Annotated in this window: 55 protein-coding genes (1 of these 55 cut by a window edge); 28 read left to right on the top strand and 27 right to left on the bottom strand. The window is 60.0% G+C overall.

What is annotated here, in order from left to right; genetic code table 11:
• Positions 1-170: 170 nt before the first annotated feature.
• A complete protein-coding gene (locus ACM6JQ_RS10340) occupies positions 171-932 on the bottom strand; it encodes a gamma-glutamyl-gamma-aminobutyrate hydrolase family protein (RefSeq protein ID WP_414893717.1) in 762 nt (253 codons plus the stop codon).
• Between the two features lie 282 nt (positions 933-1214).
• Between ACM6JQ_RS10340 and ACM6JQ_RS10335 the strand changes: the two genes are divergently transcribed.
• The 4 genes from ACM6JQ_RS10335 to ACM6JQ_RS10320 all read left to right on the top strand — a co-directional run bounded on the left by ACM6JQ_RS10335 (position 1215) and on the right by ACM6JQ_RS10320 (position 6791).
• Positions 1215-2591: a glutamine synthetase family protein gene (locus tag ACM6JQ_RS10335; RefSeq protein WP_007918694.1), complete on the top strand. Its 1377-nt coding sequence runs from the start codon at positions 1215-1217 to the stop codon at positions 2589-2591.
• A gap of 270 nt (positions 2592-2861) precedes the next feature.
• Positions 2862-4352, top strand: a complete 1491-nt coding sequence (locus ACM6JQ_RS10330) for an aldehyde dehydrogenase (protein ID WP_007918696.1) — start codon at positions 2862-2864, stop codon at positions 4350-4352.
• 51 nt (positions 4353-4403) lie between these two features.
• Positions 4404-5687, top strand: a complete 1284-nt coding sequence (locus tag ACM6JQ_RS10325) for an NAD(P)/FAD-dependent oxidoreductase (protein WP_095113594.1) — start codon at positions 4404-4406, stop codon at positions 5685-5687.
• A 555-nt stretch (positions 5688-6242) separates the two neighbouring features.
• A complete protein-coding gene (locus tag ACM6JQ_RS10320; RefSeq protein WP_007950154.1) occupies positions 6243-6791 on the top strand; it encodes a cupin domain-containing protein in 549 nt (182 codons plus the stop codon).
• A 96-nt stretch (positions 6792-6887) separates the two neighbouring features.
• On the opposite strand, the gene ACM6JQ_RS10315 is transcribed toward ACM6JQ_RS10320, so the two are convergent.
• Positions 6888-7061: a hypothetical protein gene (locus ACM6JQ_RS10315; RefSeq protein ID WP_414893716.1), complete on the bottom strand. Its 174-nt coding sequence runs from the start codon at positions 7059-7061 to the stop codon at positions 6888-6890.
• 554 nt (positions 7062-7615) lie between these two features.
• Between ACM6JQ_RS10315 and ACM6JQ_RS10310 the strand changes: the two genes are divergently transcribed.
• The 3 genes from ACM6JQ_RS10310 to ACM6JQ_RS10300 all read left to right on the top strand — a co-directional run bounded on the left by ACM6JQ_RS10310 (position 7616) and on the right by ACM6JQ_RS10300 (position 8942).
• Positions 7616-8041: a hypothetical protein gene (locus ACM6JQ_RS10310; protein WP_007919295.1), complete on the top strand. Its 426-nt coding sequence runs from the start codon at positions 7616-7618 to the stop codon at positions 8039-8041.
• A 79-nt stretch (positions 8042-8120) separates the two neighbouring features.
• Positions 8121-8456, top strand: a complete 336-nt coding sequence (locus ACM6JQ_RS10305; RefSeq protein ID WP_007919298.1) for a hypothetical protein — start codon at positions 8121-8123, stop codon at positions 8454-8456.
• A gap of 201 nt (positions 8457-8657) precedes the next feature.
• Positions 8658-8942 (top strand): hypothetical protein, encoded by a 285-nt coding sequence (locus ACM6JQ_RS10300; protein ID WP_007919300.1) that lies wholly within the window; start codon positions 8658-8660, stop codon positions 8940-8942.
• Positions 8943-9020: 78 nt separating this feature from the next.
• Here ACM6JQ_RS10300 and ACM6JQ_RS10295 read toward each other — a convergent pair whose 3' ends face one another.
• Positions 9021-9452, bottom strand: a complete 432-nt coding sequence (locus ACM6JQ_RS10295) for a hypothetical protein (protein WP_007919301.1) — start codon at positions 9450-9452, stop codon at positions 9021-9023.
• Positions 9453-9617: 165 nt separating this feature from the next.
• Between ACM6JQ_RS10295 and ACM6JQ_RS10290 the strand changes: the two genes are divergently transcribed.
• The 3 genes from ACM6JQ_RS10290 to ACM6JQ_RS10280 all read left to right on the top strand — a co-directional run bounded on the left by ACM6JQ_RS10290 (position 9618) and on the right by ACM6JQ_RS10280 (position 11607).
• Positions 9618-10007 carry a hypothetical protein gene (locus ACM6JQ_RS10290; RefSeq protein ID WP_414893715.1) on the top strand — a complete coding sequence of 130 codons (390 nt, stop codon included), beginning with the start codon at positions 9618-9620 and terminating at the stop codon, positions 10005-10007.
• Positions 10008-10022: 15 nt separating this feature from the next.
• Positions 10023-10445 carry an HD domain-containing protein gene (locus tag ACM6JQ_RS10285; RefSeq protein ID WP_414893714.1) on the top strand — a complete coding sequence of 141 codons (423 nt, stop codon included), beginning with the start codon at positions 10023-10025 and terminating at the stop codon, positions 10443-10445.
• A 139-nt stretch (positions 10446-10584) separates the two neighbouring features.
• Positions 10585-11607: an AbrB family transcriptional regulator gene (locus ACM6JQ_RS10280; protein ID WP_414893713.1), complete on the top strand. Its 1023-nt coding sequence runs from the start codon at positions 10585-10587 to the stop codon at positions 11605-11607.
• Positions 11608-12183: 576 nt separating this feature from the next.
• On the opposite strand, the gene ACM6JQ_RS10275 is transcribed toward ACM6JQ_RS10280, so the two are convergent.
• Positions 12184-12960, bottom strand: coding sequence for an NAD(P)H-dependent oxidoreductase (locus tag ACM6JQ_RS10275; RefSeq protein ID WP_414893712.1), 777 nt, complete (start codon positions 12958-12960; stop codon positions 12184-12186).
• Positions 12961-13045: 85 nt separating this feature from the next.
• On the opposite strand from ACM6JQ_RS10275, the gene ACM6JQ_RS10270 reads away from it, so the two are divergent.
• Together ACM6JQ_RS10270 and ACM6JQ_RS10265 are read left to right on the top strand one after the other, a co-directional pair.
• A complete protein-coding gene (locus tag ACM6JQ_RS10270) occupies positions 13046-13939 on the top strand; it encodes a LysR family transcriptional regulator (RefSeq protein WP_414893711.1) in 894 nt (297 codons plus the stop codon).
• Between the two features lie 255 nt (positions 13940-14194).
• Complete coding sequence (locus ACM6JQ_RS10265) at positions 14195-14980, top strand: DeoR/GlpR family DNA-binding transcription regulator (protein WP_007918959.1); 786 nt, start codon at positions 14195-14197, stop codon at positions 14978-14980.
• A 140-nt stretch (positions 14981-15120) separates the two neighbouring features.
• Here the strand turns inward: ACM6JQ_RS10265 and ACM6JQ_RS10260 are convergent, their stop codons facing one another.
• From ACM6JQ_RS10260 to ACM6JQ_RS10225, 8 genes are all read right to left on the bottom strand, one after another.
• Positions 15121-16404, bottom strand: coding sequence for an NAD(P)/FAD-dependent oxidoreductase (locus ACM6JQ_RS10260; RefSeq protein ID WP_414893710.1), 1284 nt, complete (start codon positions 16402-16404; stop codon positions 15121-15123).
• 146 nt (positions 16405-16550) lie between these two features.
• Positions 16551-17915, bottom strand: a complete 1365-nt coding sequence (locus tag ACM6JQ_RS10255) for a glutamine synthetase family protein (RefSeq protein WP_095113582.1) — start codon at positions 17913-17915, stop codon at positions 16551-16553.
• 410 nt (positions 17916-18325) lie between these two features.
• Positions 18326-19669, bottom strand: coding sequence for a chromate efflux transporter (gene chrA, locus ACM6JQ_RS10250; RefSeq protein WP_414893709.1), 1344 nt, complete (start codon positions 19667-19669; stop codon positions 18326-18328).
• 256 nt (positions 19670-19925) lie between these two features.
• Complete coding sequence (moaE, locus tag ACM6JQ_RS10245; RefSeq protein WP_095113580.1) at positions 19926-20387, bottom strand: molybdopterin synthase catalytic subunit MoaE; 462 nt, start codon at positions 20385-20387, stop codon at positions 19926-19928.
• 3 nt (positions 20388-20390) lie between these two features.
• Positions 20391-20642, bottom strand: a complete 252-nt coding sequence (locus ACM6JQ_RS10240) for a MoaD/ThiS family protein (protein ID WP_007918946.1) — start codon at positions 20640-20642, stop codon at positions 20391-20393.
• A complete protein-coding gene (gene moaC, locus ACM6JQ_RS10235; RefSeq protein ID WP_127928660.1) occupies positions 20639-21124 on the bottom strand; it encodes a cyclic pyranopterin monophosphate synthase MoaC in 486 nt (161 codons plus the stop codon). The genes ACM6JQ_RS10240 and moaC overlap by 4 nt, the downstream gene beginning before the upstream one ends.
• Positions 21121-21966, bottom strand: coding sequence for a formate dehydrogenase accessory sulfurtransferase FdhD (fdhD, locus tag ACM6JQ_RS10230; protein ID WP_414893708.1), 846 nt, complete (start codon positions 21964-21966; stop codon positions 21121-21123). Before fdhD ends, moaC begins: the two co-directional genes overlap by 4 nt.
• 241 nt (positions 21967-22207) lie before the next feature.
• Positions 22208-23107 carry a LysR family transcriptional regulator gene (locus tag ACM6JQ_RS10225; RefSeq protein WP_108226803.1) on the bottom strand — a complete coding sequence of 300 codons (900 nt, stop codon included), beginning with the start codon at positions 23105-23107 and terminating at the stop codon, positions 22208-22210.
• Positions 23108-23396: 289 nt separating this feature from the next.
• Here ACM6JQ_RS10225 and moaB point away from each other — a divergent pair, with 289 nt between their 5' ends.
• On the top strand, positions 23397-23936 hold the full coding sequence (gene moaB / locus ACM6JQ_RS10220; protein ID WP_007918937.1) for a molybdenum cofactor biosynthesis protein B: 540 nt from the start codon (positions 23397-23399) through the stop codon (positions 23934-23936).
• On the top strand, positions 23933-25138 hold the full coding sequence (glp, locus tag ACM6JQ_RS10215) for a gephyrin-like molybdotransferase Glp (RefSeq protein ID WP_007918936.1): 1206 nt from the start codon (positions 23933-23935) through the stop codon (positions 25136-25138). Before moaB ends, glp begins: the two co-directional genes overlap by 4 nt.
• Before the next feature lie 173 nt (positions 25139-25311).
• Here the strand turns inward: glp and ACM6JQ_RS10210 are convergent, their stop codons facing one another.
• Complete coding sequence (locus ACM6JQ_RS10210) at positions 25312-26208, bottom strand: bestrophin family protein (protein ID WP_095113578.1); 897 nt, start codon at positions 26206-26208, stop codon at positions 25312-25314.
• A gap of 36 nt (positions 26209-26244) precedes the next feature.
• Entirely contained in the window at positions 26245-27243 is a 999-nt protein-coding gene (moaA, locus tag ACM6JQ_RS10205; protein WP_007918429.1) for a GTP 3',8-cyclase MoaA, read from the bottom strand.
• 354 nt (positions 27244-27597) lie between these two features.
• On the opposite strand from moaA, the gene ACM6JQ_RS10200 reads away from it, so the two are divergent.
• From ACM6JQ_RS10200 to ACM6JQ_RS10185, 4 genes are all read left to right on the top strand, one after another.
• The gene (locus tag ACM6JQ_RS10200) at positions 27598-29922 is read left to right on the top strand and encodes an FdhF/YdeP family oxidoreductase (RefSeq protein WP_414893707.1); all 2325 of its coding nucleotides are present in this window, start codon (positions 27598-27600) and stop codon (positions 29920-29922) included.
• 106 nt (positions 29923-30028) lie between these two features.
• On the top strand, positions 30029-31432 hold the full coding sequence (locus ACM6JQ_RS10195) for a cytochrome ubiquinol oxidase subunit I (protein ID WP_414893878.1): 1404 nt from the start codon (positions 30029-30031) through the stop codon (positions 31430-31432).
• A gap of 3 nt (positions 31433-31435) precedes the next feature.
• On the top strand, positions 31436-32452 hold the full coding sequence (gene cydB / locus ACM6JQ_RS10190) for a cytochrome d ubiquinol oxidase subunit II (RefSeq protein WP_007918423.1): 1017 nt from the start codon (positions 31436-31438) through the stop codon (positions 32450-32452).
• Complete coding sequence (locus tag ACM6JQ_RS10185; protein ID WP_081265204.1) at positions 32439-32594, top strand: DUF2474 domain-containing protein; 156 nt, start codon at positions 32439-32441, stop codon at positions 32592-32594. Before cydB ends, ACM6JQ_RS10185 begins: the two co-directional genes overlap by 14 nt.
• A 361-nt stretch (positions 32595-32955) precedes the next feature.
• On the opposite strand, the gene ACM6JQ_RS10180 is transcribed toward ACM6JQ_RS10185, so the two are convergent.
• The gene (locus ACM6JQ_RS10180) at positions 32956-33807 is read right to left on the bottom strand and encodes a CAP domain-containing protein (protein WP_414893706.1); all 852 of its coding nucleotides are present in this window, start codon (positions 33805-33807) and stop codon (positions 32956-32958) included.
• 199 nt (positions 33808-34006) lie between these two features.
• Here ACM6JQ_RS10180 and ACM6JQ_RS10175 point away from each other — a divergent pair, with 199 nt between their 5' ends.
• Entirely contained in the window at positions 34007-34627 is a 621-nt protein-coding gene (locus ACM6JQ_RS10175; protein WP_034155563.1) for a cell wall hydrolase, read from the top strand.
• Here the strand turns inward: ACM6JQ_RS10175 and ACM6JQ_RS10170 are convergent.
• Positions 34624-35511, bottom strand: coding sequence for a LysR family transcriptional regulator (locus ACM6JQ_RS10170; protein WP_414893705.1), 888 nt, complete (start codon positions 35509-35511; stop codon positions 34624-34626). The genes ACM6JQ_RS10175 and ACM6JQ_RS10170 overlap by 4 nt on opposite strands.
• A gap of 103 nt (positions 35512-35614) precedes the next feature.
• On the opposite strand from ACM6JQ_RS10170, the gene ACM6JQ_RS10165 reads away from it, so the two are divergent.
• A complete protein-coding gene (locus tag ACM6JQ_RS10165; RefSeq protein WP_414893704.1) occupies positions 35615-37012 on the top strand; it encodes an MFS transporter in 1398 nt (465 codons plus the stop codon).
• A 103-nt stretch (positions 37013-37115) separates the two neighbouring features.
• Here ACM6JQ_RS10165 and ACM6JQ_RS10160 read toward each other — a convergent pair whose 3' ends face one another.
• From ACM6JQ_RS10160 to ACM6JQ_RS10145, 4 genes are all read right to left on the bottom strand, one after another.
• A complete protein-coding gene (locus ACM6JQ_RS10160; protein WP_414893703.1) occupies positions 37116-38564 on the bottom strand; it encodes a heavy metal sensor histidine kinase in 1449 nt (482 codons plus the stop codon).
• Entirely contained in the window at positions 38561-39232 is a 672-nt protein-coding gene (locus ACM6JQ_RS10155) for a heavy metal response regulator transcription factor (protein ID WP_007918415.1), read from the bottom strand. Before ACM6JQ_RS10155 ends, ACM6JQ_RS10160 begins: the two co-directional genes overlap by 4 nt.
• Before the next feature lie 9 nt (positions 39233-39241).
• The gene (locus ACM6JQ_RS10150) at positions 39242-39499 is read right to left on the bottom strand and encodes a DUF2790 domain-containing protein (protein WP_038366121.1); all 258 of its coding nucleotides are present in this window, start codon (positions 39497-39499) and stop codon (positions 39242-39244) included.
• Positions 39500-39731: 232 nt separating this feature from the next.
• Positions 39732-40442 (bottom strand): murein L,D-transpeptidase catalytic domain family protein, encoded by a 711-nt coding sequence (locus tag ACM6JQ_RS10145; protein WP_007918401.1) that lies wholly within the window; start codon positions 40440-40442, stop codon positions 39732-39734.
• Between the two features lie 151 nt (positions 40443-40593).
• On the opposite strand from ACM6JQ_RS10145, the gene ACM6JQ_RS10140 reads away from it, so the two are divergent.
• Entirely contained in the window at positions 40594-42210 is a 1617-nt protein-coding gene (locus ACM6JQ_RS10140) for a L,D-transpeptidase family protein (RefSeq protein ID WP_095113570.1), read from the top strand.
• 3 nt (positions 42211-42213) lie between these two features.
• Here the strand turns inward: ACM6JQ_RS10140 and ACM6JQ_RS10135 are convergent, their stop codons facing one another.
• The gene (locus ACM6JQ_RS10135; protein WP_273915513.1) at positions 42214-42729 is read right to left on the bottom strand and encodes a DoxX family protein; all 516 of its coding nucleotides are present in this window, start codon (positions 42727-42729) and stop codon (positions 42214-42216) included.
• A gap of 393 nt (positions 42730-43122) precedes the next feature.
• Here ACM6JQ_RS10135 and ACM6JQ_RS10130 point away from each other — a divergent pair, with 393 nt between their 5' ends.
• From ACM6JQ_RS10130 to ACM6JQ_RS10120, 3 genes are all read left to right on the top strand, one after another.
• The gene (locus tag ACM6JQ_RS10130; protein WP_414893702.1) at positions 43123-44007 is read left to right on the top strand and encodes a LysR substrate-binding domain-containing protein; all 885 of its coding nucleotides are present in this window, start codon (positions 43123-43125) and stop codon (positions 44005-44007) included.
• Positions 44008-44106: 99 nt separating this feature from the next.
• Positions 44107-45222, top strand: a complete 1116-nt coding sequence (gene aguA, locus ACM6JQ_RS10125) for an agmatine deiminase (protein WP_414893701.1) — start codon at positions 44107-44109, stop codon at positions 45220-45222.
• Positions 45223-45224: 2 nt separating this feature from the next.
• The gene (locus ACM6JQ_RS10120; RefSeq protein WP_007915647.1) at positions 45225-46322 is read left to right on the top strand and encodes an extracellular solute-binding protein; all 1098 of its coding nucleotides are present in this window, start codon (positions 45225-45227) and stop codon (positions 46320-46322) included.
• Positions 46323-46657: 335 nt separating this feature from the next.
• Here ACM6JQ_RS10120 and ACM6JQ_RS10115 read toward each other — a convergent pair whose 3' ends face one another.
• From ACM6JQ_RS10115 to ACM6JQ_RS10105, 3 genes are read right to left on the bottom strand one after another with little or no spacing between them, the layout of a single operon-like run.
• On the bottom strand, positions 46658-47287 hold the full coding sequence (locus ACM6JQ_RS10115; protein ID WP_414893700.1) for a DNA-3-methyladenine glycosylase family protein: 630 nt from the start codon (positions 47285-47287) through the stop codon (positions 46658-46660).
• Position 47288: 1 nt separating this feature from the next.
• Positions 47289-48086: an isocitrate lyase/PEP mutase family protein gene (locus ACM6JQ_RS10110; RefSeq protein ID WP_414893699.1), complete on the bottom strand. Its 798-nt coding sequence runs from the start codon at positions 48084-48086 to the stop codon at positions 47289-47291.
• Between the two features lie 32 nt (positions 48087-48118).
• The gene (locus tag ACM6JQ_RS10105; protein WP_414893698.1) at positions 48119-49201 is read right to left on the bottom strand and encodes a bifunctional transcriptional activator/DNA repair enzyme AdaA; all 1083 of its coding nucleotides are present in this window, start codon (positions 49199-49201) and stop codon (positions 48119-48121) included.
• Between the two features lie 223 nt (positions 49202-49424).
• On the opposite strand from ACM6JQ_RS10105, the gene ACM6JQ_RS10100 reads away from it, so the two are divergent.
• Positions 49425-49838, top strand: a complete 414-nt coding sequence (locus ACM6JQ_RS10100) for a VOC family protein (RefSeq protein ID WP_007915656.1) — start codon at positions 49425-49427, stop codon at positions 49836-49838.
• Here ACM6JQ_RS10100 and ACM6JQ_RS10095 read toward each other — a convergent pair.
• Positions 49835-50455, bottom strand: coding sequence for a LysE family translocator (locus tag ACM6JQ_RS10095; RefSeq protein ID WP_414893697.1), 621 nt, complete (start codon positions 50453-50455; stop codon positions 49835-49837). The two genes, ACM6JQ_RS10100 and ACM6JQ_RS10095, sit on opposite strands and share 4 nt — an antisense overlap.
• 275 nt (positions 50456-50730) lie before the next feature.
• Between ACM6JQ_RS10095 and ACM6JQ_RS10090 the strand changes: the two genes are divergently transcribed.
• The 3 genes from ACM6JQ_RS10090 to ACM6JQ_RS10080 all read left to right on the top strand — a co-directional run bounded on the left by ACM6JQ_RS10090 (position 50731) and on the right by ACM6JQ_RS10080 (position 54417).
• Complete coding sequence (locus ACM6JQ_RS10090) at positions 50731-51345, top strand: biliverdin-producing heme oxygenase (RefSeq protein WP_414893696.1); 615 nt, start codon at positions 50731-50733, stop codon at positions 51343-51345.
• Complete coding sequence (locus tag ACM6JQ_RS10085) at positions 51342-53579, top strand: ATP-binding protein (RefSeq protein WP_007915663.1); 2238 nt, start codon at positions 51342-51344, stop codon at positions 53577-53579. Before ACM6JQ_RS10090 ends, ACM6JQ_RS10085 begins: the two co-directional genes overlap by 4 nt.
• 250 nt (positions 53580-53829) lie before the next feature.
• The gene (locus tag ACM6JQ_RS10080; RefSeq protein WP_414893695.1) at positions 53830-54417 is read left to right on the top strand and encodes a LysE family translocator; all 588 of its coding nucleotides are present in this window, start codon (positions 53830-53832) and stop codon (positions 54415-54417) included.
• Between the two features lie 121 nt (positions 54418-54538).
• Here ACM6JQ_RS10080 and ACM6JQ_RS10075 read toward each other — a convergent pair whose 3' ends face one another.
• Positions 54539-54847 carry an antibiotic biosynthesis monooxygenase family protein gene (locus ACM6JQ_RS10075; protein WP_123376727.1) on the bottom strand — a complete coding sequence of 103 codons (309 nt, stop codon included), beginning with the start codon at positions 54845-54847 and terminating at the stop codon, positions 54539-54541.
• 21 nt (positions 54848-54868) lie between these two features.
• Positions 54869-55819: the 3' portion of a zinc-dependent alcohol dehydrogenase family protein gene (locus ACM6JQ_RS10070; protein WP_414893694.1), read on the bottom strand. The gene runs 33 nt beyond the window's last position; the window shows 951 of its 984 coding nt (coding positions 34-984); its start codon lies beyond the right edge, outside the window — the gene reads right to left on this strand; the stop codon is at positions 54869-54871.

Raw genomic sequence — 55819 nt, 5'->3', positions numbered from 1 at the left:
CGCATGCCTGACTGACCTTGCACTGCCGAGGGCTTGGTCGGCGCCGCCGTCCTGGCTGCCTGGGTCGTACTTGTTGTTATTACGGGTGTTGCTGTTCACGAATGACGGATGTGCGCAGGCACACCCGACGTCCGAGGGGGCAGTAAATCGTTACGTATTCTTGGGTTGGATCAGCGTTTGTTGCGCCGCGCCGCCCGTTGCCGGCAAGCCGCGCCGAATGCCTGGAAAATCTTCAGGTAGTTCGGGTTGTCCAGCACTTGCCATTCCGGGTGCCATTGCACGCCGAGGGCGAAAGTCGGGCTGTGCTCGACCGAGATCGCCTCGATCAAACCGTCCGGCGCCACCGCTTCGGCGCGCAGGCCGGGCGCGAGGCGGTCGATGCCCTGGCTGTGAATCGAGTTGACCTGGAACTCGCCCGGCAGCTCCAGTGCTTCGAACACACCGCCAGCGAGTACGGTCACGGCGTGGGCCGGTGCGTATTGCACCGCCACGTCCGGGCTATCGGCTTCGCGGTGATCGAGCATGCCCGGCAGCTCATGCACCTTCTGATGCAGGCTACCGCCGAACGCCACGTTCATTTCCTGGAAGCCTCGGCAGATACCGAGCACCGGAACGCCCGCCGCAATGGCTGCACGCAATAAAGGAAGGGTGGTGGCATCCCGCGCCGGATCGTGATCCGTGCCGGGGGCGCTGGCCGGGCCTTGATAGTGGAAGGGTTCCACGTTCGAGGGCGAGCCGGTCAGCAACAGGCCGTCGAGTTGACCGAGCAGGTCTTCGATTTCAGTCAGGTTGCCGAAAGAAGGAATGACCACTGGCAGCCCTTCAGCGCCAACGCTGACAGCACGTACGTACTTGTCGCCGCTGATGTGATAGGGGTGCAGGCCAATCTGTTTGACGCACGCAGTAACGCCGATCAATGGCTTGAATGCCATTTTTATTCACCTCGAAGTTTGACACTTGAACGAGCTTTTCCGGAGCTTAGCCTCGTTGATTTTAATTAACAACTGTCATGTAAAAAATTCTAAACGCCGTTCATCATATCTTCATGATTTCAGGGTCTGTGGCGCCTGTATTGGCACGCGAGTGTTAAAAAAAGCCCGAAAAATAAACCCTGAGCGGCCATCTGTTCGCTATTGACTTCACTTTGCCGTTCGGGTTGACTGGCTCGGCGAAACAGCAGTGAACATAATAATTAACAGCTAAATAGGTGCATCATGTCGGTCCCTCTGCGTACCGTTCAACTCAACGAAGCAAACGCATTCCTTAAGAAATATCCTGAGGTTTTGTACGTCGACCTTCTGATTGCGGATATGAACGGTGTGGTGCGCGGCAAGCGCATCGAACGCACCAGTCTTCATAAGGTTTATGAGAAAGGCATCAACCTGCCGGCCTCGCTTTTCGCGCTCGATATCAATGGCTCCACGGTGGAAAGCACCGGCCTGGGTCTGGACATCGGCGACGCTGACCGCATTTGCTATCCGATCCCCGGCACCCTGAGCATCGAGCCGTGGCAGAAGCGCCCAACCGCACAACTTCTAATGACCATGCACGAGATCGAAGGCCAGCCGTTTTTCGCTGACCCGCGTGAAGTGCTGGCCAACGTCGTACGCAAATTCGACGACCTCGGTCTGACCATCTGCGCCGCGTTCGAACTCGAGTTCTATCTGATCGACCAAGACAACGTGAACGGTCGTCCGCAGTCGCCACGTTCGCCGGTGTCCGGCAAGCGTCCGGTATCGACTCAGGTGTACCTGATCGACGATCTCGACGAATACGTCGATTGCCTGCAAGACATCCTCGAAGGCGCGAAAGAGCAGGGCATCCCGGCTGACGCCATTGTCAAGGAAAGCGCCCCGGCGCAATTCGAAGTCAACCTGCATCACGTCTCCGACCCGATCAAGGCGTGCGACTACGCCGTCCTGCTCAAGCGTCTGGTGAAGAACATCGCCTACGACCACGAGATGGACACCACCTTCATGGCCAAGCCGTATCCGGGCCAGGCGGGCAACGGTCTGCACGTGCACATTTCGATCCTGGACAAAGAAGGCAACAACATCTTCGCCAGCGAGGATCCCGAGCAGAACGCCGCACTGCGTCACGCGATCGGCGGTGTGCTGGAGACCCTGCCCGCGCAAATGGCGTTCCTCTGCCCGAACGTCAACTCGTACCGCCGCTTCGGCGCGCAGTTCTACGTACCGAACTCGCCGAGCTGGGGCATCGACAACCGCACCGTTGCGGTCCGTGTGCCAACCGGTTCGGCCGACGCCGTGCGTATCGAGCATCGCGTCGCCGGTGCCGATGCCAACCCCTACTTGCTGATGGCGTCGGTGCTGGCCGGTATTCACCACGGTCTGACCAATCAGATCGAACCGGGCGCCCCGGTGGAAGGCAACAGCTACGAGCAGAACGAACAGAGCCTGCCGAACAACCTGCGTGATGCACTGCGCGAGCTGGACGACAGCGAAGTCATGGCCCGCTACATCGACCCGATGTACATCGACGTGTTTGTCGCGTGCAAGGAAAGCGAGTTGGCCGAGTTCGAGAACTCGATTTCAGACCTTGAGTACAACTGGTATCTGCATACGGTGTGATTGGCTGAGGCCCTCAAAAGCTGAAGAGCCCCTCACCCTAACCCTCTCCCCGAGGGAGAGGGGACTGACCGGGTTGTCTTGAGATGTTCAGCGACCTGAACGATCCAGTCGATTATGCAATCGGCAAAGATTTTTCAGGTCGGCGGAGATTCTGAGCATCCCCCGATCGGTCCCCTCTACCCCTGGGAGAGGGTTAGGGTGAGGGCAGCCACCTCAAGCCAGACATCGCAACCAGACAGCCCCCCAATTCCCCCTTGTCGAGCCACAACAATGACAACGACCCGCAACGACTGGGAACAACGCTTCCAGTCCCTGACCATCGAAGCCCGCGCGTTCATCAACGGTGAATACCGCCCGGCCATCAGTGGCGATACCTTCGAATGCCTGAGCCCCGTCGATGGCCGTTTCCTCGCCTCCGTGGCCAGCACCGATGAAGCCGACGCCAACCTCGCCGTTGACGTCGCGCGTCAGTCTTTCGAATCCGGCATCTGGGCGAAAAAAGCCCCGGCCGAGCGCAAGCGCATCCTGATTCGCTTCGCCGATCTGATCCTGCAGAACCAGGAAGAACTGGCGCTGCTGGAAACCCTCGACATGGGTAAACCGATCAGCGATTCGATGAGCATCGACATCCCGGCGACCGCCAATGCGATTCGCTGGAGCGCCGAAGCCATCGACAAGATCTACGACGAAGTCGCCGCGACGCCGCACGACCAACTCGGCCTCGTCACTCGCGAGCCGTCCGGTGTAGTTGCGGCCATCGTGCCGTGGAATTTCCCGCTGATCATGGCCAGCTGGAAATTCGCTCCAGCACTGGCGGCGGGCAATTCGTTCATTCTGAAACCTTCGGAAAAATCGCCGCTGACCGCAATCCGCATCGCTCAACTTGCGCTCGATGCTGGCATTCCGAAAGGCGTGTTCAACGTTCTGCCAGGCTTCGGCCACACCGTCGGCAAGGCGCTGGCGTTGCACATGGACGTTGACGTGCTGGCCTTCACCGGCTCCACAGCGATTGCCAAGCAACTGATGATTTATGCCGGCCAAAGCAACATGAAACGCGTCTGGCTCGAAGCCGGGGGCAAGAGCCCGAACGTGGTGTTTGCCGACGCTCCGGATTTGCGCGCGGCAGCACAAGCGGCGGCCGGCGCCATTGCTTTTAACCAGGGCGAAGTCTGCACTGCCGGTTCGCGCTTGCTGGTCGAGCGCTCGATTCGCGAGCAATTCATTCCGCTGTTGGTGGAAGCGCTGCAAGCGTGGAAACCCGGTCATTCACTCGATCCGGCTACCACCGTCGGTGCCGTGGTCGATCAGCGTCAACTCGACAACGTGCTGCGCTACATCAGCATCGGTCGCGAGCAGGGCGCCGAACTGATCGCCGGCGGCCAACGCACCCTCGAAGAAACCGGCGGCCTCTATGTGCAACCGGCGCTGTTCGACGGCGTTACCAACGCGATGACCATCGCTCAGGAAGAAATCTTTGGCCCGGTGCTGTCGCTGATCACCTTCGACACTGCGGAAGAAGCGCTGCAGATCGCCAACGACAGCATCTTCGGCCTCGCCGCTGGCGTCTGGACCAGCAATCTCAGCAAGGCGCACACCTTCGCCCGTGGCCTGCGTGCCGGCAGCGTCTGGGTCAACCAGTACGACGGCGGCGACATGACCGCACCGTTCGGTGGTTTCAAACAATCGGGCAACGGCCGCGATAAATCGCTGCACGCGTTCGACAAGTACACCGAGCTGAAAGCGACCTGGATCAAGCTCTGATTTTCGACAGCGGTGGTCGCTCTTGATGAGCGACCTTCGGAGAACAATAAAATGAAGCAACAACACGTAAACAGCTACTACGCCGCCACCCGCAACGAAGTCATCGACTTTCCGGTTCTGGAAGAGTCAGTCGAGTGTGACGTCTGCATCATCGGCGCCGGCTACACCGGTCTGTCCTCGGCGCTGTTCCTCACCGAAGCCGGCTACAAAGTGACGGTGCTGGAAGCGGCGAAAGTCGGCTACGGCGCCAGCGGGCGCAACGGCGGTCAACTGGTCAACTCCTATAGCCGTGACGTCGATGTGATCGAAGAGCGCTACGGCGACAAGACCGCAGAAATTCTCGGTAGCATGATCTTCGAAGGCGCCGACATCATTCGTTCGCGCATCAAGGAATACGACATCAAATGCGACTACCGCCCGGGCGGCATCTTCGCAGCGATGAACAAAAAACAACTCAACGGTCTGGCTGAGCAAAAGCGCAGCTGGGAGCGTTACGGCAACCGCAATCTGAAGATGCTCGACGCGGCTGACATTCGTCGCGAAGTTGGCTCCGATGCTTACGTCGGTGGCCTGCTGGACATGCAGGGCGGCCACGTTCACCCACTGAACCTGGCGCTCGGTGAAGCGGCTGCGATCACCCGTTTGGGCGGCAAGATCTACGAGCAATCGGCGGCCGTGGAAATCAAATACGGCGAGCCCAACGTTGTGCGCACCGCCAAAGGCCAGGTCCGCGCCAAGTACCTGTTGATCGCCGGCAACGCTTATCTGCCACAAGGTCTCGACAACCGCGTGACCGCGAAAAGCATGCCGTGCGGTTCGCAGATCGTCGTCACCGAACCGTTGACCGAAAAACAGGCGCGCAGCCTGATCACCAACAACTACTGCGTCGAAGACTGCAATTACCTGCTGGATTACTACCGCCTGACGGCCGACAACCGTCTGCTCTACGGCGGCGGCGTGGTCTACGGCGCGCGTGAACCGGACGACATCGAACAACTGATCCGCCCGAAGATCCTCAAGACCTTCCCGCAGCTCAAAGACGTCAAGATCGACTACCGCTGGACCGGCAACTTCCTGCTGACCATGTCACGCATGCCGCAATTCGGCCGCATCGAAAAGAACGCCTACTACATGCAAGGCTACAGCGGCCACGGCGTCACCTGCTCGCACCTCGCCGGCAAGCTGATCTCGGAAATGATCCGCGGCGACGCCGAACGCTTCGATGCGTTCGCCTCATTGCCACACATGCCAATGCTCGGCGGCCGCACCTTCTCCGCGCCACTGACCGCCCTCGGCGCCGTCTACTACTCGCTGCGCGACCGCTTTGGCATCTAAGTTACCTCCCCGGCGGCGGCCCAAGACCCCGCCGGTTTTTTTACCTGACACACCAAAGATCAAAATGTAGGAGTGAGCCTGCTCGCGATGAGGCCAGTCCAGCCACCATCCCTCCCACAGAAACACCAAAAAACCTGTGGGAGCGAGCTTGCTCGCGAAGGCGGCCATCCAGTCAAAAATAATGTTGAATGTGCCACCGAATCGCGAGCAGGCTCACTCCTACAGGTCCGTATTACCAAGGCAAGAAGGACTTTTGCCGCACCGTCCATCGAACCTGCTGAGCAACACCGGCAAACGTGATTTAATAGCCGCCTTTCACGGTTCCGGGACACGGGAGCAACGTGATCCGCGCCCCACGCGCGGCACCCGCCACCCACCCCCATTACCCGTGGGTCTGCGCGAGAACCGCCGAGCGGCGATCAGGCAAGGCAAAAACAGGCGAGGAAGCGGAGTGTAGGGCCCTACATGAGCATTCCGAGCCTGTTTTTAACGCAGCATGATCGCCGCGCAGGCAGTTTTCGCGCAGAGCCTAAGTACTTCTCACATAAGGCAGTCATGGATACGGGTTCTCGACTCAAACTAGTACGCGAAAGCTACAAACTCTCCCAGCGCGAGCTGGCCCGGCGTAGCGGCGTGACCAATGCCACCATCTCCCTGATCGAACAGAATCGCGTCAGCCCCTCCGTCAGCTCACTGAAAAAGCTGCTCGAAGGCATACCGATGTCCCTGGCCGACTTCTTCACCTTCGACCAACCCCCGCGCGAACACCAATACGTCTTCCGCGCCAACGAACAACCCGACCTCGGCCGCCACGGCCTGCGCCTGCTGCTGATCGGCGCCTCCGTGCCAAGTCGTCAGATGCGTCTGCTGCGTGAGCAATACGCACCGGGCGCGAGCTCTGGGGAAGAGCCGATTGTGCATGCTGAGGGCGAGGAGTGCGGGCTGGTGACCCGTGGCACGGTTGAGTTGACCGTGGATGGGTCGGTGAGTGTGTTGAATGCGGGGGATGGGTATTATTTTCCGACTACGCTGCCGCATAAGTTTCGGAATATTGGGGCGGATGAGGCGGAGATTATTAGTGCGAATACGCCGGCGAATTTCTGACGCGCTAGTGTGTGGTTTAATTGCAGTTATCAGAAGACGGTAGTTAGAAAGAAACCGCGTTATTGCGGTTTCTTTTCGTCTGCTGTTCTGCAAGCGTCATTTGTCTTGGCATTGATCATTGCGTTTTTCGGCTTCCGTACAGGTTACATATACAGCCTTATCGCCACGTACTGATTGTTCGGTATCTACAATTCCAGCCATCGAAAGGCTGGCATAGCCAATCGCGCTGGCTACCAAGAGAGCTCGAATAGAGTCGCGATAGATATTCATGTTTTATTCCTTCCGGTGATTTCAGTGAATGAGATATTACCTAACTAAATTTATATATATCTGCGAAAAATACACCTGTTAAAGTTGACAGGTTGTTAAAGCGATATGCGATAAGGCATATCACCAAAAAGTCAGGATTTTCTCATGGTCTAATGCCTATCCTTTCTTCGGTTGTTTTTCATTCGCTCTTTACAAAGCCCCTAGGCAGCAATCTCATCAGCCCCAACCGACTTGTAGGACGCAAAACCGGTCGGCGAGGGAGCCGGTTGGAATGCCGTAAAACCGCGTTTCAAGGTGCAATCGACGTAATCCGATGCGTTCGAAGTCTCAGGGCAAAAAAGCTCGCCATGTCTGTGCCACTTCATCGCCCTCGACGGACGAATCCCCTCACCACACGACGCGTTTTCCTACGCCTTTTTCAGAACTCAAATTCGCACACACCTCGATTTGGAACTTTCCTAAAAAGCGATGTCAATTTGATGGCGTGTCGCGACGCTCATTGAACAGGATCAACCAGTGCCAGGCTGTTTCCTGGCAACCCAAGGAAGTGTGTGATGAGACTATTACTCGCCATGTTGTTGATGTTCAGCAGTTACACGTTCGCCAGTTGCGGGAACATCGACGACCACGATCAGCGGGCCTATTGCAATGCGAGGGAGAGCGGCAGCAGTTGCGGCAATATCGATAATCACGATTTGCGCGCCTCGTGCAACGCCGAGTTGGGTGGCAGCTCCTGCGGCAACATCGATGACCATGATCAGCGCGCCTACTGCAACGCGAAGAAGAGCGGCAGCAGTTGCGGCAATATTGATAATCACGACTTGCGTGCGCGGTGCAATGCGGAGCAGGGCAACAGCTCATGCGGCAACATCGATGACCATGATCAACGAGCCTATTGCAACGCCACGACCGGCGGCAGCAGTTGCGGGAATATCGACAACCATGACCTGCGCACCCGCTGCGAAGCCCTGAAACGTTGAACCTTGCAGATCAGTTCGAATTGATGGCGTTACGATATCAATGATAGAGTCCCGGGCCATTTTTCCAAGGAAGACCACTGTGCTACGTAATCGTCTCTTTATCTGTGCTGCATTACTTACTTGCAGCTTTTCCGCACAGGCCATCTCAAAAACCGAATATCTGAAAGGCTGCAAGATCCTTGAAAACGCGGCGATGGTCGTGATGCAGGCACGTCAGGATGGCGCTCCCATGGCGACGCTTTGGGACATTTCGGAAAAAAATGAGAATAAGTTGATCACCAAGATGTATCAGAGGCTCATTCAAGATGCGTATGAAGAGCCACGGCGCGAAACCGCAGAGCAGCAAACGGCCGCGACCACTGAATTCCAGAACAAATACTTCTCTGCCTGCTTGGTCAGTACGCCCAAAGAATGAGTGCCGATTTAAAGATTCTGCGCAGCCAGTGTGAAGCGATGAGGCGCTGATATCCGGTTCCTGTCACCAATAGGGGAAACCGATGCCTGAACAGGCGTCGGTTTTTTTTCGCCTAAACCATGACCATTCATCCAATACACCGCACCTTCGAGCCAGCCACTCTTCCAATGCTGTAACTCACCCAGCAAAGGAAGAACCACCATGCTGAACCATAAAATCGCGGTGTTAACCCTCGCGGCCTTGCTGTCCGGCAGTTCGCTGTACGCGATCGCGGCCGGCGAAACGCCGACCCCGACAGCGAACGACGGCAACAGCCAGACGCGTGATCCGGCGTCTCCAGCCACCAATGCCGACCCGGATGCCGACTCGCTGCCCAAGGGTGGTGATGGTGGCAAGACCGACAATGGGCCGGTGCCTTCTGCCTCCAAGCCCAGCCCTGCGGGTCAACCGTCCGGTAGCAGCAGTGGTGGTAACGGCGGTGGTTAACGGATATTGCGCACTAAAAAGCCCGGTCCTTTTGAGCCGGGCTTTTCTTTGCCTGTCGCTGGCATGGAAATCAGTCGTTTACTTCGTTTTCCAATGCCCGCCACCATTCTCACAATCAATCCGCGCCTGCGCCAAATGCTCCACGTCGTAGTAATACGTGGTCACTTGCGCGTTGTCGGGGATATTCAGGGCTTTGGCGTTTTTGTCCTTGCTGGTGGAATGCGGGTTGGCCAGGGATTCCTGGGTGATCGTGGCGATACACGTGGCCTGATAGTGATCGGCGCAGTGTTCAACCTTGGTTTTAGTGCTGCTCAGCATGTCCTTGCTTTCGTTGCTGCACGACCAGTCGATTGAGTTGACCGGCATGCCTTCATATTCATAACAGCTGTGGGTTTCCACCGCTGGCACCGAGGCGCTGGAGGATTGGGTCTGGACGTCGCAGCCTTCGGCCATGACGCAGGTGGGGATGACGGCGAAGGTGGCGATCAGAAGCAGGAATCGAATGTTCATCGGGCTTTCCTCTCCAATGGCGCCGTGTCTGATCGAGAATTTGGCGCTGATACAGTTTCGAGATTGTGCGGAGGAGGGGGTTCCATCGGGTTTTTGATTTGCTCCTATCACGTACACTGCGAAACAATCGGAAACATTCAGCGCCCAAGGATTGGAACATTGCCCATGATTGAAATCGGCAGCCGCAATAACGCGCCCCCCTCGCAGCATCCATTCCACGACATCTATCTGTTTCACATTGACCCTGCAAAGCCAGACACGCCTTTCTGTTTCGAACAGTCGATGTCCGGCGGGCATATGGAGCATGGCGGTGCGCGATGGTTGGCGCTGGATGAACTGGACGCCTGGCCGGGACAGTGGCGTGAGCATTTGAATAAGGCTGATTGCGCGTGGGTTGCCGAGTTGATCGATGCCCATCCAAAAGCCGATCAGGCTGGTTTGGTGTCGCTGATCCTTCAGCGGCATTGCGGGTCAGCGAAGCCAGTCGGGCGTCTTAAGGCCATCGGCAACTGGCTCAAACGCAACATCCACGTCGGCGGCCGCTACGGCGTTTAACCCACGGAGACTCCCATGACCCAGACCCTCGAACGCGCTATCGCCATCGCCGCCACGGCTCACGCCGGGCAGGTCGACAAGGGCGGAGCGCCGTACATTCTGCATCCGCTGAAAGTCATGTTGCGCATGAGCACGCTGGAAGAACGCATCGTCGCTGTGCTGCACGATGTGGTTGAGGATTGCGGCATCAGCCTCGTTGATCTGCGCAAAGAAGGCTTCAGCGAAGACGTTTTGAGCGCTATCGAATCCGTGACCAAAGTGCCGGGCGAATCCTATGAAGACTTCGTCGACCGCGCCGCACAGAACCCGATCGGTCGGGTGGTGAAGCTGGCGGACTTGGAGGAGAACAGCGACCTGTCGCGAATTGCCTCGCCAAGTTGGGAGGATTTGGAGCGGATCGAGAAGTACCGTCGCGCGATTGGACGGTTGCGCGCATAACTTGCTGCGCCCGATGTAGGAGCTGCCGAAGGCTGCGATCTTTTGACTTTATTTTTGAAGATCAAGATCAAAAGATCGCAGCCTTCGGCAGCTCCTACATGGGTTGTGGTGTGTCAGGCAGATAGCCAGGAAGGCGACTATGAAATCCATTCTCTGTTTGTTGATTGCTGCCGGTTTCGGCGCGCTGTTGCAGTTCGAAGGCGTGCCCCACGGTTTGTTGTTAGGCTCGATTGTCGTCACCGCATTGTTTGCCAGCAAAACCGGTATCGCGCCGGCAACGCCTTATGGACTGGGCTACATCCAGGTCACGCTGGGTATCGCCACCGGGCTGATGTTCGAAGCGTGGAACAGCGAGACGGCCTCGACGATGTTGCCTAGCCTTGGTGTGTTGCTGATTTGCCTGACGGTGCAAATCGCGTTGGCCGGATGGTGGCTGACGCGCGGCGCAGGCTGGAACCGTACCGATGCGCTGTTGGCGGTTTATCCCGGCGCATTGGCAGCGGTGTTCGATTTACTCGAGTCGGAGAAAGCGTCGAGCAAGGTCATCATTGTGCATCTGATGCGCTTGCTGCTGATCACGGTACTGGTGAGTTTCCTGATTCCCGGCCAGGCGGCTGCGGTGGCGGTTGCCGATGGTGATCCTTTAACGACAGGCATGGCACTGACCGCGTTTTCGGTGATCGCATTGAGTGTACTGCTCGGACGCTTGCTGCTGGTGATCGGCGTACCGGCGCCGTTCATGCTCACGGCGATCATTATCACTGCCGTGTTCGTGAAATCGGGATGGCTGCACGGTTTTCATATGCCGGACTGGAGTTTGAATCTGGCGGCGCTGATTCTCGGCGTGCGGATCGGTTCAAGGTTTCAAGGCCTTGGCGTCGCGGAACTGGGACGTCACGGGCGCACGGCGTTGGTCTCAGTGGGTTTGATGATCGTGGTAGCCGCAGTATTTGCTGAGGTGGCGGCGCGCTGGTTGGGCAGTGATCCGCTGTCGCTATGGCTGGCGTACATGCCGGGGGCGATTGAGACGATTGCGATTGTCGCGTTTGGTGGCGGGCTGAATGTGGTATTTATCCTGACTCATCATTTGAGCCGGATGGTGTTGCTGCATTTTGCCCCGGCGTTGTTGGTGCAAGTGCGGAGGGCGCGGGAGGAAACCTGACCGGAGCCACTGATGCCTGCATGTTGCGGTGTGTCAGTTAGATCCATCCCCCTCACCCCAGCCCTCTCCCCCAGGGGGGCGAGGGGGAAGGGAGCCGATTGTGGGCTGTTCAAAACTTGAGTTCGGCTCGCTATTCCAGGTCGGCGTAGCTCGGAAAAACAACTCGGTCAGTCGCCTCTCACCCAAGTGGGCGAGGGGGGGAAGGGAGCCGATTGTGGGCTGTTCAAAACTTGAGTTCGGCTCGATGTTCCAGGTCGGCGTAGCTCGGAAAAACAACTCGGTCAGTCGCCTCTCTCCCAAGTGGGCGAGGGGGGGAAGGGAGCCGATTGTGGGCTGTTCAAAACTTGAGTTCGGCTCGCTATTCCGGGTCGGCGTAGCTCGGAAAAACAACTCGGTCAGTCGCCTCTCTCCCAAGTGGGCGAGGGGGGGAAGGGAGTCGATTGTGGGCTGTTCAAAACTTGAGTTCGGCTCGATATTCCAGGTCGGCGTAGCTCGGAAAAACAACTCGGTCAGTCCCCTCTCCCTCTGGGAGAGGGTTAGGGTGAGGGGCTTTTGCTCTACGTGGTCGATGCGGCACTAGCGGATGTGTGCGCCGAAGCCTTCGCTATCCGGCGCGATATCGCTCTTCAAAGTCAAAGCAGGAATCTCATACTCCCCACCATTCTGCTGCCGAAACCCGATCGGCCTCGTACTCCACAGCTCATCCAGCCGCCGCCCCAGTTCATCACAAGTCTCGGCATACCGCGCCGCATCCATCCGACTTGTCCGATACACCACAAACGGCGGCACCACTTCAAAACCGGGGTAATACAAAATCCCGTGTTGAATCGGAAACAGCAAATCATCCATCGGCCCGTTAATCCCTCGCGGTGCATAGTGCGATTCCCAGCCGCCAGTGGTAACCATCAACATCGCCCGTTTGCCTTTCATTTTCCCTTCGCCATAACGCTCGCCCCAACGACTGTCGGAATGCTCGCCGACGCCATAGGCAAAGCCGTATGCATACACCCGATCAACCCAACCTTTGAGAATCGCCGGCATGGTGAACCACCACAGCGGAAACTGCAGAATCAGCGCATCCGCCCACAACAGTTTTTCCTGCTCGCGAGCGATGTCGGTGGCTTGAGTGCCTTCGGCGTAGGCGACTTTCGAGTCGAGGGAGGCGTGGAACGGTTTAGTCGCATCGCGCTGCGGGGCATCGTCAGCGTCGAGGCTGGCTTTCCAGTTCATTGCATAGAGGTCGGAGACCTGCACGGTGTGGCCGGCGGCTTGCAGGCGCTGGACGCTGAAGTCGCGCAGCGAGCCGTTGAGGGAAGTCGGTTCTGGATGGGCGTAAACCAGTAGCACTTTCATGTTGAAGCTCCGTTAGCTGAGTGACTGCAGGATCGGCGTTCAACCGGTATATTGGAAATGAATGTCTGATATGTCTGGTATAGCCATGAATAATTTGAGACGACTGGATATCAATCTGCTGCTGACCCTTGATGTGCTGCTGTCGGAGCACAACGTCACCCGCGCGGCGCAGCGCCTGAACCTGTCGCAGCCGTCGGTGAGCGTGCATCTGGCCAAGTTGCGCGACATCTTTGGCGATCCGCTGCTGTTGCCCGGGCCGCGTGGTATGCGCCCGACGGCACGCGCCGATGAATTACGTGAACCGTTGCGCGAGGCGCTGGAGGCATTGGAGAGGGCGGTGGCGCCGGCCAGTGCGTTTGACCCGGCGCTGGCGACGCACACCTGGAAAGTCGCCGCGACCGATTACGGCGAGTCGACGGTGGTGTTGCCGGCCCTCAGCAGATTGCGCGAACAGGCGCCGGGCACGCGGCTGGCGGTGATCGATCTGACCCCGGCGCATCTGGTCAAACAGGCCGAGCAAGGCGTGTTCGATCTGGCGCTGCACATCAGCGAAGATGCGCCGCCGGAGCTGCATCGACGTCCGCTGTTCACCGAGCGTTATGTGCTGGCCGGTAGAGTCGGGCATCCAGGTTTGATGCAGGCGCCGAGCCGCGAACAGTTCTGCGCGCTGGAACACGTGATGGTGTCGCGCGAGGGCGGAGGCTTTTTCGGGGTGACTGATCGGGCGTTGGCCGATGTCGGGCTGATGCGCAAAGTGGTGTTGTCGGTGCCACACTTTCTGATGGCGATGTCGGTGCTGGCGGCCACCGATCTGGTGGCGATGCTGCCGTCACGCCTGGTGCGTGGCAACCCGGCGCTGCAAGTGGTCGACGCGCCGCTGGAAGTACCCGGTTACGAGATGGCGATGTTCTGGGGTGAACGCTCGCATCGCGATCCGGCGCACAAATGGCTGCGCGAGCATTTGCTGGCGTCGGTCTGAGGCGCAGTCAGGCGTGGCCGAGGGCAATCGCAAACGACACGACGATCATGCACGCAAACGCAAAATTGAGATTCATGAGGTATTCATCCTGAGCCTTTTAGAAGTGCGGCCATTCTGAACAGGTTGAAAGCAAAGAAAAAATTCGCCTTGTCGATTCCAATGATCGAAACGATTGATACCCGGTCGGTTTGTGTTTACTTGGGGCTTTCGCTAGTCTTGCGAAACCTGCAATTACAAGCATAAACAGGCATAACCATGCACGATCATTCCGCAGCCGAACTGCCCTCTCTGCGCCGGCAGAAAATCCTTTTGCTCCTCGAACGTGACGGCAAGGTCATGGCCTCCGAGCTGAGTCAGCACTTTGCGGTGTCCGAAGACACCATCCGCCGCGACCTCGCCGAACTGGACAATGCCGGGCTGGTGCAACGCGTACACGGCGGGGCGTTGCCGCGTCCGAAAGACTCTGGCAAGGACTACTTCACGCGGCTGGACGAGACGGATGAGGTGAAGATTCGTCTGGCGCAACGGGCGGCGCAGGAGATTGAAGACGGGCAGATTGTGCTGTTCGATTCCGGCTCGACCACGCTACAAGTTGCGCGCTCGTTGCGTGCAGATATCAGCATCACGGCGGTGACCGCTTCACCGATGACGGCGATTGCCCTGTCTGAATTCAAGGCTGTGAAAGTGATTCTCGCTGGCGGCCAGTTGAACCCGCGGACGATGGCGGCGGGTGGGCATGAGGCGCTACGGCTGCTGGCCGGGATCAGGGCGGATCTGGCGATTACCGGGGTTTGTGCGATTCATCCGGAAGTGGGGATCACTTCGCTGCATTTCGATGAAGTGCCGGTGAAGCAGGCGATGCTCGATGGCGCCGCGCGGGTGATTGCGGTGACCACGGCGGACAAGCTCGGGGCGGTGGAGCCGTTTGTGGTGGCGCCGTGTGCGCGCCTGCATACGCTGATTACCGAGCGGCATGTGGCGTCGGGGAGTGTCGAGGATTATCGGCGGTTGGGGATTGTGGTGGAGCAGTTGCCGGATTGAGGTTTTGGGGTGGGGCTGATGGCCTCATCGCTGGCAAGCCAGCTCCCACAGTTTTTTGCGGTGTACATGAAATTTGGGTACGCCACGGACACTGTGGGAGCTGGCTTGCCAGCGATGGGGTCAGCAGGATCAACACAGGCTTAGCGAAGTCGCTCAAGCATCTGGTAATACCACATCCCCGCCGCCAACAACGGGTTACCGAGCAAATCCCCCATCGGCACACGAATGTGCTGGCACTGGGCAAACGTATCGAACTGCTCCATCTGCCCGGTGATCGCCCGGCCCATGATTTCGCCCATGATGTGCGTGGTCGCGATGCCGTGCCCCGAGTAGCCCTGGCAATACCAGACGTTGTCCGAGAGCTTGCCCAGTTGCGGGATGCGGTTGATGACGATGCCCATTGCGCAGCTCCACTGGTAATCGATCTGCACGCCTTTGAGCGCCGGGAAGGTCTGCTCGATGCACGGGCGCAGTTCGGCGGCGATGTCCCGTGAATCCTTGCCGCTGTAGTTGGCGCCGCCACCGAACAACAAGCGGCCATCAGCGGTGAGGCGGTAGTAGTCGAGGACGAAGCGGCAGTCGTATACCGCAAGGTCTTCGGGGTTGATCTGTTTCGCCAGATCGCCCAGTGGTGCGGTGGTGACGATGCCGCCCATGGCCGGAAAAATCTTGCCCTTGAGCTGTCCCGGTTCGAGCTTGTGATAGACGTCGCCAGCGAGCATTACTTGATTAGCGTCGATCTGCCCGTGAGCCGTGCGCACACCGGGCGTAGCGCCGTGAATAATCTCCAGCACTTCGCTGTTTTCGAAGAGCAGCGCCCCGAGACTTTCCGCCGCCCGCGCTTCACCGATGCACAGGTTGAGCGGGTGCAGATGCATGTTGCGGGTATTCTTGATTGCGCCGTGGTAGAGGTCGCTTTGCAGCAGATCACGCACCTGACTGCGGTCGAGCAGGCTGACTTCATCGCCTAATCCGCGCCGTACGGCTTCTTCATGATCCTTACGCAAATCAATCATGTGGCTGGGCTTGTACGCGGCGTGCAAGTGGCCGTGTTTGAGGTCGCATTGAATGCCGTATTTCTCGACGCGTTGCTGGATGATTTCATGTCCGCGCCAGCGCAGGTGCCAGATGAAATCATCGACTTCATTGCCGAGTTTCGCGCGCATCTGTTTGCGCATCGCGCCGTCGCCGGAAAGGCTGCCGGTGACTTGTCCGCCATTGCGCCCGGTGGCGCCCCAGCCGATCTTGTGGCTTTCGACGATGGCGACTTTCAGGCCTTTTTCAGCGAGTTCGACGGCGGTGGCGACGCCGGTAAAGCCGCCGCCGATGATCACCACGTCAACCTTGTGCCGGCCTTGCAGGGTCGGGTAGTCGGTGTCTTGGTTAAGGGTGGCGGTGTAGTAGGAATTGCAGCGTTCGGTCATGTCAGTGTCCACACAAATTCTTCGGTTGTACGCGGTCCCTGTAGGCCTTCGCCTGCTCGCGATAGCGGTGTGTCATTCACCTATGATGTGACTGACATGGCCTCATCGCGAGCAGGCTCACTCCTACAAGGGATAGTGGTGAATATTCAGGCGTCGGTGAGATACCACCGCCAATCCTGCTCACCCACTTCGGCCATGAACTGTCGATACTCGGCACGCTTCACCGCCAGATACACCCCGAGAAATTCCTGCCCCAATGCATCCCGCGCCCACACCGAATTTTCCAGCGCCTGCAGCGACGTCAGCCAATCCGTCGGCAGCAATTCCTTCGCCTGCGCATAACCATTGCCCTCGACCGGCGCACCCGGATCAAGGTCTTCACGAATGCCACGATGAATCCCGGCAAGGATCGCCGCCGCTGCCAGATACGGGTTGGCGTCGGCGCCGCAGATGCGGTGTTCGATGTGCCGGGTGTTGGCCGGGCCACCGGGCACGCGCAGGCTGACAGTACGATTGTCGACGCCCCAGGTCGGCGCCAGCGGCGCGTAGCTGTTGGCCTGAAAGCGTCGATACGAGTTGGCGTTAGGGCAGAACAGCAGCAGCGAATCGAGCAATGACGCGAGCATGCCGCCAATCGCCGTGCGCAGCAGCGGCGTGCCGGCCGGGTCTTCCGAGGCAAACAGATTGTGTCCCGCGCCATCGGCCAGACTCACATGCATGTGCATGCCGGTGCCGGCCAGATCATCGAACGGCTTGGCCATGAACGTTGCCTGCATGCCGTGCTTGTGGGCGATGGCTTTGACCAGACGTTTGTAGCGCACCGCCTGATCCATCGCCTCCAGCGCGTCGCCATGTTCGAGGGTGATTTCGACCTGACCCGGCGCGTATTCGGAGATCGCCGTGCGCGCCGGAATGCCGTGCAGTTTGCAGGCGCTGTAGAGGTCGGCGAGGAACGGTTCGATCTGCTCCAGCTCGCGCAAACCATAAACCTGGGTGTGTCGCGGTCGACCACCGTCAGCGTCCAGTGCCGGTTGCGGACGGCCGTTGTGATCGCGTTTGGCATCGAGCAAGTAGAACTCCAGCTCGCAGGCCATCACCGGGTGATAACCCTCGGCCTTGAGCCCGTCGATGACCTTGATCAGCAAGTGTCGTGGGTCGGCGATGCTCGAAGGCATGCCCTCGGTCGGGTGCATGCTGACCTGCACGGCGGCGGTCGGAATCTGCCGCCATGGCAGGCGCACCAGACTGCCTTCCAGCGGATAGGCGCGGCAGTCGATATCGCCGACGTCCCAGACCAGGCCGGAGTTCTCGACGTCTTCACCCTGCACGGTCAGACCGAGGATGGTGCTTGGTAGCGGTCGACCGCTTTGGTACACGGCGAGCAGTTCTTCGCGGTGCAACAGCTTGCCGCGTGGCACGCCGTTGGCGTCGAGAATGAACAACTCGATCATGTCAATATCGGGGTTCTGGTCAAGGAACAGGCGTGCGTCTTCGATGGCTGCGAATTTCATAATCAATCACTCACGATGGCGCCGCACAGGCGCGCAGATTCGGGCCGGACACGACGCGGCAAAAAGGCGTAGGTGTCCTGGCAGGGATATCAAGAAGCAGGAGACTGTCGCGGTTCTTTAACGGACGCGATCAGATAGACCGGGCGATATCCGGCGGGCGTGCGGAGTGACGCAGCTTGGAACGGCGCAGGGCCATGGGGAGATTGACGATACGATTCATACGCCGCCCTTGTGAGAGAGGGCGCGCAGGGTAGAGACGTTCAACGATTCTGGTTGTTGTAGTGACGTACTCATAACGCGTGTTTCCGTTGGCGGAAAACGTCGGTGGCGGGGGATGCCCGCCGACCGGTGTGCCCGGATAGTAAGGGGGAATTCGCGGGCGTGTAAACGGGAGATTCGCAGGCCAGGGTTCAGCGCATCAGTTCAAAGCCCAGCCCGGCGAGGGCGCAAACGATCAACACACTGATCACACCGCGTTTGAAAACGAACAAGGCCAATGCCGCCGCAACGGCCAGCGCCACTGAAAAAACATCTGTCGCCCCGTTAAAGCCATTCGGCCAGAACACGTGATAAGCGAAGAAACACGCCAGATTCACAATCACCCCGACCACGGCGGCGGTGATTGCCGTCAGCGGTGCGGTGAACTTCAGTTCGTTGTGCGTCGATTCCACCAATGGCCCGCCGGCGAGGATGAACAGAAACGAGGGCAGGAAGGTGAACCAGGTCACCAGCGTTGCTGCCAGTGCGCCGGCGGCAAAGGCATGTTCTGGGCCGAACGCCGGTTGCACGTAGGCACCGACGAAACCGACAAACGCCACCACCATGATCAGCGGGCCGGGGGTGGTTTCGCCGAGGGCGAGGCCGTCGATCATCTGTGTCGGCGTCAACCAGCCGTAATGCCCGACGGCACCCTGATAAACGTAAGGCAGCACCGCGTAGGCGCCGCCAAACGTGAGCAGGGCGGCTTTGGTGAAGAACCAGGCCATTTGCGTGAACGTGCCGTCCCAGCCGAATAATGCGGTCAACAACGCCATCGGTAAACACCAGAGCACTGCGCCGATCAAAGCCAGACGCAGCAGCTTCGGCAGGCTGAAACGGGCGTGTTCGGGGGCCGGCGTATCGTCGTCGATCAACGCCGGGCCGAAGGATTTCTCGCTGTTGCGCGCCCCTGCGTTGCTGAACCGCTGCGGTGCGAACCGTCCGCCCAGATAGCCGATCAACGCAGCCCCGAGGACGATCAAGGGGAAGGGCAGATTGAAGGCGAAAATCGCCACGAACGACGCCCCGGCAATCGCCCACAGCCAGGCATTTTTCAATGCACGCGAGCCGATGCGATGCGCGGCGTGCAGGACAATCGCGGTGATCGCCGGTTTGATCCCGTAAAATACCCCGGCCACCGCCGGCACGTCACCGAAAGCGACGTACAGCCACGACAAGCCAATCAGAATGAACAGCGACGGCAGCACAAACAGCGCACCGGCGATGACACCGCCCCAGGTGCGATGCAGCAGCCAGCCGATGTAAGTCGCCAGTTGCTGAGCCTCGGGGCCGGGCAGCAACATGCAGTAGTTGAGTGCGTGCAGAAAACGCTTTTCGGAGATCCAGCGCCGACGTTCGACCAACTCCTGATGCATGATCGCGATCTGCCCGGCCGGCCCGCCGAAACCGATGCAGCCGAGTTTCAGCCAGAAGCGCCAGGCCTGGCGCAGGGTGACGGGATCGGGGCGGGGCAGGTTGTTCGGCGCTGTGCTCAAGCGAGACTCCGGAGTTGAATCCTGGCGGAGTGGCTATCTAATCAGACTTTTAACCCTCACCCCAGCCCTCTCCCAGAGGGAGAGGGGGCCGACCGCGGTGTCTGGCGTTATCCATCGACCTGAAAAATCGAGTCGATTATGGATTCAGAGCCAATCTTTCAAGTCGGTGAATCTCTGCAATATTCCCCCAATCAGTCCCCTCTCCCTCGGGGCGGTCCGACGTTTCGGGAGGGCTAGGGTGAGGGGCTTTTGCTTTTCAGGCATGCGCCAGGCTCCAGCGCAACGCCGCATCCCTATCGCTCTCACGGCCCTCGACCCAGTGAGAACCCTCAGGCGTAGTCTCGCGCTTCCAGAACGGCGCACGGGTCTTGAGCACGTCCATGATGAACGCGCACGCCTCGAACGCCATATGCCGATGCTTGCTGCTGACCCCGACAAACACAATCGGCTCACTCACCGACAACGCACCGACCCGATGCACAATCTCCACACCCAACAGCGGCCAGCGCTCGCGGGCCTCTTCGGCGATCTGTTCGAGGGCTTTTTCGGTCATGCCTGGATAGTGCTCCAGAAACAATTCATTCACGCTCTGACCAACATTCAGATCACGCACATAACCAACGAAATTCACCACCGCGCCGACCCGTGGATTGCGCGCGTGCAGATCAGCCGTCAACTGGCCGACGTCGAAGCTTTTGTGCTGGACGCGAATAGCCATCGATCAACCTCCGGTCACTGGCGGGAAAAACGCGATTTCATCGAAATCCTCAATCACCTGACTCGGCTGACACAACTCCTGATTCACCGCGCACATCAGGTTGCCGGCGCCGAGCACTTCACGCCACAGATCGCCGCGCTGCATGAGCATTTGCCGCACGTCTTCCACGCAGCCCAGCGTGTCAGTCAGCGGAATTTTTTCACCGCCCAGATTGAGCCGGTCACGGTAGCTGGCGAAGTAGTTGATCAGGATCATTGCGCGTCCTCCCATTGAAAGTGTCCCGAGCGACCGCCCTGTTTACTGAGCAGGCGGATATCGCCGATAACCATGGCCCGGTCCACCGCTTTGCACATGTCGTAAATGGTCAACGCGGCAACGCTGGCGGCGGTCAACGCTTCGAGTTCGACACCGGTCTGGCCGGTGAGGCGGCAGGTGCTGGTGATCTGCACGCGATCCGGTTCGCAGGCCTTGAGTTCGACGTGAATCGAACTGAGCAGCAGCGCGTGACACAGCGGGATCAGCTCGTGGGTACGTTTGGCGGCCTGGATGCCGGCGATCCGCGCCACCGCGAAGACATCGCCTTTCGGGTGACCGTTGGCCTGGATCATTTGCAGGGTTTGCGGGCGCATCTGCACCCAGGCTTGCGCGCTGGCTTCGCGGCGGGTCGCAGCTTTGTCGCTGACGTCGACCATGTTGGCGCGGCCCTGATCGTCAAGGTGGGTGAGGGTGTGGCTCATGCGGAAAACTCCTGGATCGGGCTGTAAATTCGCGGGGCGTTGCGGTGCGGTACATGGATCAGATTGAGTCGGTGTTTGAGTGCCCAGCGCACGGTCAACGCGGTAGGCGCGGACAGACTGACGAGGGTGCCGAGGCGGGCGCGCACGGCTTTGTGAATCAGTTCGAGGCTGCAACGGCTGGTGACCACGACAAAGCCTTCAGCGGCATCGACGGCGGCGAATTGCATCGCGCCGATCAGCTTGTCGAGGGCGTTGTGACGGCCGATGTCTTCGCGGCACAGCAACGCTTCACCGTCAGCGTCGAAGAACAGCGCGGCATGCAAGGCACCGCTGCTGCGGGCCAGTTGTTGAGCGGCTTCGATGCGTTGGCGAATGCCGTCGAAATGTTCGGCCGGCGGCAGTGCTGACGGTTGCAGAATCTGCAGTTGCGGCAACGCCTGCTCCAGCGCTTCGACGCCGCAGATGCCGCAGCCACTGGTGCCGGTCATTTGCCGACGATGATCCTTGAGGGCCCAGAACGCCCGGCTGGAAATCTGCACGTCGGCCTGACAGGCCTGATCGAAATGCGTGAGGCGGATGTCGTAGATCTCGTCGACGCTGTCGATGATCGCGTTGCTCAGGCTGAAGCCACGGATGAAGTCTTCGAGGTTACCGGGCGAGACCATCATCACTGCTTGGCTGAGGCCGTTGTAGCTGATGGCGAGGGCGATTTCCGAAGCCAGCGCGGCGTGGGAGATGGCGGCGCCGGGCAGGTATTCGCGAAACGCCACTTGCGCCGGTTGTGGCGCGGGGGCGTTGGGTTCGCTGGTGGATTCTGTGAGGGTTTCGACGTGGCAGAGCATCTGAAAAGTCCCGAAGCGCTGAAGAGTGTTCAGGCTACGGGGGCGTTAAAAGTGCGTCCAATCGCTTGTTCCGATGTGGTGATTGCTTTGGTCGATCAACCAGGATTTGTCTTGGCTGGTCAGGCCCCATCGCTGGCAAGCCAGCTCCCACAGGTTTCTGTGTCGTGCACAGAAACTGTGATCACATCGGAAACTGTGGGAGCTGGCTTGCCAGCGATGAGGCCGGGACATCCACCCTTGCTTATTCGGCAGAAACCTCAACCCCAAACAACTTCCGCGCCTCGGCAAAACACTTCTCGGCAATCGCCGAACGCGGCTCGGTCTTGCGCATCACCAGGCCTAGCGGCGCCAGCACGCTGGCATCCGGCAACTGCATGAACGACAGGTGCTCGATCGGCTCCTCAAGCCCGCTGTCCAGCGGCATGATCGCGCAGCAGAAGCCTTGGTGAATCGCCTGCAACAGCTGATAGGTCGAATCGCTTTCCATGATCGGCTGCGGGCTGAGCCCACGGCTGCGGAAGCTCAAGTCGATGGATTTACGGTAATGCATGCCGGCGGTGATCATCCCCAGCGGTAATTCGGCGGCGTCTTCCCAGCTCATTTCCGAGCCTTCGAACTGGAAGTGGCGGTTGTCGTAGAGCAGGCCGACGCGGGTCTCGCCGATTTCGAAAAACTCGAAATAGTTCGGGTTGACGTGGTCCAGATAGCAGACGCCCAGATCAAGCTGATTGTTGCCCAGCCCGGCGATGATCTCGTCGGAACTGAGCGATGACAGGCTGAACTTCAACTCTGGATATGTCCCCGACAAACCCTGAATGTAATTGACCGGGTTGAAGCTGCTCAGCGGCACCAGACCCAGACGCAAGCTACCCACCAATTGCCCGCGACACGCCGCCGCTTCGGCGAACAAACCGTCATGCGCGGCGAGCAAGGTGCGCGCCCAGGCCAGCACGCGTTCGCCGGCCTGGGTGAAACCTTCGAAGCGCTGGCCACGGTTGACCAGCACCAGATCCAGCTCATCTTCGAGATTGCGCAGGCGCATCGACAACGTCGGTTGGGTGATGTGGCAGCGTGCGGCGGCCTGGCCGAAGTGGCGGGTTTCGTCCAGCGCGATCAGGAACTTGAGTTGTTTGATGTCCACGATGGCACCTGCTCGATGGGGATTTTTTGATTGAGTATTGACGCGGATGCGCGAGACGCACGAAAAGCGCAGGGTGCGACGATCTCACTTGAACAGTTGTTCGTCCAATCGGAAGTATTTAAGGCACTATCGATCAGCTCTATCAGGCCCGGTTTTACTGGCGTTTAGCGAGGTGAAAAGCACCGATAGAGCCGGTCGATAATGTGGTTGGCGAGAGTGATTAGACAGTACTCATAAGTGGCACTTAGGCTGCTCGGCAATGTTGATTGACTGCTGCCGGAGAACTGCCATGAGTGCCAAAGCCGATGCCCTGTTTGTCCCCCTGAATATTGCCGTGCTGACGGTCAGCGATACGCGCGATTACGCCAGCGATACCTCGGGCCAGTTGCTGGTCAGTCGGTTGCTGGAAGCCGGTCATACGTTGAGCGAGCGCAACTTGCTCAAGGACGATCTGTACAAGATCCGCGCTCAGGTAGCGAACTGGATTGCCGACGAAGGCATTCAGGTGGTGCTGATCACTGGCGGCACGGGTTTCACTGGTCGCGACAGCACGCCGGAAGCGGTGGCCTGCTTGTTTGATAAGCAGATTGACGGCTTCGGCGAACTGTTCCGGGCGATTTCGATTCTGGATATCGGTACGTCCACCGTGCAAAGCCGCGCGCTGGCCGGGTTGTCGAACGGCACGTTGGTGTGCTGCCTGCCGGGCTCGACCGGCGCTTGCCGCACGGCGTGGGAAGGCATTCTTGCCGAGCAACTGGACAACCGTCATCGCCCATGCAACTTCGTCCCGCACCTGAAAGCCGTGCAAGCCTGCGGGTCACGCGGATGAGCAAAGCACCGTTGATGCCGGTCGAGGACGCCCTCGACCAATTGCTGTGCATGGCCAATGAGCAACGTCTGGCCGACAGCGAACTGCTGGCGCTCGACGATGCGCGTGGGCGGGTGCTGGCCAGTGATCTGGTGGCGACCCTCGACTTGCCGCCGTGGCCGAACAGTGCCATGGACGGTTACGCGCTCAATCTCGCCGATCTGCACCGACAGCCGCTGAAGGTCTCACAGAAGGTTTACGCCGGGCTGGCACCGGACACGTTGCTGCCCGGCACCTGCGCACGGATTTTTACCGGCGCGCCGCTGCCGCCCGGCGCCACCTGCGTCGAAATGCAGGAGAACGTCGAAGTGCTGGAGGACGGCCGCGTGCGCTTCTTGCAGCCGCTGAAGGCGGGGCAGAACATCCGCGCGCAAGGTCAGGAAAATCGCGTCGGCGACATCCTGCTGCGCGCCGGCAAACGCCTTGGACCGTTCGAACTGGCAGTCGCCGCCGGACAAGGGTTGGCGCAACTGCACGTGGTGCGTCGCCCGCGTGTGGCGTTGCTGTCGACCGGTGATGAGCTGGTCGAGCCGGGCCAGCCACTGCGGCCCGGCAGCATCTACAACAGCAACCGCGTATTGCTCGGCCACTGGTTGCGGGAGCTGGGCTGCGAAGTGATCGACGCCGGCATCCTCCCGGATCGCCCGGCGCAGACGCGGCTCAAACTTGAGCAACTGCAAGTAAGCGTTGATCTGATTCTGACTACGGGCGGCGTGTCAGCCGGGGATGCCGATTGCCTCGGGCAAGTGCTGCGCGACAGCGGCAAACCGCTGTTGTGGAAACTGGCGATCAAGCCTGGCAAACCGTTGACGGTCGGGCATTTTGGCACGGTGCCGGTGATTGGTTTACCGGGCAATCCGACCTCGGCGCTGGTGACGTTTGGCTTGTTGGCGCGGCCGTATTTGCTGCGTATTCAGGGTGTGGAAGATGTCATGCCGCTGAGTTTTACGGTCAATGCAGGTTTCGACTGGCACAAGGCTGGCGGCCGCCGTGAATACCTGCGGGTGAGGCTGGAGGCGGGGCGTGCGGTGCTCTATCCCAATCAAAGCTCCGGCGTCCTGCTTGGCGCGACCTGGGCCGATGGCCTGGTGGAAATCCCCGAGAACAGCACGCACAACCTCGGCGACCCGCTGCGCTTTATCCCGTTCAACGAACTCTTCTGACCTCACCACCAATCAAACTGTGGGGGCATCAATATCCGCGGTGTACACAGAACGTGTGGGAGCTGGCTTGCCAGCGATGGCGGCAGGTCAGTTGGCATTGACGTTGGCTGACACGGCCTCATCGCTGGCAAGCCAGCTCCCACAGGGTTTTGAGGTGTCTGGAGAGCTACGGATCAGCTCAGCACATAGTCCACTGGCTTCAGCGCCGGCGGCACTTCGGCGCCGAGTTCGGCGAGGATATCGCGTTCGATGGTGCGTACCAGCGCATCAGTCGGCAGGTCGTTTTCGTCGCGGCCAAACGGGTCTTCCAGTTCATCGGCAATCGCATCGAGGCCAAAGAACGTGTAGCTGACAATCGCCGTGAACAACGGTGTCAGCCAGCCCAACGGTTCGGCCATGGCAAACGGCAGCAGGATGCAGAACAGATAAATCGTCCGGTGCAGCAACAGCGTGTAGGGAAACGGCAGGGGCGTAGTCTTGATCCGTTCGCACACCGCTTGCGCCTGGGTCAGGCTGGTCAGGTGATTGGCCAGCAGCATATAGCGCCACTCAGTCAGCTCACCGTTCTGATGCAGATCGGAACACTGCTGGCCAACCGTCTGCAAAATGCGGCCGCTGTAATCCGGTGTCTGCGGATCGGGTTTCGGCATGATCCATTGGCTACTGGCGTCCGCTTCGCTTTCTTTACGCAACCGCGCGTTCAACGCATGAGCAAAACCACAAAGGTTGAGCAGCAACGGTTTACGCTCGGCGGACTCACGAATCACATGGGTTTCGCGAATCACCGAGCGAATGTGCACGATCACTTCGCCCCAAGCCTTGCGCGCTTCATACCAACGGTCATAGCAAGCGTTGTTGCGAAAATTCATGAAGATCGATAGCGACAAACCGAGCAAGGTAAACGGCGTGGCATTGACCTTGGTGAAGTTGCTCGGATGGAGGATTTCCACCAACACAATGGCCGAGGCAAGGAGGGTGACCATCAGCGTGCGCAGGGCGATGCGTTTGGCAATCGAACCCTTGAGGGTGAAGAGAATGGCGAACTGGTTGACCTTGGGTCTGATGATCATGCTTTGCGGTTCCGATAACCGATGAAACTGGCGGGATCAGCCGCCGGTCATGTTCATGAAGCGCACAACCTGAACATCGTCGTTCACTTCGAAATTATGTCGATACGGCTTGAGCTTCATCGCCTCGACAATGGCTTTCTCCAGCCGCTGCGGTTGGCCCGGGTGGGCGCGCAGCAGCGCTTTCAGATCCACCGAATGCTCGTTACCCAGACACAGTAGCAGGCGCCCTTCGACGGTGAGGCGTACGCGGTTGCAGGTGCCGCAAAAGTTGTGGCTGTGCGGTGAGATAAAACCCAGACGAATCTCCGGCGCCTCGGCCAGCCGCCAGTAGCGCGACGGGCCTTGGGTCGACTCCGCCGAGTCGATCAGCGTGTAGCGTTCGGCAATCTTTTCTCGCACCTGGGCGCTGGAGAAAAACGACTCGGCGCGGCTGTGTTCGCTGATGATCCCCAGCGGCATTTCCTCGATGAAGGAGACGTCGAGTTGACGATCAATGGCGAAGCTGACCAGATCATTGATTTCCTGATCGTTGCGACCCTGCATCACCACGACATTGAGTTTAGTGCGGGTGAAACCAGCCTTGCGCGCGGCATCGATGCCGTTGATCACCTGCGCCAGATCGCCGGTGCGGGTCATCTGTTTGAAGCGCTGCGGATCGAGGCTGTCGAGGCTGATGTTAAGGCGTTTGACCCCGGCGTCGAACAGCGGCGCCGCGAGTTTGCCCAGTTGCGAGCCGTTGGTGGTCATGCACAGTTCGCGCAGGCCGGGCAGGGCGGCGATCTGCTCGCAGAGCTTGACCACGCCCGGGCGGATCAACGGCTCGCCACCGGTCAGGCGAATCTTGCGCGTCCCCAGCGCCACAAAGCTCTGCGCCAGTTGATAGATTTCCTCCAGCGTCAGCACTTGTTGGCGGGGCAGGAACTGCATGTCTTCGGCCATGCAATAGACGCAGCGGAAGTCGCAGCGGTCGGTCACCGACATGCGCAGATAGTCGACGCGGCGGTTGTAACCATCGATCAAGACACGCTCTGACATGACAGCCTCGCAGGAATGAAAACCCCGGTTGAAGGAGTTTGGTCAGCGCAGGTTATGGCTAACTTTAAGTGCCGTCCAATCACTGTTAATGAACAGCTGATTGATCCCGTCGATGATGAATTATTTTGCGCAAAAAGTTGCTTCGTTAGTTTCGCAAAGCCCCGTAAATAAAGGGTTTTAATCCGTGATAGATGCTTTCGATAAGTCGGTCATTAATAGCGATTAGACAATGTTTTGTAACGGTTCATATCCTTGCCCCGGCAACCCCAACGACCCCTTTTCAACCTTGAAAGTCGGCCGTCGCTGTTTAACCGAATCAGGTTCATGCCTGTGTGCATCGTCATGGAGAGTCCCATGTCACAAGTCGACCGTTACAAACCCTACAAAGGCGCCGCTGCCGGTTGGGGCGCTGTCATCAGCCTGACCAAAAGCTGGCTGGGCAGCGAAAACGCCCTGAAAAACATCCGTGCCATGCTCAAGACCAACCAGAACGGCGGCTTCGACTGCCCGGGTTGTGCCTGGGGTGAAGCGCCGGGCGCGAGCATGTTGAAGTTCTGCGAAAACGGCGCGAAAGCGGTGAACTGGGAAGCGACCGGACGTTTGGTCGACCCGGCTTTCTTCAACAAGTACACAGTGTCGAGCCTGGCCGAGCAGAGCGACTACTGGCTGGAGTATCAGGGTCGTCTGACCCACCCGATGCGCTACGACGCGCGGGTCGACCGCTACGTGGAAATCAGCTGGGAAGATGCTTTTGCGCTGATCGCTGATCATCTGAAAAACCTCAAATCGCCGCACGAGGCCGAGTTCTACACCTCCGGCCGTGCGAGCAATGAAGCGGCGTTTCTCTATCAATTGTTCGTCCGCGCCTTCGGCACCAACAACTTCCCCGACTGCTCGAACATGTGCCACGAAGCCAGTGCGGTGAGCATGATCGAGACCCTCGGTGTCGGCAAAGGCACCGTGGTCTACGAGGACCTGCATCACGCCGATGCGATTTTCGTTATCGGCCAGAACCCCGGCACCAACCACCCGCGCATGCTCGAACCGCTGCGTGAAGCGGTGAAACGTGGCGCGCAAGTGGTCTGTATCAATCCGCTGAAAGAGCGTGGCCTGGAGCGTTTCCAGAACCCGCAGAACCCGATCGAAATGCTCAGCAACGGCTGGGAAGCGACCAACACCGCGTACTTCCGCCCAGCCCTTGGTGGCGACATGGCGATGATTCGCGGCATGGTCAAATTCCTTCTGCAGTGGGAGCGCGAAGCGCAGGCAACGGGCGGCGAGCCGGTGTTCGATCATGCGTTCATTGCCGAGCACACCACAGGGCTCGACAGCTATCTGGCTGAAGTCGAGGCGACAAGTTGGGAGCACATTCTCGAGCAGTCCGGCGTGCCGTTGCATGACATCGAACTGGCCGCGCGCATGTATGGCCGCGCCAAAAGCGTGATCATGTGCTGGGCCATGGGCCTGACCCAACACGTGCATTCAGTGGCAACCCTGCAGGAAGTCATCAACCTGCAACTGCTGCGCGGCAACGTCGGCCGTCCGGGCGCGGGGCTGTCGCCGGTTCGCGGCCACAGTAACGTGCAGGGCGACCGCACCATGGGCATCAACGAACTGGCGCCGAAGGACTTGCTGGACGCGCTGCAAAAACGCTTCAACTTCGACGTGCCGCGCATGCACGGCCACAACACGGTGATGGCGATCGGCGCCATGGAGCGTGGCGAAGCCAAGGTGTTTATCGGTCTGGGCGGCAACTTCGCCCAAGCCACGCCGGACACCCCGCGCACCCACGCGGCGATGCGCAAACTCGACCTGACTGTGCACATCGCGACCAAGCTCAACCGCAGCCATCTGGTCACCGGTCATGACGCGCTGATCCTGCCATGCCTCGGGCGCACCGACATCGACATCCAGGCCGAAGGCCCGCAAGGCGTGACCGTCGAAGACACGTTCAGCATGGTGCATTTGTCGTTCGGTCAATTGAAACCGAAGTCGGCGCAGTTGAAATCCGAGCCGGCGATCATTGCTGGGATCGCCGCCGCGACGTTGGGCAAGCACCCGATCGATTGGGAGTGGGTGGTGGGCGACTACGGGCGCATCCGCAACCTGATTGCCGACGTGATTCCGGGCTTCGAAAACTTCAATGAAAAGCTGCTGATTCCGGGTGGCTTCCACCTCGGTAACGACGCTTCGGATCGGGTCTGGAACACCGCCAGCGGCAAGGCTCAATTCACCCCGTGCGTGCTGCCCGAGCACTTGATCAGCGAGGGCGTGCGCAACCTGCCGGTCAAGCCGCATCTGATTCTGCAAACCATGCGTTCCCACGATCAGTACAACACCACGCTGTATGGCCTCGATGACCGTTATCGCGGTGTTTACGGCATGCGCGATGTGATCTTCGCCAACGAGCAGGACATCCAGCGCCTGGGCTTTGAACCGGGGCAGAAGGTTGATCTGGTGGCGCTGTGGGATGACGAGCGCGAGCGTCGGGTCAGCGGTTTCACCCTGATTGCCTACGACATTCCGCCAGGGCAGGCAGCGGCGTATTACCCGGAGACTAACCCGCTGGTACCGCTGGAAAGCTACGGCGACCGCACGTATACGCCGACCTCCAAGTTCGTCGCGATCCGCCTCGAAGCCGCGAAGGTCAGCAACCTGATCCCGTCGTCGCTGGCGTAACCCGCGACTCATAAAAACCATAGCAATTTGACTGGCTGCAGGCGTTCGCGTCTGGCGGTGGCCCGGATTCGTGCTGCCGCTTTTCAGCCTGGATGAGGACATCATCATGTTCAATCTGGAGGCACTGGACCTGGCGCGAATTCAATTCGCGTTCACGGTTTCGTTCCACATTATTTTTCCGGCGATCACCATTGGCCTGGCGAGTTTCCTCGCGGTACTCGAAGGTCTGTGGCTGAAAACCCATAACGACACGTACCGCGATCTCTACCATTTCTGGTCGAAGATCTTTGCGGTCAACTTTGGCATGGGCGTGGTTTCGGGACTGGTCATGGCGTACCAGTTCGGCTCCAACTGGAGCGGCTTCTCGGATTTTGCCGGGAGCATCACCGGGCCGTTGCTGACCTATGAAGTGCTGACTGCGTTCTTCCTTGAGGCCGGTTTCCTCGGGGTGATGCTGTTCGGCTGGAACCGTGTCGGCCGTGGCTTGCACTTCTTTGCCACGGTAATGGTCGCCATCGGCACGTTGATTTCGACGTTCTGGATTCTTGCGTCCAACAGCTGGATGCAGACGCCGCAAGGCTTTGAAATCGTCGACGGTCGGGTGATGCCGCTGGATTGGCTGGCGATCGTGTTCAACCCGTCGTTCCCGTTCCGGTTGGCGCACATGGCGATTGCCGCGTTTGTCGCCACGTCGTTCTTCGTCGGTGCCTCGGCTGCCTGGCATTTGCTGCGCGGCAATAACACGGCGCCGGTGCGCAAGATGTTTTCCATGGCGTTGTGGATGGCGTTGATCGTTGCGCCGATCCAGGCAGTGGTCGGTGACGCCCATGGCTTGAACACGCTGGAACATCAACCGGCAAAAATCGCCGCCATCGAAGGTCACTGGGAAAACGCCGACAACGGCCCGACGCCGCTGGTGCTGTTCGGCATCCCTGATATGCAGGCGGAGAAGACCAAGTATGCGCTGGAGATTCCCTATCTCGGCAGCCTGATCCTCACCCACAGCCTCGATAAGCAGATCCCGGCGCTGAAGAGCTTTCCGAAAGAAGACCGGCCGAATTCGACCGTGATTTTCTGGAGCTTCCGCGTCATGGCCGGGTTGGGGATGTTGATGATCCTCGTTGGTTTGCTGGGGTTGGCGCTGCGCCGGGGCGGCAAGCTTTATCAGCATCGCGGCTTCCAGCGACTGGTGTTGTTGATGGGGCCGAGCGGGCTGATTGCGCTGCTGGCCGGTTGGATTACCACGGAAGTCGGGCGTCAGCCGTGGGTGGTTTATGGCTTGTTGCGCACTCACGACGCGGCATCGCATCACTCGGTGGCGCAGATGAGTACGTCGCTGGCGCTATTCGTGGTGATCTATTTCACCGTGTTCAGCGTGGGCATCGGCTACATGATGAAACTGGTGAAAAAAGGCCCGCAGCCGCACCACGAACATCCGCCTGCGGGCGATGAGTTGCAGGCGCCGCGTCGACCGATTTCGGCGGCTACCGCCCCTATGAAGGAGCATTGAGTCATGGGTATTCAAGGTATCGATCTCTCGTTGATCTGGGGAGTGATCATCGCCTTCGGGGTGATGATGTACGTGATCATGGACGGCTTCGATCTGGGCCTGGGGATCCTGTTTCCGCTGATCCCGGATGAGCAGGAACGCGATGTGATGATGAACACCGTCGCGCCGGTGTGGGACGGTAACGAGACGTGGCTGGTGCTCGGTGGCGCGGCGTTGTATGGCGCGTTTCCGCTGGCGTACGGGGTGATTCTCGAGGCGTTGTATCTGCCGCTGATCCTGATGCTCTGCGGGCTGATTTTCCGTGGCGTGGCGTTTGAGTTTCGCTTCAAGTCTTCGCCGCAAAAACGTCATTGGTGGGACAAGGCGTTTATCGGTGGCTCGCTGTTGGCGACGTTCTCCCAGGGTGTGGTGATTGGCGCGTACGTGTCCGGGATTCCGGTAGTCGATCGGCAGTTTGCCGGCGGCGGTCTGGACTGGTTGGCACCGTTTCCGCTGGTGTGTGGCGTGGGGCTGGTGATCGCGTATGCGTTGCTTGGCAGTACGTGGTTGCTGGTCAAGACCGAAGGCATGCTGGAGTCGCGGATGCGTCTGTTCACCCGGCCGCTGGCCTTGCTGTTGATGGCGATGGTGCTGGTGATCGGCGTGTGGACCCTGCAACTGCATCCGGAGCTGGCGACACGTTGGTCGACACACGGGCATCTGCAGGTGTTTGCCGGATTGGTGGTGTTGGCGTTGCTGGCGCTGTTCGGGCTGCTGCGTACGTTGCGTCAGCGCCATACGCACTGGCCATTCGTGTTTACGCTGGTGCTGATGTTGCTCGGTTACATCGGCCTGGCGCTGAGTATCTGGCCGAACATCATCCCACCGTCGGTGAGCATCTGGGCCGCCGCGTCACCGCCGTCGAGCCAATTGTTTGCACTGATTGGCGCACTGTTCATCCTGCCGGTGATCCTGATGTACACCTTCTGGAGCTACTACGTATTCCGCGGCAAAGTGAGGATTGGCGATGGCTACCATTGATTCGCGCGAAGTGAAATCCAGCCGCTGGTACAAGCGTCTGGGCTGGTTGTTGCTGATCTGGCTGGGCAGCGTGGTGTCGCTGGCGGTGGTGGCGAGCCTGCTGAAACTGGCGATGTATGCAGCGGGGATGAGGACCCACTGAGCCTGAAAAACCGCAGCCAGGCTGCGGTTTTTTATTGCCTCAATCTTCCGAGCGACTGCTGACCCTGTGGGAGCTGGCTTGCCAGCGATAGCGGTGGGTCAGTCGACATCAATGTTGAAGGGGCGGGCCTCATCGCTGGCAAGCCAGCTCCCACAGGGTTTTGTGTTGTTCAGGGATGATGAGCATTACACCGATCATTGTGGGAGCGAGCCTGCTCGCGAAGGCGTCAGGTCAGACAATGTTGATGTTGAATGTAAGGGCCTCTTCGCGAGCAGGCTCGCTCCCACATTGGATCTCGGTTCGGCCGAAGATCTACTGATCAACTCAAGCCCCTGTGGGGGCGGTGTGTTTGAGATTTGAGTTACTGGGCGCCGAACATCGCGGTCCAGTAGATACCGGCACTGCTTTTCGGGTCGGTCGCGTAGGCGGCGCCGAGTTCCTGGTATTGCGGGTTCATCAGGTTGGCGCAGTGGCCGGGACTGGCGAGCCAGCCTTCGACGACTTTGTGCACGGTGTCTTGTCCGGCGGCGATGTTTTCGCCGACCTGTTGGCCGCTGTAGCCGGCGAGTTCGGCGCGATCGCCGGGAGTACGGCCGTCGCGGTCCTTGTGGTCGAAGTAGTTGTTGTTGGCCATGTCGCGGCTGTGATCCTGGGCGATCGTGCCCAGCGTCGCGTTCCACGCCAGCGGTGCGGCAGCGGCGAACGCCTGACCACCACACTGACGCGCCTGACTACGGGCGACATTGAGTTCATTGAGCAACTTCTGTCCCTCACTTTGCGCGTCACCGAGCTTGGCCGACAGCAGCGGCCGCGCCAGCACGATGCGCCAGTCACGGTCATCGCGGCTGACACCGACATCGACGAACTGCGGATCGAGCACCACCTGACAGAAACTCTCCTGAATTGCCTTCATCGCCGACGCCGCATCACGCGGGCCGTTGAGCGTGATCGCTTGCACATTGACCATCGGGTAACTGGCGCTGGCCATGGCTTGCTGCAGATCGACGGCACCGGTAGCGCGTAATCTCAGCCGTGGATCAGCTGACAGCGGTGGCAGTTCGTTCGACGCCTGACTGCCGCAACGCTGCGGCTGGCTGCGGTAGCTGTTGATCGACTCGATCAGTTGCGATTCATCGCCAGCCATGGCCGGAATGGCAAACATAACGCTCACGGACAAAACGGCAAGACGCAAAACGGATGGCATGAAGCGCATGGAAATCTCCCTGGAGCTGAATGCGCCCATGATGCGCGAAAGGCCCCCGGGGAGTGCAATGTCTTTTTTCTTCATTCAGCGGTTTTTCTGCGCAACTTTGCCGATGGATTTGCCGTCTACACTCACCGAAGACCCCGGGATACGGGTGTCTCCCCGACGTAACACCTTGCCCGACTCGGGCGCTGCCGGAAGAACAGACATGGGATTGAAAGGATGGGCGGGTTGTCTCGTATTCACCCTGTTGGCAGGCTCTGCTTGGGCCACCGATCAGGCCCCGATCAAAGCGAAGGCTGAAGAAAAAGCCCAAGTACTGGAAGAGAAAGCGGCGGACAAAGTCAGCGCCGCACCGGCACCGAAAGCCGAAGCCATTACCCCGACCGAAGTGCAGGCGGTCGACCCGGCCGGCGCGGCGCCGCTGGACGATCCGATCACCTGTTTGGCGCGCAGTATTTACTGGGAAGCCAAAGGCAAAGACACGCCGGAAATGGAAGCGGTGGCCAGTGTGGTGATGAATCGCCTTGGCCACGAAGGCTTTCCCGACACGGTGTGTGCTGTCGTCAAACAAGGCTCGGAAACCAAGAGCTGCCAGTTTTCCTGGTGGTGCGACGGGCGTCCGGATCAGGTCAAGGAAGATGCCGAATACACGCTGGCCAAGGACATCGCCCGCAAAGCGCTGAACCGCCAACTCAAGGATCGCACCAACGGCGCGCTGTATTTCCACGACCGCAACGTGCATCCGAGCTGGGCCAAGGAGTACCGCAAGACTGCCGAAACGAAAAAATTCCTCTTCTACAAACCAGCGGGTGGCGACGCGCGTTAAGCGCAGACCTGCCGCACACAATCGCGCAACCAGCGATGCGCCGGGTCGGCGTCCATGCGCGGGTGCCAGAGCATCGACACGCTGATGTCCGGCATCGCGAAGGGCAGGGCGAAACTGTGCAGGCCGCTGCGCAGTTTGCTGGTGTGACGCTGCGGGACGGTGGCGATCAGCTCTGATTCCCGCACCAGCGTCAGCGCTGCCGAGAAGCCACCGAACGAGGTGACGATGTCCCGCGTCAGTCCGAACGCGAGCAGTGCTTCGTCGACCGGGCCGCTGCTGCGCCCACGTCGGGAGATAAGAATGTGCTGGCCACCGGCAAAGCGCTTGCTGGTTATTTTTCCCGCGCTCAACGGATGCCCCTCACGCACTACACCGATCCACTGATCTTGAAACAGGATGCGGCTGTGCAGCGTCGGGTCGGTGCTGTCGTCGACCACGCCGGTTTCCAGATCGACACGGCCTTCGCGCAACGGCGTGCTGTCCTTGTCGGCTTTCTGCACAAAACGCAGGCGCACGCCGGGTGCTTCTTCGGCGATCCGCGCGAGCAGAGCGGCGGCAAAGGTTTCAACAAAACCGTCGGTGTTGCGCAGGGTGAAGGTGCGTTGCAAGCGGCCGGGGTCGAGCACTTCGGCAGGTCGTAAAACCGCTTCGGCGTCTTGCACCAGATGACTGACCCGTTCGCGCAGTTCCAGTGCGCGCGGCGTCGGTACCAGGCCACGACCCGCTCGCACCAGCAACGGATCCCCCGTGGTTTCGCGCAGACGGGCGAGGGCGCGGCTCATGGCCGATGGACTCAACTGCAGGCATTTGGCAGCGCGGGCGACGCTGCCTTCGCGCAATAAAACGTCGAGGGTAATCAGCAGGTTCAGATCCGGGGCGCTCATGACATGGCGTTCCATGCAGGTATTGAGTGCAAAGCATGCGTCTTGCGCCGTGTGTTGTCGAGGCTCAGGCTATGGCCGGTCACCTTTGCACTGTGAGCCTGCCATGTCCCAAGAATCCCTGAGCACTTCGGCCCGATGGGCGCTGACCAGTCTGGCCCTGTCGATGTTGATGCCGTCGCTGGACACCAGTATTGCCAACGCAGGGTTGCCGATTCTGGCGACGGCGTTCGAGGCGACGTTTCAACAGGTGCAATGGATCGTGCTGGCTTACCTGCTGGCGATCACCACGCTGATCGTCAGTGTCGGGCGGCTGGGCGATGGCTTTGGTCGACGTCGATTGCTGTTGATCGGGATCGGCATTTTCACCAGCGCTTCGTTGGCCTGCGCGCTGGCACCGGGACTGGGCTGGCTGATCGGTGCGCGAGCGGTGCAAGGCGTCGGCGCGGCGATCATGTTCGCCTTGACCGTGGCGTTGGTGGCCGATGCGGTGCCCAAATCGCGGGCGGGCAGCGCGATGGGGTTGCTGGCAACAATGTCGGCGACGGGCACCAGTCTCGGGCCGTCGCTGGGCGGGCTGTTGATGACGCATGTCGGCTGGCAGGCGATATTTTTGCTCAACGTACCGCTGGGCTTGCTCAATGCGTGGCTGGTGTACCGCTATTTGCCGGCGGATCGGGCAACAGGGCCGCGAGTCGCGTTCGATTATTCTGGCAGCGTGGTGCTGGTGTTGACGCTGGCGGCCTATGCGCTGGCAATGACCCTTGAAGGTTTCACCGTGCCATTGCTGCTGGCCAGCCTGGGCGGCGCAGGATTGTTCATCGTGGTCGAGATGAAGGCCAAGTCGCCGCTGATTCGTTTGTCGCTGTTTAGCGACGCGCGATTGAGCAGCAGTCTGACGCTGACGTTGCTGGTGACCACGGTGATGATGACCACGCTGGTGGTCGGTCCGTTTTACTTGCACCGGGGTTTGGGTCTCAGCAGCACAATGGTCGGCGTGGCGTTATCGATCGGACCGCTGTTGTCTGCGTTTGGCGGTGTGCCGGCCGGGCGTCTGGTGGATCGTTTCGGCGCGCGCCGGATCGTGCCGGGCGCGTTGCTTGGCATGGCCTGCGGTTGTGGCTTGCTGGCGCTGTTGCCGATGAGTCTGGGGTTGCCCGCCTATTTGCTGCCGATTGCAGTGGTCGCCGTTGGCTATGCGCTGTTTCAGGCGGCGAACAACACCGGGTTGATGGCCGGAGTACGTCAGGAGCAGCGCGGCGTGGTTTCGGCGATGCTCGGGCTGGCGCGCAATCTTGGGTTGATTACCGGGGCGGCAGTAATGGGTGCGGTGTTTGCGCTGGCGGCGGGGGATCCGACGCAAGCGCCGGCAACGGCGATTGCCAGTGGATTGCACATCACTTTCGGCGTCGCCTCAGCACTGATGCTGACAGCCCTGATCATCAGCCGAGCCGAGATCAAGCTGTGGGAGCGACAGCGCGCCGATTCGACCTGCTCGCGGTAGCTGCGGGGTCAGGGAAAGTTGATGTTGATCAAGCTGACCTCATCGCTGGCAAGCCAGCTCCCACAGGGTTTTGGGTTGGCCGGAAATCTGGATTCAGCGCCAATCATTGTGGGAGCTGGCTTGCCAGCGATGACGGCGGAAAAGTCGATGAAGGTGATTGCCGGGCGGGGAAGAACAATTCGAAGCAGGTGATGCCATCGACACTGCTGACGCTATAGCGGCCCTGATGCAACTGCATGATGGTCGCGACAATCGACAGGCCCAGACCATTGGATTGGGCCGAGCGTTCACGGGACTGATCGACCCGGTAAAAACGTTCGAACAGCCGCGCCAGATGCTCAGGCGCAATGGTCGTGCCGTGGTTGCGCACCCGCAAATAACTGCCATCCGCCTCGGCAATCGCTTCCACCTGCACCGTCGAATCCGCCTCTCCGTACTTGATCGCATTGGCGCACAGATTGGCCAGTGCGCGGCGTAGCAGCATCGGCTCGGCCCAGATCACACCGCTGCCACGGGCCTCGATGCTCATCCCGACATCTGCCGCCAATCCTTCAAAGTAATCGGCAATGCGTTGCATCTCATCCGCCGCATCCAGCTCCTGGCGCTGGCTCAGGGCACTGGCCGGATCGGTGCGCGCCAGAAACAGCATGTTGTCGAGCATCCGCGTCAGCCGTTCGAGCTCTTCGACGTTGGAGGCGAGCAACTGCTGATAAGCCTCGATACTGCGATTCTGCTGCAGCGCGACCTGGGTTTCGCCGAGCAGGTTGTTGATCGGCGTGCGCAGTTCATGGGCCATGTCGGTGGACACCTGACTCAATTGCGCAAAACCCGTGGCGAGGCGGTCGAGCATGGCATTGAACGCCTCGATCATCGGCTGCAATTCTCGCGGCGCACCGCTGCTGGCGAGGCGTTCGCCAAGGTTGCCGACACCAATGCCATGAGCGTGCTTCGCCAGTTGCCGCAACGGCAGCAAACCGCGATACACCAGCAAACAGCCAACCACCGCCAGTAACAGCGCCGCCAGCGAGGCGAGTCCATAAACACTCAAACGGTAATTGGCGAGCATCGCCGTGCGCTCGCTCATCAGGCGCCCGGTGGTGACTTGCAGATTGCCCAGTTCTCCGGAATCGATACTCGCCGCCACCGCCGAAAACGGCACGCCGTCGACACTCGGCAGATGCTGTACGTCTTTGAGTGTCATCGCATGATCGATGGGCACCGCTGGCAACGTCGGTGTATTCAGGTTGCCCGGGTTGACCACCAGCAGCGGCGGTTGCCCCGGCGTGCCGATGGTCAGCAGTGCTTCGTGGTTGCCGAGCATGTTCTGGAACAGCGCCGGTTTGTTCTTGATCAGCTCCAGAGTGTTGCTGTCGTTGAGAAAGGTGCGCAACTGATCGACGCGGCTGACCAGCGCTGTGTCATCACGGCGGATCAACTGTCGCTCCAGTTCGTTGTACAGCGCAGCGCCGAGGCCAGCCAGCGAGGCGAACGCAAGCAGGGCGAACACCAGCGCCAGGCGCAAGGTCAACGAATACGGCCGAGGGCTGCTCATGGCTGCGTATCGAAGCGATAACCGATGCCGCGCACGCTGTGGATCAGCTTGAGCTGGAACGGATCATCGATCTTCGCCCGCAAGCGGCGCACGGCGACATCGACCACATTGGTGTCGCTGTCGAAATTCATGTCCCACACCCGTGAGGCAATCAGCGAACGCGCCAGCACTTGCCCGGTATGCGTGGCGAACAACTGCAGCAACGCAAACTCTTTGTTGGTCAGGGTGATGCGTACACCGGCACGGCTCACGCGGCGCTTGAGTACGTCGATCTGCAGGTCGGCGACTTGCAGTTGTTCGTCTTCATGGATCGGCCCGCGCCGGGTCAGGGTGCGCAGGCGCGCCACCAGTTCGGCAAAGGAAAACGGCTTGATCAGGTAATCATCAGCGCCCAGTTCCAGGCCTTTGACGCGGTCAGCAATGTCATCGCGAGCAGTGAGGAACAGCACCGGCGTGTCAGCCTCCTTGCGCAACCGGCGCAGGACTTCCCAGCCATCCATTTTCGGCATCATCACATCGAGCACGATCACATCGAAACTGTGTTCCAGCGCCAGGTGCAGCCCGTCGGCACCGTCGCGGGCGAGGCTGACGCTGTAACCCAGTTCCTGTAATCCGTTGAGCAGGTAATTGCCGGCCTTGGGTTCGTCTTCGACAACCAGAATATTCATCGATCAGTCTCAATGGTCATTGATGCAGCCGCTGCCTTGTACCTGATAGTCCAGCACATGTTCGCGGCCCTGATGGTCGAGGTAATTCAATTGCGCCGGGACCACGCCACACGCTTGTGAAATATCGGTGCTGGACAGGACTTTGTCGACATCCAGATTGACGTAGAAGCCGGATTTGTCATGAATCACGGCGGTGTCGGGCATGTTCGCGGCGAACGCGCTGCCGGTGGCGAGGAGGGCGGTGAAAGCGAGCAGGAGGCTTTTCATGATCAGTCACTCAGTGGTCAAGGTTGATCGGCATTGGCGCCGGGACAACTTCAGGCTACCGAGCGATCCGCACGGCAAACCGACAGCTGAATGACAAAGTTGTAATGAAAGTGACTGCGAGTCTCCCTGTAGGAGCTGCCGAAGGCTGCGATCTTTTGATCTTGCTTCTAGAAAGTCAAAGTCAAAAGATCGCAGCCTTCGGCAGCTCCTACAGGGGATTTGTGGTGGTCGGTCAGCTGGCGTGGGTATTGAGGATGCTCGCCACCTGCTGCGGCTGGCAGTTCAGATAAGGCGAAGACTTCAACCAGCGCTGATCCGGGTACCACGAAAACATGAACTGGCCGTTCTTCAAGCGGTCGATCACCTGCTTGGCAATCTGTGGTCGTACCGCCGGGCAGCCCTGGCTGCGGCCGATGCGCCCCTGTTTCTTGCTCCACAACGGATTCACATAGCTGGCGGCGTGAATGACGATCGCACGATCGCGGGCCATGTCATTGAAACCCGGCTCCAGACCGTCCATGCGCAGCGAATAACCGTGGGTGCCGCTGTAACTTTCCTGGGTGCGGAACAGGCCGAGGCTGGACTGGTAACTGCCTTCGACATTGGAAAACTGCGTGGCGAAGTTTTCCCCGGAGTTGGAGCCGTGGGCGACCAGATCGCGCAGCACCAATTTCTTTTTGCTCAGGTCGAAGATCCACAGGCGGCGTTCGGTGGACGGTTGCGAATAGTCGATGATCGCCAGATGGCGGGACGGCTTCGCACCGTTGTTGACCGCGCATTGCATGGCGTTCAACGCACCTTTCAGCGCTTGGGGATTGAGTTCTGGCGCGGCGTGCGCGAGGCTGGTGAAGAGAACCGGCGATGGTTTGCCGGCGGCAAAAACTGGACTGGTCACGACGATAGCGGTGGCAGTCAGCAGAAGTCGGCGCAAAAACGTCAACATTTTATAAAGTGTCCTCACTTGCTACATATTTGGCACTTTGGCTCCTGACTCCCAGTCAATACCCGCAAGCCCGCAGATCGAGCCTGACTGTTCAGCGCACCTGATGTAAGGTTGGCCATCATCTAGACGGCCATGGATTGGAGTAAAGCAGTTGTTCAAAAAGTACGCATGCTACTTGAGCATTTGTTTGCTCGCTGCGCCGTTTGTCGCTTGTGCCGATGAGCCGCTGCCACCGCTGGAGACATTGCCAACACCACCGGCGGAAATGCCGGTCGAGCCGCAAAGTCCGTTGCAGGCGGTGTTGATCAGTCTGGCGCAGTCGTGTCCGGCGATTGCCACGCGCCTCAACGGCCCGGCGCTGACGCAACTGCAAGCGTTCTACCAGCAGCAGGACTGGATGCCGGTGTGGGCCAACGAATCCGCACGATTGCCGGTGTTGCATGCGCAATTACAGCTGTTGGCCGATGATGGCCTCAATCCAAAAAACTATCCGATCGCCACCACGGCGCCTCAGGATGGCGAGTTGTGTGCCGACATCGACATCAGTCGCAACTATCTCCAGGCCCTGCAGGATTTGCACTACGGTCTCCTGCTGCAATCGCACTTCGAACCGCTGTGGCATGCCGACGCCACTCCGCGCGACCGTCAGGCGGAATTATTGGCCATCGCCGTTCCCGGCCTGCACGACATTCCCGCTGCGTTCGACCTTGCCCGTCCGCGTCTGGCGCAATATCAGGACCTGCGTCAGCTCTATGCGGCGCAACGGCTCAAAACCTTGCCGCAATGGCAAGCGGTGGGCAACGGGCCGCTGCTGCGCCCGGCCATGGAAGACAAACGCGTACCGGAACTGGCCCAGCGTCTGTACAGCGAGGGCTATCTGACCCAGATCATTGGCACGCCCGGCAATGCGTATGACGGCGTGCTGGTCGACGCCGTGAAGAGTTTTCAGGCCAACCATTCCTTGCAGGCTGACGGGGTGGTCGGGCCGGGAACGATTGCTGAACTCAACATCAGTCCGCTGACCCGCCGCGAACAGTTGCGGGTCAACCTCGAGCGTTTCCGCTGGATGGCCCAGGACCTGGAGCCCAATGGCTTGCTGGTCAACGTCGCCGCCGCTGAACTGACGCTGTATCAGGGCGGCGTGGCGGTGTGGCAAACGCGCACTCAGGTTGGCCGCGCCGAGCGCCAGACGCCGTTGCTCAAATCCCGGGTGACACGCCTGACCCTGAACCCGACCTGGACCGTGCCGCCGACCATCTGGAAAGAAGACAAACTGCCGGAAATCCGCAAGGACCAGACCTTCCTCAGCCGTCAGAACCTGCAAGTGCTCGACGCCAACGGTCAGCCGCTGGCGGCAGCGGACATCGACTGGGACAACCCCGGCAACATCATGCTGCGTCAGGATGCCGGGCCGCGTAATCCGTTGGGGCAAATGGTCATCCGCTTCCCCAACCCGTTCTCGGTGTATCTGCACGACACGCCGAGCAAGGCGCTGTTCGAAAAAGGCCCGCGCGCCTTCAGCTCCGGCTGCGTGCGGGTCGAGCATCCGATGCAATTGCGCGACTTGTTGCTCACACCCGCAGAAAAGGCCCGCACCGAAACCCTGCTGGCCACCGGCACCACCCACGAATTTCGCCTGTCAGCGCCGGTGCCAATCCTGATGACTTACTGGACGGCACAGGTCGACAGCAGCGGCCGCGTGCGTTACTCACCGGACATCTACAGCCGTGACAGCGCCTTGCTCGCCGGCCTTGATCGGGCGCATTGAGCCTCAGCGGGTGCTCCGGTTCCAGAACACCCGCGCCAGCCACGCATCGACACTCAACTTTCCCGCCCCGGCGAACACCAGAGGCAGCAGCGCGGCCAGGTAAATCGCCGGCAGCTTGAAGTTGCCGAAGCCTTTGTTGGTGATCGCATAACCCTGCGCCAACTCGCTCAGCGACGACCAGTCAGCCGGCCAGTGCACAGCGGCGGTGGCAACAACGGTGACCACGATCAGTGAGATCGCCGAGATCCGCGTGCCGAAGCCCACCAGAATCGCCAGTGCGCAGATCAGTTCAGCCCACATCGACAATTCCCAGTTGAGCGTCGCCGGCAGGTGATCGAACGGGAAGGGGAATTTGTCCTGGATGTCTTCGAACCAGTTCTGCCCGTTGAATTTCTCCAGTCCGGACTCGAAGAATTCCCAGGCGATGAACAGGCGCAGGGTCAGTGGGGCGAGCCAGGTACCGGCGCGGTCGAGGTTCAGGTGCAGGGATTTGACCGCAGTTGAAAGGGTGGTGGTCATGAGGCGTCTCCGGTGAGTTGAGTGAAATCGACCGGGGCATTTCAGCGTTGGGGTGTATCGGGGATGTGTCGGCGGGGTGGCGGATTGTGCGTTGGGTGTGTCTGCGGCTTCCGGGTATACAGTGCGATACAGGCAAAAGCCCCTCACCCTAACCCTCCCGAAACGTCGGACCGCCCAGAGGGCGAGGGGACTGACCGAGTTGTCTTGCGTCATCCATCGACCTGGGAAATCCGGTCGATTATGGATTTACCCAAGCACGTTCAGGTCGGCGTACATCGTCAATATCCCCCGATCGGCCCCCTCTCCCTCCGGGAGAGGGCTGGGGTGAGGGTAACGGGCTGGACTCATATCGACGAGCCAGTCAGCATGACAAAAAAAAACGGACCCCCCCACATGCGACGACTTCCCTCCCTGGCCGCCCTGCGCACCTTCGAATGCGCCGCCCGCCACGCGCATTTCGGCCGGGCAGCCGCCGAACTGTGCGTCACCGACAGCGCCGTCAGCCATCAGATCCGCCAGCTCGAAGAACAACTCGGCGTCCCACTGTTCATCCGCGAAGGCCGACAAATCCGCCCGACCATCGCCGCCGGGCGGCTGATGCAAAGCCTGCAACAAGCCTTCGAACTGATCGGCGATGCCTGCGATGAATTGCGCGATCCGTCGTCGCTGGCCGTGCTCAGACTGGCCGTCACCGCCGAGCTCGCGCAGAAATGGTTGATGAGTCGCCTCACTGATTTCTACGCGCGTTATCCGCACATCACCTTGCACCTCTACGAACAACCGATCGACGCCACGGCGCCCGGCGAAGACATCGACCTGGCGATCACCTACGGCACCGGCCCGGTGGACAGCAGCGCCTACTTCGTGCGGCCACTGCCAGCCTTGCAGTTCTTCCCGGTGTGCAGCCCCGGCCTGTTCAACCAGGGCAGCTTGAAAACCCCGAAGGATCTGGCCCGTCACTGCCTGCTGCACGACGATCAGGACGGCAAGACCTGGACCGCGTGGCTGACCAGCCACGCCGGTGATCTACGCCCGCAGCGTCAGTTGTATTTCGCCCACGCTGGTTTGGCGTTGGAAGCGGCGGCGCAAGGGCAGGGCGTGGCCATGGGCGATAACCTCACCGCGCAGGAGGATTTACAGAGTGGTCGCCTTGTGCGGCCCTTCGCATCCAGCATGACTGCCCTTGGCCAATACGCGTTGGTCTGCGAGCGGCTGCGGCTGGAGCGTCCGGCGGTGGCGCAGATGCTCGAATGGTTCAACGATCAACTGGCCGATTGATGAGTTGAATTCAACTGTTCCGTAATAATCATCGTTGGCGAGCCCACGGCCCGCGCCCTTAGCCTGTGGTCATTCCCATCGCGAAGACGAGGTTTGACCATGGCACGTTTGCTCGACTCCACCCCCAAACAGGACGGCTTCCGTCTGCCCGGCGAATTCGAAACCAAGTCCGGCTGCTGGCTCGGCTGGCCGGAGCGCACCGATGTCTGGCGCAACGGCGCGAAACCGGCGCAGAAAGTCTGGGTGCAGATCGTCACCGCCATCTCCCACAGCGAACCGGTCACCGTGTGCGCATCGGCCGCGCAGTTCGCCACGGCCCGCCGGCAGTTGCCGCCGCAAGTGCGCGTGGTCGAGATGACCTGCAACGACACCTGGTTTCGCGACAGCGGCCCATGCTTTGTGGTCAATGATCAGAGCGGTGAAGTGCGTGGCGTCGACTTCGAATTCAACGCCTATGGCGGTCTTGACGGCGGCCTGTATTACCCGTGGGACAAGGACGACCAGATCGCCAGCAAGATCCTCGAAATCGAGCGCTTCGACCGCTACCGCGCGCCGCTGATTGCCGAGTTGGGCGGCATCCAGAGTGACGGTCAGGGCAGCATCCTCACCACAGAACAATGCCTGCTCAACCGCAATCGCAACCAGCATCTGGGCAAGGACGAAGTCACCCGACGCCTGACTGATTACCTCGGTGCCGAGCAAGTCATCTGGCTGCCACGCGGCTGCAAGTTCGACGAAACCGATGGCCATGTCGATGACCTCGCCTGCTTTGTGCGTCCCGGTGAAGTGGTGTTGCAATGGACCGACAACCGCGACGATCCGCAGTGGGAAATTTATCAAGAAGCCTACGACATCCTGCGCAGCACCCGCGACAGCCGTGGCCGCGAGTTGATCGTGCACAAGCTGCCGCAACCGGACGTGCTCGAGTGGACCGCCGAAGAAGCCGACGGCCTCGACCAGCAGGACAGCACCCACACTCGTCAGGCCGGCACGAAAATCTGCGCGTCGTACATCAACTACTACGCCGGCAACAGCTCGATCGTGGTGCCGCTGTTTGGTGATCGTAACGACAAGGTTGCCATGGCGACGCTGGCCGAACTGTTCCCGCAGCACAAGATTGTTGGCATCGAGAACTCCCGGGAAATCCTTCTCGGCGGCGGCAACGTCGCGTGCATCACCATGCCGCAATACGCCGGCCTGAAAAAAGGAGCCTGACCATGCGCCTGCACAAACTGACTCAAGCCTTGATGCTGGTGCTCGCCCCCTTGTGTGTGCAGGCTGCCGACACCGCCAAACCTGTAGTAAATCTGTACATCTGGGGCGAGTACCTGGCGCCGGATACCCTGAAGAATTTCGAGGCGCAGACTGGCATTCATGTGGTCGCCGATCACTTTGATTCGCTGGAAACCGTCGAGACCAAACTGCTTACCGGGCGCAGCGGTTACGACTTGGTGTTGACCGCCGGACAGCACCTGTCGCGGGCCATCGAGAGCGGCGCGATCCAGCCGTTGGACCAGGCCCGGGTGCCGCACTTCGCCGGGGTCGGTGAAGAGTTTCGCCAGCACATGGCGGTGTTCGATCCGGGCAATCGCTATGCCGGGATTTACGCCTGGGGCACCACTGGCTTCGGCTATCAGGAGGAGGCGATAAAACAGCGGTTACCCGAGGCGCCGACGGACAGTTGGGCGATGTTGTTCGATCCGGCGGTGGTTTCGAAATTCGCCGATTGCGGGGTGAGTCTGCTCAACGATCCCAACGAAGTGTTCGCCGCTGTCATGAAGTACATGGGGCTGGACATCAATCGGCAAAATCTTGATGACTTGAAACTCGCCGAGCAGCAACTGGCGAAGATCCGGCCGTATATCCGCTATTTCGACAATGATCTGAATATCAGCGATCTGGCCAATGGCAATACCTGCGTGGCGATGTCGTGGAACGGCAATGTCGCCATTGCGGCGGGGCAGGCGGAGGCGGCGAAGAAGCCGTTCACATTGAGTTACCGGATTCCGAAAGAGGGCACGTTGATCTGGTTCGATGCCATGGTCGTGCCCAAGGACGCGCCGCATCCGCAGGCCGGGTTGGCGCTGATGGATTATCTGATGACGCCGGAAGTGATTGCGCCGATCACCGACACCATTCACTACGCCAATGCGATCACGGCGGCGGATGGTTTGGTGGACGCGTCGATTCGTAATGATCCGGGGACGTATCCGTCCGCGCAGGTCAGGGCTTCGTTGTACAGCAAGAATGACAATGGCAAGGCGTTCAATCGGGCGTTGATCCGGGCGTTCAGCCGGTTGAAATCCGGGCTTTGAAAAGCGGGCCCTCACCCCAGCCCTCTCCCGGAGGGAGAGGGAGCCGAGCGAGGAGTCTTGCGTTATACATCGACCTGAAAAACCGAGTCGATTATGGATCTAAGTCTTGGCGTTCATGGATTCAAAGACGTTATTTCAGGTCGACGTAAAATCTCCAATATCCTCCAATCAGTCCCCTCTACCTTTGGGCGGTCCGACGTTTCGGGAGGGTTAGGGTGAGGGCAGTCGATTATGGAATTGAGAAGCCTTGGCGATCATGGATTCACAGGCGTTATTTCAGGTCGACGTGAATCTCCAATCTCCCCCAATCAGTTCCCTCTCCCTCTGGGAGAGGGCTAGGGTGAGGGCAGCGGTTTAGGCACCCGCCACAAATACCAAGCCGCCACCGTCCGAAAAGGACTCCAGGCCAACCCGATCTCAACCATCTGCCTGCGCGTCGGCTGCACCTCCAACCCCTTCAAACGCCGATACCCCTCACGCACACCAAAGTCATCGGCCGGCAAAATATCCCTGCGTTCCAGGCTGTAAATCAGCAACATCTCCACCGTCCAGCGACCCACCCCGCGCAAACTGACCAAACGTTCGATCAACGCCTCATCGTCCATCGCCAGCGCCGTGGCGTAATCCGGCACCACGCCATCCAGCGTCGCCTGGGCAATCCCTTGGATCGTCGCAATCTTGCCCGCGGAAAACCCGCAACTGCGCATGCGCTCAAAATCCGTCGCAAGGATTTGCTCCGGCCGCGGAAACGACTGCCCAGGAAACAACCCCACCAGCCGCCCGACAATCGCATCCCCGGCCTTGGCATGCAGTTGCTGATAAGCAATCGCCCGCACCAGCGACTCGTAGGGATCACGCGCCGGATGCGGTTGATGCCGGCACGGGCCGACCGCTGCGATATGGCGTTGCCAGTCCGCATCGAGCGCGGACAGAAACTCGCTGGCCGCTAGATAGGCATCAGGCATGTTATTTCAGCAAGCCGTTGACTTCGCCGTAGGTGAAAGCCTTGAGGTCATGGGTATCGAGTTTGCCGCTGGCCAGAAAGCTTTTTACCAGCCCACTCATGGCGCCATAGAGGAATTCGGCGATGCCGGAACCCGCGCTCAAGCGGCGCACGCCCAGCGCTTGCAGTTCTTGCGGCGAAGGCAGGCAAGCGAAACCCAGGACATTGACCGGCAGCGTCGTGCCTTTGCAGATGGCCTCGATTTCATAGGCCGAGGTGACGCCCGCCGCGAACAAACCATCCGCGCCGGCCGCTTGATACAGCGCCGCGCGGTGCAGGGTTTCGGCGACGCGATCCTCGGCCGGCACAAGGCTTTTCAGATAGACATCGGTGCGTGCATTGATGAACAGCTGCACCTCGCGTTTGTTGGCCACCTGTCGCGCCACTTCGATCTTGCGCGCGAGCAACTCGGGATCGGCAGAACCGTCCTCGATATTGATGCCCACGGCCCCCGCTGCGATCACCGCATCCAGCACTTCGGCGACGCGCCCGAGGTCATCGGAATAGCCGGCCTCGACATCCACGGTCAAGGGAATGCTGATCACCCGGGCGATGGATTCCACCGTCGACACCAGACGTTCAAGGGGCAGGGTGTTGCCGTCCGGGTAACCGTGAGCCCAGGCCACTGCCGCACTGCTGGTGGCCACGGCTTTACCGCCCAGGTGCTCGACCAGTCGCGCACCGGTGGCGTCGGCGACATTGGTCAGAATCAACAGACCTTGCTGGTGCAACTGGTGAAACTGCGTAGCGAGCGCGTTCATCAAAAATCCTTCTTGTCAGTTGATTCGGTGGGTCAGAATGCCAGTTGTTGGGTGAGCTGCACCGCGGCGTTTTCCAGCCGCAGCAGAAACGCCTTGCGCGGTTGTCCACCACCATAGCCGGTGAGCGAGCCATCCGCGCCGATCACCCGATGGCAGGGCACCACAATCGATAACCGATTGTGCCCGTTGGCCAGGCCGACCGCGCGACTGGCGCCGGGTTTGCCCAAACCGGCGGCGATGGCGCCGTAGGTGCTGGTGTGGCCGTAAGGTATCTGCAGCAGCGCCGACCAGACCTGCCGGGCGAACTCGCTGCCGGGCAGGTGCAGTGGCACGGTAAAGGTCGTCAGTTGACCGGCGAAATACTGCGCCAGTTGCTGCTCGATCTGTTGCAGATGTGGGTTGTGCCCCGGCGCGACCGCATAGCCGTAGCGGTGTTGCAGTTCTTCGACTTCGCGGGTCAGCGCCGGGCGATCAAGAAACTCCAGCAGTACCAGGCCACGCTGCTCGGCCATGGCAATCATCGGCCCCAGCGGGGTGGTCAGTCGGGTGAACAGCAGCGGCTCGCTGTGTTCGGCGCGACCGGGGGTGATGTGGAACGACTTCTGGAAAGCATCACGAAAACCGCTGAGCGATTCATAACCGGAATCAAACGCGGCGTGATCAATCGAGGTGCCTTGCTTGATCCCGCCCAGCGCCATGCCCAAGCGGCGCGTTCGCAGCCACGCATGGAAGGTCATGCCGAAGTGCTGCTTGAACCAGCGTCGCAGTTTCAGCGGTTCGATACCTTCGGCGAGCAGTTGCGCATCGCTCCAGCGCACCTCCGGGTCGGCTTCCACGGCGGTGAGCAGGCGTTGCACCCAGTCCGGGGCGATGGCGGCGGCGTCCAGCGGTTTGCAGCGCAGGCAGGCGCGATAGCCGGCCGACATGCATTCGTCGGCATGGGCGAAGAACTCGACGTTCTCCGGTTTCGGCTTGCGCGCCGTGCAGCTGGGGCGGCAGAAGATCCCGGTGGTTTTCACGGCCGTAAAGAACACGCCTTCATAGGCAGTGTCGCGTTCGAGCATGGCGCGAACCATTTCGGCGTGGGGCGGCAGGACAGCGGTTTGTATGTTCATGGCTCGAGAGTAAAACCAGATTCTCGATGGCTCCACCGAAAAATCGACAGTGAATTTTCAAATCCCCTGAACTACCGTGTAGGAGCTGCCGCAGGCTGCGATCTTGATCGTTCCCACGCTTGATCGTTCCCACGCTCTGCGTGGGAATGCAGCCCGGGACGCTCCGCGTCCCAACAAGATCGCCGCCCACGGGTAGCTAACAAGTTTTCGAGGTGCCGGGTTTATGCATCCATTTTCCATCCAACATATCGATCACATCGTCCTGCGCGTCGCGGATCTGCAACGCAGCATCGACTTCTACGGTCAAGTCTTCGGCGCCGAAGTGGTCAAACGCAACGAACCGCTGGGCCTGATACACCTGCGCGCCGGCACTTCGATGATTGATCTGGTCGACCTGCAAGGCGAACTCGGCCGCAAGGGCGGCGGGGCGGCCGGGGCCGAGCGACGCAACGTCGATCACTTTTGCCTGCGCATTGAGCCATTTGATGAGGCTGCACTGATTGCACATCTGCAAACCTTCGGCCTCACCGCCGCAAAAGCCGAATCACGCTTCGGCGCCGAAGGCAAAGGGCTGTCGCTGTACTGCTTCGACCCGGACGGCAATCAGGTCGAACTCAAAGGCCCGTCCGAGGCTTAAGCGCGTTTGGCCATCAACAGCACCGAAGCCGCCGCCGAGAGCAGGCCTGCGCAGCAACGATTGAACATTCGTTTTCCGCGCGGCTCGGCGAACCAGCGGCGCATGTGCAGGCCCATCCACGCGTAGGCGCTGATGGCGATCCACTCCAGCAGCAGAAACAGCACGCCCAGCACCGCAAACTGCGCCGGCACCGGGCGTGCCGGGTCGACGAACTGCGGCAGAAACGCGGTAAATAACAGGATCGCCTTCGGATTGCCCGCCGCCACCAGAAACTCCTGCCGCGCCAATGCAAAGAAACCAACGGTCGCGCCCGTCACCTGCTGCTCGGCCTCAGGATTGGCCCGCCATAACTGCCAGGCCAAGTACAGCAAATACGCCGCGCCAATGATCTTGATCGCATGGAACAACCATTCTGAAGTTTGCAACACCACCGACAGACCGGCACCGGCCAGCGCGATCATCCCGGCAAACGCCAGAATCCGCCCTATACCCGCCGTGCAGGCGCGGCGAAAGCCATAACGCGTGGCGTTGCTGATCGATAGCAGGTTGTTCGGCCCGGGGGCCATGTTCAGGGCGAAACAGGCCGGGAGAAACAGGATGAGCGTGGCGAGATCCATGACAGCACTCCAGAAACGAGAGCGATATTTTTATCACAGCCTCCGGGCGCCCAGACCCATACAGTCACGCGGCGCTGTCGCGGTACAGCGCCCGGCGCCGTTGGGCAACGCGGTCGAACTTTTTGCAGATGCCTTCACTCTGAATGACTCAGAGGGTGATGGTTTCGGCAGAAATAACTATCCGGCCGGTCAGAAACCGCGATAGCCGTGTAAAATTTCGCCGACGTTGCACTCACCCCGTTTGGCCCCAGGCGGCCCCACCAAGAGCGATCTACATGCAAGCAAAGGCCCGTGAAGTTTATGTGCCACCGGTGCTGCAAGATCTGCGAGCCGGCACTGCCGAGCTGCACATCGCGCTGGAAAAACGCCTTCCCTTTTTCTCCGATACCCTCGATACCCAGGCCTTTGTCCGGCTGGTGCAGGCCTATTACGGCTTCTATTTACCGCTGGAAAACGCACTGCAGCAAAGCGATGCAATCCCCACCGATTTTGATCTGGCGCCCCGCCTCAAAACGCCAACCCTGCGCGCCGACCTGCTAGCTCTGGGCGTATCTGCCGAAGCTCTGCAAAGCCTGCCGCACTGCCAGCAGTTGCCGATCATCGACTCAAGCGCTGCCTGCCTGGGCGTGCTCTACGTCCTCGAGGGCGCGACGCTCGGCGGGCAGATTCTGCGCCGCGAAATCTCTTCACGGTTAGGCCTGGAAGCCAACAACGGCGCGGCCTTTCTCGATATCTACGGCGCCGCCACGGGCCGGCGCTGGCGCGATTTCATCGAATATCTGGGCAATCAGCCGATGAGCGCCGATGAGCGCGCCGCTGTCGTCACAGCGGCACAAACCACATTCAGTTGTTTCGAGCGCTGGCTCGAAAGCCGGGAGGTACTGGCATGAACCCGCAAGACAAAGAAGCCTTTGAAGAACTGCTGGCCAACTGTGCCGATGAGCCGATCCGTTTTCCCGGCGCGATCCAGCCCCACGGTTTGTTGCTGACCCTGAGCGAGCCTGAGTTGGTGATCATTCAGGTCAGCGCCAATGTCGAAACGTTGCTGGCCCGAGAGCCGCAAAGCCTGATCGGCCAGCCGCTGGAAAGCCTGATCGGCGACGCCGAAGCGGCAAAAGTGCGCGAGGCCTTGCTGCAACCGTCGCTGTCCGACTTGCAGCCACTGCGCTTCAGGCTCAACGGCACCGCGTTCGAGGGTTTGTTGCATCGTCATCAGGGCGTATTGATCCTGGAGCTGGAAATCCACGTCGAAAACTTCCAGCCGCGCAACGTCGCCGGCAACCAGACTCATCTGGGGCGCATGCTTCAGCGTCTGCAAGCGGCGACCACGTTGCAGGCGCTGTACGACATCAGCGTCAAGGAAATCCAGGCCATGACCGGTTACGACCGGGTGTTGATCTATCGTTTCGAGGAGGAGGGCCACGGTCAGGTCATCGCCGAAGCCTCCGACCCGTCGATGGAAGTGTTCAATGGCCTGTTCTTCCCGGCCTCGGACATTCCCGAACAGGCGCGCGAGCTGTATCGCACCAATTGGCTGCGGATCATCCCCAATGCCGACTATCAACCAGTGCCGCTGCTGCCAAAGTTGCGCCCGGACACGAACACGCCGCTGGACCTGAGTTTCGCCACCCTGCGCAGCGTGTCGCCGATCCACTGTCAGTACATGAAGAACATGGGCGTGCTGTCGTCGATGAGCATTTCCCTGCTCAAGGGTGACAAGCTCTGGGGCCTGATCAGTTGCGGCAATCGTCAGCCACTGCACGTGCCGCACGAATTGCGCGCGGCGTGTCAGACCATCGGCCAGGTGCTGTCGCTGCAGATCAGCGCCATGGAAGCGCTGGAGATCAGCCGTCAGCGCGAAGAAAAAGTCGAAGCCTTGGCGCTGCTCAATCAAGCGATGATCGACTCGCCGCAGAATGTCTTCGACGGCCTCGCCAATCAGCCGCAGACCCTGATGGCGCTGACCAATGCCGGCGGTATTGCAATCATCGAAGACAAACAACTGCACCGCTACGGCAACTGCCCGGAGCCGGAAGACATTCGCGCCTTGCACAAGTGGCTGCAGGACAGCGGCGAGTCGGTGTTTGCCAGTCATCATCTGGCCAGCGTCTACCCGCCGGCCGCGCAGTATCAGCAGGTGGCCAGCGGCGTGCTCGCCATGAGCCTGCCAAAACCGGTGGACAACGGCGTGTTCTGGTTCCGCCCAGAGGTCAAGGAAAACATCAATTGGAGCGGCGATCCACGCAAGCCGCTGGACCTGGAAAACTCCGATGCCGGCCTGCGCTTGCGCCCGCGCACCTCGTTTGAAATCTGGAAAGTCGAGATGGCCGGGATATCCACCAAGTGGAGCCACGGTGACCTGTTCGCTGCCAATGACCTGCGCCGTTCGGCACTGGAAAACGATCTGGCCCGGCAGGTGCGCCGCGAGCAGGAAGCGGTGCGCGCCCGCGATGAGCTGGTGGCGGTGGTCTCCCACGATCTGCGTAATCCGATGACGGTGATCTCGATGCTGTGCGGCATGATGCAAAAGGCCTTCAGCTCCGACGGCCCGCACACTTCGCGGCGCATCTCGACGGCCATCGACACCATGCAGCAGGCTGCCGGACGCATGAACACGCTGCTGGAGGACTTGCTCGACACCTCGAAAATCGATGCCGGGCGCTACTCCATCACCCCACAAAAGCTCGATGTCGCGCAGATGTTCGAAGAGGCGCAGGCACTGCTTGCACCGTTGGCACTGGACAAGGACATCAGCATTTCCTTCGCGGCCGATCCTGATCTGCGCATTCATGCTGACCCGGAGCGGCTGTTCCAGGTGCTGTCGAACTTGGTCGGCAACGCGATCAAGTTCACCCCGCGACTGGGCAGGGTGGGCGTGCATGCCACCTCCGTCGGCAATGAAATCGTCTTCACTGTTCGCGATAGCGGCGAAGGCATTCCCAAGGAGCATCTACCGCATGTGTTCGACCGTTACTGGACGGTGAAAGAGGGCAACCCGACCGGTACCGGCCTTGGTTTGTACATCACTCAAGGCATCGTCGAAGCCCACGGCGGACGGATTTTCGCCGAGAGCGAACCGGGGCAGGGCAGCGAGTTCCGCTTCACCGTGCCGCGTCTGGACTAAGCGTAGATTTTAATGTGGGAGCGAGCCTGCTCGCGAAAGCGGTGGGTCATGTGATCGTTCCCACGCTCCGCGTGGGAATACCTCAACGGACGCTCTGCGTTCGGCTCTGAAGGGGACGCGGAGCGTCCCAGGCTACATTCCCACGCAGAGCGTGGGAACGATCAGGATCACAGGGGCATTTTCTTCAATACCGGGGATCGGGTGCTGGTTAGGGTGAGCACCTTGTTCCTCGATTTGAAGCAGGTGTGCGATGAGTCTGATTGTTTCGATGGCGGCGTTTGCGCTGGCGGCGTCCATCACGCCGGGGCCGGTGAATATTGTGGCGTTGAGTTCCGGGGCGCAGTTCGGTTTTCGCGCCAGTCAGCGGCATGTTGCCGGGGCCACGTTGGGGTTTGTGTTGCTGCTGGTGCTGATGGGGCTGGGCTTGCATGAGGTGCTCAAGCTTTGGCCGTTCATGACCCGGGTGGTGCAACTGGCCGGCGTGGCGTTTCTGCTGTTCATGGCGTGGAAACTGGCCGTGGATGACGGGCAATTGAATGCCGGTGATTCCGGACGGGCGCCGTCGATGCTGTACGGCGCGGTGATGCAATGGCTCAACCCGAAAGCCTGGCTGGCCTGCGTCGCGGGCATGGGCGCGTTTGTCGCCGATGGCGAGGCGCGGCTGGTGTGGCAGTTTGCGGCGGTGTATCTGGTGATCTGTTATCTGTCGGTCGGCTGCTGGGCGTATGCCGGGACGTTTTTGCGCGGGTATCTGGGCAACGCGGCGGCGATGCGCTGGTTCAATCGGAGCATGGCGGGGTTGTTGGTCGTCAGCGCGATATACCTGCTGCTACCGTAAACCCTGTAGGAGTGAGCCTGCTCGCGATAGCGGCGTATCAGTCAATATAAATGTCGACTGATACGCCGCTATCGCGAGCAGGCTCACTCCTACAATGAATCGCGGTGTAGCCGAGAGATTATTAGTCGAACGGCTGCTGAAAGGCGCCGCCCTCAATGTGATACACCTTCGGCTCTTCGGAAAAATATTCCTCCAGACCCAGCATGAACAGCCGATGGTCCTCACTCGCTTCAAACCCCGGCGTGTGATCCTCAAGGGATTGCCAGCGCACAATCAGATTGAACACCTCCGGTGTTTCGATTCCTGGCGCGAGCAGGTGGCCGCAATAACCCTTGGCGCGTTTGAGCAACGGCTCGACCTCGGTAAACGCATGCCGAAACGCCGCAGTTTGTTCTGTGTGAACGGGCAGTAAAGCGATCTCATAAATCATGGTGTTCTCCTCGGGCTGGGTTCAGCGATTGGCGAGTTCGGGCGACGGCACGACAGCAATCGCAATTTTCCCTTGAACGCCGTTGTTGGGCGTTTCCAGCCGGGCATGGGCGAGACCGATGTCGGCCAGCGGATAGACCGCGCCAACGTGCGGGCGCAACTGACCGTTGGCGATCAATGCGCTCAACTCATCGAGTTTGCCGCGATTCTGTCGGGTGAACACGAAGTGGTAGCTGGCGTTCTTGCCCCAGGCCTGAATCAGGTTTTGCGGCTGGGCAAGGTCTACGATCGATACCACGCGGCCAAGCTGTGCGAGGGCGTCGGGGCTGCGCGCCAGGGTGTTGCCGCCGATCGTGTCGAAGACGACATCGACGCCACGACCCTCGGTTTCGCGCAGGATCGCGGCGACATAATCTTCCTTTTCGTAATCGATCAGCACATCGGCGCCCATACGCTGGGCGAACTCGAAATTGCCTTCACGCACAGTGGTGAAGACCTTCGCGCCGATGGCTTTGGCCAGCTGAATCGCAACATGGCCGACGCCGCCCGCGCCGCCGTGGATCAGAATGCTCTCGCCGACTCTGAGCGCCGCCCGCACGACCAGCGCTTCCCACGCCGTGCCGCCAACCAGACTCAGGCTCGCCGCTTCAAGATGGCTGAGCGTGGCCGGCTTCTTGCCGACAATGTTTTCGGCCGCGACGTGGTATTCGGCATAACTGCCTGGACCGTCGAAAATCTGCGGGGTGTACCAGACTTCGTCACCCGGCATGAACGCTGTCACCCCCGGGCCGACCGCTTCGATAACGCCAGAGACGTCGTGCCCGGTAATGGCTGGCAGGGGCACCAGATCGGCATAGTCGCCACGGCGCACCTGATAATCCAGCGGATTGATGGAGGTGGCGTGCACCCGGACCAGCACTTCTCCCGCGTGTGGCACTGGTTTGGGCACTTCACAAAGTTCGAACGATTGTGC

Origin of the sequence: Pseudomonas sp. IT-232MI5, assembly GCF_949767845.1 — a bacterium.
GTDB lineage: Bacteria > Pseudomonadota > Gammaproteobacteria > Pseudomonadales > Pseudomonadaceae > Aquipseudomonas.
Note: the sequence above shows the minus strand (reverse complement) of the source record. Positions and strands in the feature narration are given on the sequence as shown.

Coding starts and splice junctions, on each gene's coding strand:
- ACM6JQ_RS10340 (WP_414893717.1), bottom strand. CDS start 932: ATGGCATTCAAGCCATTGATCGGCGTTACTGCGTGCGTCAAACAGATT.
- ACM6JQ_RS10335 (WP_007918694.1), top strand. CDS start 1,215: ATGTCGGTCCCTCTGCGTACCGTTCAACTCAACGAAGCAAACGCATTC.
- ACM6JQ_RS10330 (WP_007918696.1), top strand. CDS start 2,862: ATGACAACGACCCGCAACGACTGGGAACAACGCTTCCAGTCCCTGACC.
- ACM6JQ_RS10325 (WP_095113594.1), top strand. CDS start 4,404: ATGAAGCAACAACACGTAAACAGCTACTACGCCGCCACCCGCAACGAA.
- ACM6JQ_RS10320 (WP_007950154.1), top strand. CDS start 6,243: ATGGATACGGGTTCTCGACTCAAACTAGTACGCGAAAGCTACAAACTC.
- ACM6JQ_RS10315 (WP_414893716.1), bottom strand. CDS start 7,061: ATGAATATCTATCGCGACTCTATTCGAGCTCTCTTGGTAGCCAGCGCG.
- ACM6JQ_RS10310 (WP_007919295.1), top strand. CDS start 7,616: ATGAGACTATTACTCGCCATGTTGTTGATGTTCAGCAGTTACACGTTC.
- ACM6JQ_RS10300 (WP_007919300.1), top strand. CDS start 8,658: ATGCTGAACCATAAAATCGCGGTGTTAACCCTCGCGGCCTTGCTGTCC.
- ACM6JQ_RS10295 (WP_007919301.1), bottom strand. CDS start 9,452: ATGAACATTCGATTCCTGCTTCTGATCGCCACCTTCGCCGTCATCCCC.
- ACM6JQ_RS10290 (WP_414893715.1), top strand. CDS start 9,618: ATGATTGAAATCGGCAGCCGCAATAACGCGCCCCCCTCGCAGCATCCA.
- ACM6JQ_RS10285 (WP_414893714.1), top strand. CDS start 10,023: ATGACCCAGACCCTCGAACGCGCTATCGCCATCGCCGCCACGGCTCAC.
- ACM6JQ_RS10280 (WP_414893713.1), top strand. CDS start 10,585: ATGAAATCCATTCTCTGTTTGTTGATTGCTGCCGGTTTCGGCGCGCTG.
- ACM6JQ_RS10275 (WP_414893712.1), bottom strand. CDS start 12,960: ATGAAAGTGCTACTGGTTTACGCCCATCCAGAACCGACTTCCCTCAAC.
- ACM6JQ_RS10270 (WP_414893711.1), top strand. CDS start 13,046: ATGAATAATTTGAGACGACTGGATATCAATCTGCTGCTGACCCTTGAT.
- ACM6JQ_RS10265 (WP_007918959.1), top strand. CDS start 14,195: ATGCACGATCATTCCGCAGCCGAACTGCCCTCTCTGCGCCGGCAGAAA.
- ACM6JQ_RS10260 (WP_414893710.1), bottom strand. CDS start 16,404: ATGACCGAACGCTGCAATTCCTACTACACCGCCACCCTTAACCAAGAC.
- ACM6JQ_RS10255 (WP_095113582.1), bottom strand. CDS start 17,915: ATGAAATTCGCAGCCATCGAAGACGCACGCCTGTTCCTTGACCAGAAC.
- moaE (WP_095113580.1), bottom strand. CDS start 20,387: ATGGCTATTCGCGTCCAGCACAAAAGCTTCGACGTCGGCCAGTTGACG.
- ACM6JQ_RS10240 (WP_007918946.1), bottom strand. CDS start 20,642: ATGATCCTGATCAACTACTTCGCCAGCTACCGTGACCGGCTCAATCTG.
- moaC (WP_127928660.1), bottom strand. CDS start 21,124: ATGAGCCACACCCTCACCCACCTTGACGATCAGGGCCGCGCCAACATG.
- fdhD (WP_414893708.1), bottom strand. CDS start 21,966: ATGCTCTGCCACGTCGAAACCCTCACAGAATCCACCAGCGAACCCAAC.
- moaB (WP_007918937.1), top strand. CDS start 23,397: ATGAGTGCCAAAGCCGATGCCCTGTTTGTCCCCCTGAATATTGCCGTG.
- glp (WP_007918936.1), top strand. CDS start 23,933: ATGAGCAAAGCACCGTTGATGCCGGTCGAGGACGCCCTCGACCAATTG.
- ACM6JQ_RS10210 (WP_095113578.1), bottom strand. CDS start 26,208: ATGATCATCAGACCCAAGGTCAACCAGTTCGCCATTCTCTTCACCCTC.
- moaA (WP_007918429.1), bottom strand. CDS start 27,243: ATGTCAGAGCGTGTCTTGATCGATGGTTACAACCGCCGCGTCGACTAT.
- ACM6JQ_RS10200 (WP_414893707.1), top strand. CDS start 27,598: ATGTCACAAGTCGACCGTTACAAACCCTACAAAGGCGCCGCTGCCGGT.
- ACM6JQ_RS10195 (WP_414893878.1), top strand. CDS start 30,029: ATGTTCAATCTGGAGGCACTGGACCTGGCGCGAATTCAATTCGCGTTC.
- cydB (WP_007918423.1), top strand. CDS start 31,436: ATGGGTATTCAAGGTATCGATCTCTCGTTGATCTGGGGAGTGATCATC.
- ACM6JQ_RS10185 (WP_081265204.1), top strand. CDS start 32,439: ATGGCTACCATTGATTCGCGCGAAGTGAAATCCAGCCGCTGGTACAAG.
- ACM6JQ_RS10180 (WP_414893706.1), bottom strand. CDS start 33,807: ATGCGCTTCATGCCATCCGTTTTGCGTCTTGCCGTTTTGTCCGTGAGC.
- ACM6JQ_RS10175 (WP_034155563.1), top strand. CDS start 34,007: ATGGGATTGAAAGGATGGGCGGGTTGTCTCGTATTCACCCTGTTGGCA.
- ACM6JQ_RS10170 (WP_414893705.1), bottom strand. CDS start 35,511: ATGAGCGCCCCGGATCTGAACCTGCTGATTACCCTCGACGTTTTATTG.
- ACM6JQ_RS10165 (WP_414893704.1), top strand. CDS start 35,615: ATGTCCCAAGAATCCCTGAGCACTTCGGCCCGATGGGCGCTGACCAGT.
- ACM6JQ_RS10160 (WP_414893703.1), bottom strand. CDS start 38,564: ATGAGCAGCCCTCGGCCGTATTCGTTGACCTTGCGCCTGGCGCTGGTG.
- ACM6JQ_RS10155 (WP_007918415.1), bottom strand. CDS start 39,232: ATGAATATTCTGGTTGTCGAAGACGAACCCAAGGCCGGCAATTACCTG.
- ACM6JQ_RS10150 (WP_038366121.1), bottom strand. CDS start 39,499: ATGAAAAGCCTCCTGCTCGCTTTCACCGCCCTCCTCGCCACCGGCAGC.
- ACM6JQ_RS10145 (WP_007918401.1), bottom strand. CDS start 40,442: ATGTTGACGTTTTTGCGCCGACTTCTGCTGACTGCCACCGCTATCGTC.
- ACM6JQ_RS10135 (WP_273915513.1), bottom strand. CDS start 42,729: ATGACCACCACCCTTTCAACTGCGGTCAAATCCCTGCACCTGAACCTC.
- ACM6JQ_RS10130 (WP_414893702.1), top strand. CDS start 43,123: ATGCGACGACTTCCCTCCCTGGCCGCCCTGCGCACCTTCGAATGCGCC.
- aguA (WP_414893701.1), top strand. CDS start 44,107: ATGGCACGTTTGCTCGACTCCACCCCCAAACAGGACGGCTTCCGTCTG.
- ACM6JQ_RS10120 (WP_007915647.1), top strand. CDS start 45,225: ATGCGCCTGCACAAACTGACTCAAGCCTTGATGCTGGTGCTCGCCCCC.
- ACM6JQ_RS10115 (WP_414893700.1), bottom strand. CDS start 47,287: ATGCCTGATGCCTATCTAGCGGCCAGCGAGTTTCTGTCCGCGCTCGAT.
- ACM6JQ_RS10110 (WP_414893699.1), bottom strand. CDS start 48,086: ATGAACGCGCTCGCTACGCAGTTTCACCAGTTGCACCAGCAAGGTCTG.
- ACM6JQ_RS10105 (WP_414893698.1), bottom strand. CDS start 49,201: ATGAACATACAAACCGCTGTCCTGCCGCCCCACGCCGAAATGGTTCGC.
- ACM6JQ_RS10100 (WP_007915656.1), top strand. CDS start 49,425: ATGCATCCATTTTCCATCCAACATATCGATCACATCGTCCTGCGCGTC.
- ACM6JQ_RS10095 (WP_414893697.1), bottom strand. CDS start 50,455: ATGGATCTCGCCACGCTCATCCTGTTTCTCCCGGCCTGTTTCGCCCTG.
- ACM6JQ_RS10090 (WP_414893696.1), top strand. CDS start 50,731: ATGCAAGCAAAGGCCCGTGAAGTTTATGTGCCACCGGTGCTGCAAGAT.
- ACM6JQ_RS10085 (WP_007915663.1), top strand. CDS start 51,342: ATGAACCCGCAAGACAAAGAAGCCTTTGAAGAACTGCTGGCCAACTGT.
- ACM6JQ_RS10080 (WP_414893695.1), top strand. CDS start 53,830: ATGAGTCTGATTGTTTCGATGGCGGCGTTTGCGCTGGCGGCGTCCATC.
- ACM6JQ_RS10075 (WP_123376727.1), bottom strand. CDS start 54,847: ATGATTTATGAGATCGCTTTACTGCCCGTTCACACAGAACAAACTGCG.